This window comes from Arthrobacter sp. Hb9-2, assembly GCF_059091165.1.
In genome coordinates, this window is sequence record NZ_JBNHGJ010000017.1 from 1 (window position 1) to 55,431 (window position 55,431).

54 protein-coding genes and 1 riboswitch (1 of these 55 only partly in view) are annotated in these 55,431 nt (G+C 65.4%); of the genes, 29 read left to right on the forward strand and 25 right to left on the reverse strand.

Annotated features, from left to right (window positions below):
* On the forward strand, positions 1–502 hold a 502-nt coding region (locus tag AC5RV1_RS11160), incomplete at its 5' end, for an ABC transporter permease subunit (RefSeq protein WP_493994560.1).
* Between the two features lie 312 nt (positions 503–814).
* Here AC5RV1_RS11160 and AC5RV1_RS11165 read toward each other — a convergent pair.
* Positions 815–1,048: a DUF3073 domain-containing protein gene (locus AC5RV1_RS11165; RefSeq protein ID WP_050053419.1), complete on the reverse strand. Its 234-nt coding sequence runs from the start codon at positions 1,046–1,048 to the stop codon at positions 815–817.
* Positions 1,049–1,311: 263 nt separating this feature from the next.
* Here AC5RV1_RS11165 and AC5RV1_RS11170 point away from each other — a divergent pair, with 263 nt between their 5' ends.
* A complete protein-coding gene (locus AC5RV1_RS11170; protein ID WP_493994561.1) occupies positions 1,312–2,040 on the forward strand; it encodes a septum formation family protein in 729 nt (242 codons plus the stop codon).
* Positions 2,041–2,086: 46 nt separating this feature from the next.
* Here the strand turns inward: AC5RV1_RS11170 and clpB are convergent, their stop codons facing one another.
* Positions 2,087–4,744 (reverse strand): ATP-dependent chaperone ClpB, encoded by a 2,658-nt coding sequence (clpB, locus tag AC5RV1_RS11175; protein ID WP_493947962.1) that lies wholly within the window; start codon positions 4,742–4,744, stop codon positions 2,087–2,089.
* Between the two features lie 225 nt (positions 4,745–4,969).
* Here clpB and AC5RV1_RS11180 point away from each other — a divergent pair, with 225 nt between their 5' ends.
* Entirely contained in the window at positions 4,970–5,305 is a 336-nt protein-coding gene (locus AC5RV1_RS11180; RefSeq protein WP_493994562.1) for a hypothetical protein, read from the forward strand.
* A gap of 10 nt (positions 5,306–5,315) precedes the next feature.
* Here AC5RV1_RS11180 and AC5RV1_RS11185 read toward each other — a convergent pair whose 3' ends face one another.
* The 4 genes from AC5RV1_RS11185 to AC5RV1_RS11200 are packed head-to-tail and all read right to left on the reverse strand — an operon-like array spanning position 5,316 to position 8,402.
* Positions 5,316–6,374, reverse strand: coding sequence for a sulfate/molybdate ABC transporter ATP-binding protein (locus AC5RV1_RS11185; protein WP_493994563.1), 1,059 nt, complete (start codon positions 6,372–6,374; stop codon positions 5,316–5,318).
* Complete coding sequence (locus AC5RV1_RS11190) at positions 6,371–7,219, reverse strand: ABC transporter permease (RefSeq protein ID WP_493994564.1); 849 nt, start codon at positions 7,217–7,219, stop codon at positions 6,371–6,373. The genes AC5RV1_RS11185 and AC5RV1_RS11190 overlap by 4 nt, the downstream gene beginning before the upstream one ends.
* Positions 7,216–7,953, reverse strand: coding sequence for a molybdate ABC transporter substrate-binding protein (gene modA, locus AC5RV1_RS11195; RefSeq protein ID WP_493994621.1), 738 nt, complete (start codon positions 7,951–7,953; stop codon positions 7,216–7,218). Before modA ends, AC5RV1_RS11190 begins: the two co-directional genes overlap by 4 nt.
* Positions 7,954–7,994: 41 nt before the next feature.
* Positions 7,995–8,402: a TOBE domain-containing protein gene (locus AC5RV1_RS11200; protein ID WP_493947966.1), complete on the reverse strand. Its 408-nt coding sequence runs from the start codon at positions 8,400–8,402 to the stop codon at positions 7,995–7,997.
* Positions 8,403–8,542: 140 nt separating this feature from the next.
* Here AC5RV1_RS11200 and AC5RV1_RS11205 point away from each other — a divergent pair, with 140 nt between their 5' ends.
* The 3 genes from AC5RV1_RS11205 (at position 8,543) to AC5RV1_RS11215 (ending at position 10,699) form a co-directional block, all read left to right on the forward strand.
* Positions 8,543–9,412 (forward strand): DUF4031 domain-containing protein, encoded by an 870-nt coding sequence (locus AC5RV1_RS11205; protein WP_493994565.1) that lies wholly within the window; start codon positions 8,543–8,545, stop codon positions 9,410–9,412.
* Positions 9,409–10,218 carry a 2-phosphosulfolactate phosphatase gene (locus AC5RV1_RS11210; protein WP_493994566.1) on the forward strand — a complete coding sequence of 270 codons (810 nt, stop codon included), beginning with the start codon at positions 9,409–9,411 and terminating at the stop codon, positions 10,216–10,218. Before AC5RV1_RS11205 ends, AC5RV1_RS11210 begins: the two co-directional genes overlap by 4 nt.
* Positions 10,219–10,312: 94 nt before the next feature.
* The gene (locus AC5RV1_RS11215) at positions 10,313–10,699 is read left to right on the forward strand and encodes a VOC family protein (protein WP_493947969.1); all 387 of its coding nucleotides are present in this window, start codon (positions 10,313–10,315) and stop codon (positions 10,697–10,699) included.
* A 56-nt stretch (positions 10,700–10,755) separates the two neighbouring features.
* On the opposite strand, the gene AC5RV1_RS11220 is transcribed toward AC5RV1_RS11215, so the two are convergent.
* Entirely contained in the window at positions 10,756–11,157 is a 402-nt protein-coding gene (locus AC5RV1_RS11220; protein WP_493994567.1) for a YccF domain-containing protein, read from the reverse strand.
* 71 nt (positions 11,158–11,228) lie between these two features.
* Complete coding sequence (locus tag AC5RV1_RS11225) at positions 11,229–11,843, reverse strand: phosphoribosylanthranilate isomerase (protein WP_493994568.1); 615 nt, start codon at positions 11,841–11,843, stop codon at positions 11,229–11,231.
* A gap of 116 nt (positions 11,844–11,959) precedes the next feature.
* Between AC5RV1_RS11225 and AC5RV1_RS11230 the strand changes: the two genes are divergently transcribed.
* From AC5RV1_RS11230 to AC5RV1_RS11260, 7 genes are all read left to right on the forward strand, one after another.
* Positions 11,960–12,565 (forward strand): HutD/Ves family protein, encoded by a 606-nt coding sequence (locus tag AC5RV1_RS11230; protein ID WP_493994569.1) that lies wholly within the window; start codon positions 11,960–11,962, stop codon positions 12,563–12,565.
* Between the two features lie 72 nt (positions 12,566–12,637).
* On the forward strand, positions 12,638–13,168 hold the full coding sequence (locus tag AC5RV1_RS11235) for a ferritin (RefSeq protein ID WP_493947973.1): 531 nt from the start codon (positions 12,638–12,640) through the stop codon (positions 13,166–13,168).
* Between the two features lie 83 nt (positions 13,169–13,251).
* Positions 13,252–13,317: riboswitch (guanidine-III (ykkC-III) riboswitch) on the forward strand.
* 9 nt (positions 13,318–13,326) lie between these two features.
* Positions 13,327–13,650 carry a DMT family transporter gene (locus tag AC5RV1_RS11240; protein ID WP_163167896.1) on the forward strand — a complete coding sequence of 108 codons (324 nt, stop codon included), beginning with the start codon at positions 13,327–13,329 and terminating at the stop codon, positions 13,648–13,650.
* On the forward strand, positions 13,650–14,027 hold the full coding sequence (locus tag AC5RV1_RS11245) for a DMT family transporter (RefSeq protein ID WP_493948142.1): 378 nt from the start codon (positions 13,650–13,652) through the stop codon (positions 14,025–14,027). Before AC5RV1_RS11240 ends, AC5RV1_RS11245 begins: the two co-directional genes overlap by 1 nt.
* A 111-nt stretch (positions 14,028–14,138) precedes the next feature.
* Positions 14,139–14,765, forward strand: coding sequence for a nucleoside/nucleotide kinase family protein (locus AC5RV1_RS11250; RefSeq protein WP_493994570.1), 627 nt, complete (start codon positions 14,139–14,141; stop codon positions 14,763–14,765).
* A gap of 69 nt (positions 14,766–14,834) precedes the next feature.
* The gene (locus AC5RV1_RS11255) at positions 14,835–15,827 is read left to right on the forward strand and encodes an aldo/keto reductase (RefSeq protein WP_493994571.1); all 993 of its coding nucleotides are present in this window, start codon (positions 14,835–14,837) and stop codon (positions 15,825–15,827) included.
* A gap of 37 nt (positions 15,828–15,864) precedes the next feature.
* Positions 15,865–16,515 carry an MBL fold metallo-hydrolase gene (locus AC5RV1_RS11260; protein ID WP_493994572.1) on the forward strand — a complete coding sequence of 217 codons (651 nt, stop codon included), beginning with the start codon at positions 15,865–15,867 and terminating at the stop codon, positions 16,513–16,515.
* A gap of 88 nt (positions 16,516–16,603) precedes the next feature.
* Here the strand turns inward: AC5RV1_RS11260 and AC5RV1_RS11265 are convergent, their stop codons facing one another.
* Complete coding sequence (locus tag AC5RV1_RS11265; protein WP_493947977.1) at positions 16,604–18,520, reverse strand: DEAD/DEAH box helicase; 1,917 nt, start codon at positions 18,518–18,520, stop codon at positions 16,604–16,606.
* Between the two features lie 386 nt (positions 18,521–18,906).
* Between AC5RV1_RS11265 and AC5RV1_RS11270 the strand changes: the two genes are divergently transcribed.
* Positions 18,907–19,650 (forward strand): SAM-dependent methyltransferase, encoded by a 744-nt coding sequence (locus AC5RV1_RS11270; RefSeq protein ID WP_493994573.1) that lies wholly within the window; start codon positions 18,907–18,909, stop codon positions 19,648–19,650.
* A 69-nt stretch (positions 19,651–19,719) separates the two neighbouring features.
* On the opposite strand, the gene AC5RV1_RS11275 is transcribed toward AC5RV1_RS11270, so the two are convergent.
* A complete protein-coding gene (locus AC5RV1_RS11275; protein ID WP_493994574.1) occupies positions 19,720–21,120 on the reverse strand; it encodes an MFS transporter in 1,401 nt (466 codons plus the stop codon).
* A 78-nt stretch (positions 21,121–21,198) separates the two neighbouring features.
* A complete protein-coding gene (locus AC5RV1_RS11280) occupies positions 21,199–22,230 on the reverse strand; it encodes an Lrp/AsnC family transcriptional regulator (RefSeq protein WP_493994575.1) in 1,032 nt (343 codons plus the stop codon).
* A gap of 132 nt (positions 22,231–22,362) precedes the next feature.
* Here AC5RV1_RS11280 and AC5RV1_RS11285 point away from each other — a divergent pair, with 132 nt between their 5' ends.
* Together AC5RV1_RS11285 and AC5RV1_RS11290 are read left to right on the forward strand one after the other, a co-directional pair.
* Positions 22,363–23,607 carry a M20 metallopeptidase family protein gene (locus tag AC5RV1_RS11285; protein ID WP_493994576.1) on the forward strand — a complete coding sequence of 415 codons (1,245 nt, stop codon included), beginning with the start codon at positions 22,363–22,365 and terminating at the stop codon, positions 23,605–23,607.
* Positions 23,608–23,633: 26 nt separating this feature from the next.
* Positions 23,634–24,923: an MFS transporter gene (locus tag AC5RV1_RS11290; protein ID WP_493994577.1), complete on the forward strand. Its 1,290-nt coding sequence runs from the start codon at positions 23,634–23,636 to the stop codon at positions 24,921–24,923.
* 57 nt (positions 24,924–24,980) lie between these two features.
* Here AC5RV1_RS11290 and AC5RV1_RS11295 read toward each other — a convergent pair whose 3' ends face one another.
* The gene (locus AC5RV1_RS11295; protein ID WP_493994578.1) at positions 24,981–26,318 is read right to left on the reverse strand and encodes an MFS transporter; all 1,338 of its coding nucleotides are present in this window, start codon (positions 26,316–26,318) and stop codon (positions 24,981–24,983) included.
* Positions 26,319–26,452: 134 nt separating this feature from the next.
* On the opposite strand from AC5RV1_RS11295, the gene AC5RV1_RS11300 reads away from it, so the two are divergent.
* Positions 26,453–26,866, forward strand: a complete 414-nt coding sequence (locus AC5RV1_RS11300; RefSeq protein ID WP_493994579.1) for a hypothetical protein — start codon at positions 26,453–26,455, stop codon at positions 26,864–26,866.
* Between the two features lie 34 nt (positions 26,867–26,900).
* Positions 26,901–27,824 carry a tRNA (guanosine(46)-N7)-methyltransferase TrmB gene (gene trmB / locus AC5RV1_RS11305; protein WP_493947985.1) on the forward strand — a complete coding sequence of 308 codons (924 nt, stop codon included), beginning with the start codon at positions 26,901–26,903 and terminating at the stop codon, positions 27,822–27,824.
* 38 nt (positions 27,825–27,862) lie between these two features.
* Here trmB and AC5RV1_RS11310 read toward each other — a convergent pair whose 3' ends face one another.
* Together AC5RV1_RS11310 and AC5RV1_RS11315 are read right to left on the reverse strand one after the other, a co-directional pair.
* Positions 27,863–28,309 (reverse strand): hypothetical protein, encoded by a 447-nt coding sequence (locus tag AC5RV1_RS11310; RefSeq protein WP_493994580.1) that lies wholly within the window; start codon positions 28,307–28,309, stop codon positions 27,863–27,865.
* A 67-nt stretch (positions 28,310–28,376) separates the two neighbouring features.
* A complete protein-coding gene (locus tag AC5RV1_RS11315; RefSeq protein ID WP_493994581.1) occupies positions 28,377–29,957 on the reverse strand; it encodes a hypothetical protein in 1,581 nt (526 codons plus the stop codon).
* Positions 29,958–30,228: 271 nt separating this feature from the next.
* Here AC5RV1_RS11315 and AC5RV1_RS11320 point away from each other — a divergent pair, with 271 nt between their 5' ends.
* Complete coding sequence (locus tag AC5RV1_RS11320) at positions 30,229–31,047, forward strand: DUF1206 domain-containing protein (protein ID WP_493994622.1); 819 nt, start codon at positions 30,229–30,231, stop codon at positions 31,045–31,047.
* 67 nt (positions 31,048–31,114) lie between these two features.
* Here AC5RV1_RS11320 and AC5RV1_RS11325 read toward each other — a convergent pair whose 3' ends face one another.
* Positions 31,115–31,783 (reverse strand): zf-HC2 domain-containing protein, encoded by a 669-nt coding sequence (locus AC5RV1_RS11325; RefSeq protein ID WP_493994582.1) that lies wholly within the window; start codon positions 31,781–31,783, stop codon positions 31,115–31,117.
* Entirely contained in the window at positions 31,780–32,280 is a 501-nt protein-coding gene (locus AC5RV1_RS11330; RefSeq protein WP_493994583.1) for a sigma-70 family RNA polymerase sigma factor, read from the reverse strand. Before AC5RV1_RS11330 ends, AC5RV1_RS11325 begins: the two co-directional genes overlap by 4 nt.
* A 161-nt stretch (positions 32,281–32,441) precedes the next feature.
* On the opposite strand from AC5RV1_RS11330, the gene AC5RV1_RS11335 reads away from it, so the two are divergent.
* Positions 32,442–32,996, forward strand: coding sequence for a COG4315 family predicted lipoprotein (locus AC5RV1_RS11335; RefSeq protein ID WP_493994584.1), 555 nt, complete (start codon positions 32,442–32,444; stop codon positions 32,994–32,996).
* Between the two features lie 36 nt (positions 32,997–33,032).
* Here the strand turns inward: AC5RV1_RS11335 and AC5RV1_RS11340 are convergent, their stop codons facing one another.
* The 3 genes from AC5RV1_RS11340 to AC5RV1_RS11350 all read right to left on the reverse strand — a co-directional run bounded on the left by AC5RV1_RS11340 (position 33,033) and on the right by AC5RV1_RS11350 (position 35,259).
* Positions 33,033–33,773, reverse strand: a complete 741-nt coding sequence (locus tag AC5RV1_RS11340; protein WP_493994585.1) for a hypothetical protein — start codon at positions 33,771–33,773, stop codon at positions 33,033–33,035.
* The gene (locus tag AC5RV1_RS11345) at positions 33,766–34,344 is read right to left on the reverse strand and encodes an RNA polymerase sigma factor (protein WP_493947993.1); all 579 of its coding nucleotides are present in this window, start codon (positions 34,342–34,344) and stop codon (positions 33,766–33,768) included. The genes AC5RV1_RS11340 and AC5RV1_RS11345 overlap by 8 nt, the downstream gene beginning before the upstream one ends.
* 222 nt (positions 34,345–34,566) lie before the next feature.
* Positions 34,567–35,259, reverse strand: a complete 693-nt coding sequence (locus AC5RV1_RS11350; RefSeq protein WP_493994586.1) for a protein tyrosine phosphatase — start codon at positions 35,257–35,259, stop codon at positions 34,567–34,569.
* 194 nt (positions 35,260–35,453) lie between these two features.
* On the opposite strand from AC5RV1_RS11350, the gene AC5RV1_RS11355 reads away from it, so the two are divergent.
* A complete protein-coding gene (locus AC5RV1_RS11355) occupies positions 35,454–36,047 on the forward strand; it encodes a DUF5655 domain-containing protein (RefSeq protein ID WP_493994587.1) in 594 nt (197 codons plus the stop codon).
* A gap of 70 nt (positions 36,048–36,117) precedes the next feature.
* Here AC5RV1_RS11355 and yicI read toward each other — a convergent pair whose 3' ends face one another.
* Both yicI and AC5RV1_RS11365 read right to left on the reverse strand, forming a co-directional pair.
* The gene (yicI, locus tag AC5RV1_RS11360; protein WP_493994588.1) at positions 36,118–38,298 is read right to left on the reverse strand and encodes an alpha-xylosidase; all 2,181 of its coding nucleotides are present in this window, start codon (positions 38,296–38,298) and stop codon (positions 36,118–36,120) included.
* A 6-nt stretch (positions 38,299–38,304) separates the two neighbouring features.
* Positions 38,305–40,374 (reverse strand): beta-galactosidase, encoded by a 2,070-nt coding sequence (locus AC5RV1_RS11365; RefSeq protein ID WP_493994589.1) that lies wholly within the window; start codon positions 40,372–40,374, stop codon positions 38,305–38,307.
* A 24-nt stretch (positions 40,375–40,398) separates the two neighbouring features.
* On the opposite strand from AC5RV1_RS11365, the gene AC5RV1_RS11370 reads away from it, so the two are divergent.
* Positions 40,399–41,424 (forward strand): LacI family DNA-binding transcriptional regulator, encoded by a 1,026-nt coding sequence (locus AC5RV1_RS11370; protein ID WP_493994590.1) that lies wholly within the window; start codon positions 40,399–40,401, stop codon positions 41,422–41,424.
* Between the two features lie 32 nt (positions 41,425–41,456).
* On the opposite strand, the gene AC5RV1_RS11375 is transcribed toward AC5RV1_RS11370, so the two are convergent.
* The 3 genes from AC5RV1_RS11375 to AC5RV1_RS11385 form a co-directional block, all read right to left on the reverse strand.
* On the reverse strand, positions 41,457–42,410 hold the full coding sequence (locus AC5RV1_RS11375) for a carbohydrate ABC transporter permease (protein WP_493947999.1): 954 nt from the start codon (positions 42,408–42,410) through the stop codon (positions 41,457–41,459).
* Positions 42,407–43,300, reverse strand: coding sequence for an ABC transporter permease (locus tag AC5RV1_RS11380; RefSeq protein WP_493994591.1), 894 nt, complete (start codon positions 43,298–43,300; stop codon positions 42,407–42,409). The genes AC5RV1_RS11375 and AC5RV1_RS11380 overlap by 4 nt, the downstream gene beginning before the upstream one ends.
* 183 nt (positions 43,301–43,483) lie before the next feature.
* Positions 43,484–45,187, reverse strand: coding sequence for an extracellular solute-binding protein (locus tag AC5RV1_RS11385; RefSeq protein WP_493994592.1), 1,704 nt, complete (start codon positions 45,185–45,187; stop codon positions 43,484–43,486).
* A 195-nt stretch (positions 45,188–45,382) separates the two neighbouring features.
* On the opposite strand from AC5RV1_RS11385, the gene AC5RV1_RS11390 reads away from it, so the two are divergent.
* A complete protein-coding gene (locus AC5RV1_RS11390; protein WP_493994593.1) occupies positions 45,383–48,277 on the forward strand; it encodes a glycoside hydrolase family 3 C-terminal domain-containing protein in 2,895 nt (964 codons plus the stop codon).
* Here AC5RV1_RS11390 and AC5RV1_RS11395 read toward each other — a convergent pair.
* Complete coding sequence (locus AC5RV1_RS11395) at positions 48,274–49,149, reverse strand: DMP19 family protein (RefSeq protein WP_493994594.1); 876 nt, start codon at positions 49,147–49,149, stop codon at positions 48,274–48,276. The two genes, AC5RV1_RS11390 and AC5RV1_RS11395, sit on opposite strands and share 4 nt — an antisense overlap.
* Before the next feature lie 271 nt (positions 49,150–49,420).
* Between AC5RV1_RS11395 and AC5RV1_RS11400 the strand changes: the two genes are divergently transcribed.
* The 6 genes from AC5RV1_RS11400 to AC5RV1_RS11425 all read left to right on the forward strand — a co-directional run.
* A complete protein-coding gene (locus tag AC5RV1_RS11400) occupies positions 49,421–50,422 on the forward strand; it encodes an SIS domain-containing protein (RefSeq protein ID WP_493948004.1) in 1,002 nt (333 codons plus the stop codon).
* 87 nt (positions 50,423–50,509) lie between these two features.
* On the forward strand, positions 50,510–51,388 hold the full coding sequence (locus AC5RV1_RS11405; RefSeq protein WP_493994595.1) for a PfkB family carbohydrate kinase: 879 nt from the start codon (positions 50,510–50,512) through the stop codon (positions 51,386–51,388).
* A gap of 60 nt (positions 51,389–51,448) precedes the next feature.
* Complete coding sequence (locus tag AC5RV1_RS11410; RefSeq protein ID WP_493994596.1) at positions 51,449–52,552, forward strand: LacI family DNA-binding transcriptional regulator; 1,104 nt, start codon at positions 51,449–51,451, stop codon at positions 52,550–52,552.
* 180 nt (positions 52,553–52,732) lie between these two features.
* Positions 52,733–54,052, forward strand: a complete 1,320-nt coding sequence (locus AC5RV1_RS11415; RefSeq protein ID WP_493994597.1) for an ABC transporter substrate-binding protein — start codon at positions 52,733–52,735, stop codon at positions 54,050–54,052.
* A 181-nt stretch (positions 54,053–54,233) separates the two neighbouring features.
* The gene (locus AC5RV1_RS11420; protein ID WP_493994598.1) at positions 54,234–55,034 is read left to right on the forward strand and encodes a carbohydrate ABC transporter permease; all 801 of its coding nucleotides are present in this window, start codon (positions 54,234–54,236) and stop codon (positions 55,032–55,034) included.
* On the forward strand, positions 55,028–55,431 hold the 5' end (the start) of the coding sequence (locus tag AC5RV1_RS11425) for a carbohydrate ABC transporter permease (RefSeq protein ID WP_493948009.1). It continues 433 nt past the right edge of the window; the window shows 404 of its 837 coding nt (coding positions 1–404); it begins with the start codon at positions 55,028–55,030; its stop codon lies beyond the right edge, outside the window. The genes AC5RV1_RS11420 and AC5RV1_RS11425 overlap by 7 nt, the downstream gene beginning before the upstream one ends.

Here is a 55,431-nt window from a genome sequence, read left to right on the forward strand (position 1 = left end):
GGTTGTCGCAGCCGTGACCGGCCCCTCCGCGCAGGGGGCCGCCCTGGCTGTGGCAGCCGTGAGTTGGGCGCCCCTTGCCGCCCACACGGCCGCCCTGGCCCAGGAGGCCCGGGCACAACCGTATGTTCAGATCCTCCCGGTGCTGGGGGTCGGCAAGGCGCGCATCATGCTCCGCTACATCTTGCCGGCGGTGGCACGGCCGCTCCTGCGCCACGCTATGCTCCGCCTGCCGGGAGTCGCCCTGGCCCTCGCGGCGCTCGGGTTCCTGGGGCTGGGCCCGCAACAGCCGTCGCCGGAGTGGGGACTGATTCTGGCCGAGGGCATCGGCTATGTGGAACGGGCACCGTGGGCGGTCCTGGCACCGGCATCCGCGCTGGTGCTGGCGTCGGTGCTGGCCGTCAGCCTCGCAGGCACAGGGAGCGGCACCGGGGCGGCACGGCTCAGGAGGCTGGGAAACCCCGCTGCCGCCCGCGCCGCGACGGCGCCGGAAACCGCAAAATGATTTAGCCCGGTTTACCTGCCCTGGGACGCAGAACGTGATGGGGCGTTCAACGATTTGCTGCGGGAAGTGATGGGGCGTTGTCGCGGAGCCCGTGACTCGGGCTAGGGACAGCAAAAGCCCGCTGCCTGCACCGGAATTCCGGTGGAGGCAGCGGGCCCAAGAACTGAGTCAGCACCGATGATCCACTGAAATCAAGGGTGCCAAAAAAGAAGCGCTGCACTAAAAGCTGGAAACCGCAGAAATGCCTGCTGCATCCGTTCGTGCTGCGGCGTCACAGGGCTGCCCGGTTACGGCAACAGCACCTTGCGACAACTAGCCGATCCGACGGGTGTCCACCTCGTCGTCGTCTTCTTCCAAATCATCCGCGTACTTATCCACATAAGCCGAATAGTCCGGTTCAACCGGCTCATTCGCGTAATGGCTCGTGGCACGACTGCCTGGACCCGTCAGCTCACGCTGAAGTGCCGAGTAGTCAGTGTTCGGGGAGTAGTACTTGATATCCCGAGCCTGCTTGGTAGCTTTTGCCTTTTGACGGCCGCGCCCCATGGCGTGACCCCCTTTTGTACTTGGACCGGAGGTGGTCACCTTGGCGTAGGTGAGGCCCCGGAATGTTTGGTCAATTTGTCGTACACCTAGATTACATGCTTTCTGCTGGCCCTGCTTGCCAGCCACAGCTCCCTGCGGCGACGCCCGGTACTATCCCTGCCCTTCAAAGGCCAGAATACGGCTTTTTTCTTCGGTAGAGTCGACTCAGCAACTACTGACAATGGCCGGGAATCCGGCTGCCCGTGCGGAGAAAACGCAGGAGGATGCACCCAGTGAACCACCGTGACGTTCCGCCCAAACCAGCTTCTCCGCCCACCGCTGGCCTGCCCACGGTTCCCGCGGCAGAGTACGGAGTTCCAGCAGCCGAACCTCCGGCACGTACCGAGGGCCAAGAGCGGGACCAGGGCGAGGCGTTCGAGCAGGACCGTGCCGTGATCCCTGACGGACCTGAAGCCGGCCGCGGCAGCATCAACCAGCCGACCCTGTGGAAGGCGTTCTTCGTCGTCGTCCTCTTAGCCGTCATCGGGTCACTGGTCTGGCTTGCCTTGTGGCTGAACACCAACGGAGACCAGGAGGCCTCTGCAGGCTCGGTTCCCGGGATCCTCGAAACTGCCGTAACACCCCCGGCTACCCCACTGCCGCTCCCCCGCGAGGCGGAACCTGCGGCCTACGCCTTGGGTGACTGCTTCAAGGACTTTGACCCGGAGGCGCTCAAAGCCACAGTGGTCCCGTGCGACACCGGCCATTCCGCACAGCTGGTTGCCGTCTTCCACTATCCGGAAGGCGAGGACTACCCGGGCGCGGAAGCACTCAAGGCCAAAGCCCTGGAAGCATGCCAGGCGGCAAAGCTGGGCCCGGCCGCCAACCAGTACACGCTGACCTTTGAGCGCAGCTTCCCCAGCTCCACAAGCTGGGGCGCCGGGGACCGCAGGCTGCACTGCTACGTCACCTCACCCGGCGGCAACAACGTTAACGCGAGCGTGCTGCCCTAGCCGCTTGGGCATCAGGGCAGCACGCTCAAGACCAACCTGCGGAACATTAGTCCTTCCGGCGGACCACAAGCCCCGTTCCCGGGACGGCGCCGCCGCTGGGCCTGGCCAGAGCTTCCAGCCCTTCGATGGTGAGTTCATCAACATCGGTGGCCGTGTCCACCAGCACGGTGTCCCCGTCAGCGATCTCGCCGGACAGGATGGCCTTGGCCAACCGGTCCCCAATCTCCCGCTGCACCAGCCGGCGCAGCGGCCGGGCGCCGTAGGCGGAGTCGAAGCCGGACATCGCCAGCCACGCGCGCGCGCCCTCGGTAACATCCAGGGTGAGGCGGCGCTCGTGCAGCCTCCGGCCAAGTTCGGCCACCTGCAGTTCAACGATGCGGGCGAGCTCTTCCACTGACAGCGGATCGAACAGCACCACTTCATCCAGCCGGTTCAGGAACTCCGGTTTGAAGGAGGCGTTGACGGCAGCCATCACGGCATTCCGTTTGGCCTCGGCATCCAGCGAGGGGTCCACCAGGAACTGGCTGCCAAGGTTGGACGTCAGGACCAGGATTGCGTTGCGGAAGTCCACGGTGCGGCCCTGGCCATCGGTGAGGCGGCCGTCGTCGAGCACCTGCAGGAGGATGTCGAAGACCTCGGGGTGGGCCTTCTCCACCTCGTCCAGCAGGATCACGGAGTAAGGGCGGCGGCGCACGGCTTCGGTGAGCTGGCCGCCCTCCTCGTAGCCCACGTATCCGGGAGGCGCACCCACGAGCCGCGCGACGGAATGCTTTTCGCCGTACTCGGACATGTCGATCCGCACCATGGCGCGTTCGTCGTCGAACAGGAAGTCCGCCAGGGCCTTGGCGAGCTCCGTCTTACCGACGCCGGTGGGGCCCAGGAACAGGAACGAGCCGGTGGGGCGGTTGGGATCGCTGATGCCGGCGCGGGCGCGGCGGACGGCGTCCGACACTGCGGTAACAGCTTTCTTTTGGCCGATCAGGCGCTTCCCGAGCTCCTCCTCCATGTGCAGCAGCTTCTGGCTTTCGCCCTGCAGCATCCGGCCGGCAGGGATGCCAGTCCATGCGGAGATAACCTCGGCGATGTCGTCTGCCGTCACCTGTTCGGCCACCATCTGCGCGGACTTGTCCGTGACGGCGGCTTCGGCCTCCGCAGCAGCGTTGAGCTCGCGCTCCAAGGCAGGGATCTCGCCGTATTGGATGCGCGACGTCGTCTCCAGGTCGCCTTCACGGTAGGCCTTGTCAGCGGCGCTGCGCAGTTCGTCCAGCTTCGCCTTAAGGTCACCCACCCGGTTGAGGCCGGCCTTTTCAGCCTCCCAGCGGGCGTTCAGGGCCGCGAGTTCCTCTTCCCGGTCAGCCTTGTCCGCACGGAGGGCGGCGAGGCGCTCCACCGACGCGGCGTCGGTCTCGCCTTCCAGGGCCAGCTCCTCCATGGTAAGCCGGTCCACGGCGCGGCGGAGCTGGTCAATCTCCTCCGGAGCGGAGTCGATTTCCATGCGCAGCCGGGACGCGGCTTCATCCACGAGGTCAATGGCCTTGTCCGGCAGCTGGCGGCCGGAGATGTAGCGGTTTGAAAGCGTCGCAGCAGCCACCAGGGCAGAGTCGGCAATAGCCACCTTGTGGTGCGCCTCGTAGCGCTCCTTGAGGCCGCGGAGGATGCCGATGGTGTCCTCAACACTGGGCTCCCCCACGTACACCTGCTGGAAACGGCGCTCCAGGGCCGGGTCCTTCTCGATATTCTCGCGGTACTCGTCCAGGGTGGTGGCGCCGATGAGCCGCAGCTCGCCGCGGGCCAGCATGGGCTTGAGCATGTTCCCGGCATCCATGGAGGACTCGCCGGTGGCACCTGCACCCACCACCGTGTGGATTTCGTCTATGAAGGTAACGATCTGGCCTTCGGAGTTCTTGATCTCCTCCAGGACGGCCTTGAGGCGTTCCTCGAACTCACCGCGGTACTTGGCGCCGGCCACCATCGAGGCAAGGTCCAGGGCGATCAGGGTCTTGCCTCGCAGGCTTTCCGGCACGTCCCCGGCCACGATGCGCTGGGCCAGGCCCTCCACGACGGCGGTCTTGCCGACACCCGGCTCACCAATGATCACTGGGTTGTTCTTGGTGCGGCGGCTCAGGACCTGGACGATCCGGCGGATTTCCGTATCGCGGCCAATCACCGGGTCCAGCTTGCCTGACCGGGCCATGGCGGTGAGGTCCGTGCCGAACTTTTCCAGGGACTGGAAGGTGTTCTCCGGGTCCGGGCTGGTGACTTTCCGGTCGCCGCGGACACCCGGGAGAGCGGCGAGCAGGGCCTCGTGGGAGGCGCCGGCGTCGCGCAGCAACCGGGCCGCGGCGTCGCTGCCGGCCGAAAGCCCCAACAGGAGCACTTCGGTGGACACAAAAGTGTCGCCCAGCCGGTCGGCTTCCTCCTTGGCATTTTGGATGGCCTGAAGGGCAGGCCGGGACAGCTGGGCCTGCTGGCTGGAAGCGCCGGAGGTGGCCGGCAGCGCTTTGATGGCACTGCTCGCCTGGACGCTTACGGCATCCGGGTCCGCGCCGGTGGCTCGGAGCAGCGCCACGGCGACGCCTTCACGCTGGTCCATCAGCGCCTTGAGCAGGTGGGCCGGCTCCACCTGCGGATTGCCGGCCGTGGAGGCGTTCATGGCGGCAGCCGAGAGAGCCTCCTGGCTCTTGGTGGTGAATTTGACGTCCAAAGAGAGCTCCTTTCAGGGTCTGTTGTCTTGGGTTGAGTCTACTACGCTCAACTTTGGTGGGGGTACTTTTTATTTCCTGTTTTCCCACAGCGAAAGGAGGAAGGGCAGCAAACCAGGGCTCCGGACTCGGCCGGCCGCCCCGTTTCCAAGGCTGCCTATCCGCCCTAGGATCGCCTTGTGACCGGGGAGCACTGTGCCGCCGGCGCTTGGCAGACGGGACACGCAATGAAGAAGTTTGTTGTTCTCTACATCGCAGCGCAATCGGCCCAGGCCCAAATGGCCGAAAGCTCGCCGGAAGCGGCCCAGGAGGGTATGAAGGCCTGGATGGAATGGGCTGAGCGGGCGGGTGACGGGATCGTGGACATGGGGAACCCGCTGGGCGCCGGGAAGGAAATCACGGCAACCGGCACGTCAGACAGCAGCACCGGCGTGGCCGGTTACGGCATCCTCCAGGCCGAGGACCTCGCCGGCGCCGAGGCGCTGCTGGACGGTCACCCGCACCTCATGATGCCCGGCGCGAGTATCCAGGTTTACGAATCCCTGGACCTGCCGGTCATGTAGGCGCTGGCCGTCAGGCCGGGTAAATTGCCACGGCCGTTGCTTTGACGACGAAGTGCACGGGCAGGCCGGGGACCAGGCCCAGGTCTGCCGACGCGGCGGGCGTGATGTCCGCCGCCAGGCTTCCCGCCCGCACCCGGATGACGTCGCCGTGCGGCTCAAGGTCCTTGATGGTCACCTCGAAGTAGTTGCGGGGACTTCCGTGGGCGTCGTCCAGGAACACGGAAACGGCCGACGGCGGGAACACGGCCACCGCTGCCAGTTCACCCTCGGCTGCCGGGCCGGGTTCCTCGATACGGCCGGCGATGGTCTGGCCGCCTGAGCTTTTGAGCCCGTCACGGGTGAGGGTTCCAGGAATCAGGTTCAGCCCCGCCAGCCCGGCCGCAAAGGTGCTGCGGGGCCGCTCGAGTACGTCTCGGGTCGGGCCTTCCTCTGAGATCCGGCCCCCTTCCAGGATGACCACCCGGTCGGCCAGCATCAGCGCGTCCAGGACGTCGTGGGTGATGATGATGACCGGCCTGTCTGTGAGGACCCGTGTCAGCAGGCGGCGGAGCAGCGGCGCGGAATGGATGTCCAGCGCGGCCATCGGCTCATCCAGAAGGAGAAGCCCCGGATCAGCGGCGAGCGCCCTGGCCACCGCGACGCGCTGGGCCTGGCCGCCGGAGAGCTCGGCAGGGCGGCGGTCATGGAGCTCTTGGGCTTCCACCTCGGCGAGCCAGCGGACGGCATCGGTTCTTGCCTGGCGCTTCGCCACCCCGGCGCTCCTCGGACCGAAAGCCACGTTCTCCAAGGCGTTGAGGTGGGGGAACAACAGGGGTTCCTGGGCGAGCAGCGCTGTACCCCGATGATGGGGCGGCGTCCAGCTGCTCCTGCCCGGCGAAAGGTCGAACAGCGTCCGCCCGTTGAGCTCGGCCCGGCCGCTGTCCGGCCGCAGCAGTCCCGCGATCACGGCCAGCAGCGTGGACTTGCCCGCCCCGTTCGGCCCCATCACCGCTACTGTTTCGCGCGGACCAACCGTCAGGGCCACGTCGAACCCCCGCCCGGCCACAGCTGCCTCAAATGTAAATGTCACGCGGCGTTCCTTACCGTGGCGGCCGCCGTCGTCGTCCGCTGACTGGAAACCCGGCCGTCACGCCCACCGGGCCGCCGGTAGGCAAGGGCCACCACGGCCACCGCCACGGCCACCAGCACCAGGGAGAGGGCGACGGCGGCATCCGGGTCCGTTTCACGCTGCAGGTAAATTTCCAGCGGCAGCGTCCGGGTCACCCCTTGGAGGCTGCCCGCGAATGTCAGGGTGGCTCCGAACTCGCCCAGGCTCCGGGCAAAGGAAAGCACGGCTCCCGAGGCCAGCCCGGGCAGCACCAGCGGCAGCGTCACGCGGCGGAAGACCCGCCCCGGCGAGGCGCCGAGCGTTGCTGCGACTACTTCGTACCGTTCACCTCCGGTCCGCAGGGCCCCTTCCAGGCTCACTACCAGGAACGGCAACGCCACGAATGTCTGCGCGAGGACAACTGCGGTGGTGGAGAAGGCAATCTGGAGGCCGAGGACTTCCAGGGTGCTGCCCAGGATGCCCTGGCGGCCGAACGTGTAGAGGAGCGCGATGCCGCCCACCACGGGTGGCAGGACGAGTGGGAGCAGCACCAGCGAACGCAGCAGGCCCTGCAGCGGGAACCTGCCCCGGGCCAGGACCAGGGCCAGCGGTACACCGAGGAGGATGCACAGGACGGTGCTGGCAGCGGAAGTCCGGAGGCTCAGGCCCAGCGCCGACACAGCGGACTCGGAGGTGACCAGTGGCAGGAAGTTAGCCCAGTTGACCCTCACGACCATGGCGAGCAGCGGCAGGATGACCACCAGGGCGGCCAGGACCGCCACCGCATGGATCCAGCGCGGAACGCCGCTGTAAGCCTGGTGGCTCACGGCGAGCCCGGTCCGAAGCCGGCGTCTGACAGCACCTGCTGCCCTTCCGGGCTGCCGATGAATTTGAGAAAGGCACGGGCATCTGCGCTGTCCCTGCTGTTGGACAGCACGGCGGCGGGGTAGCTGTTGACTGCACCGGCTGCTTCCGGGAAGGGAACGTCCTCCACCCGGCCTGCTGCGGACTGGAGGTCGGTGACGTAGACCAGCCCCGCGTCGGCTTCCGCGGAGATGACTTTGCCCAGCACGTCCGTCACGGAGCTTTCCTCACTGACAGGGTTAAGGTCTGTTCCGGTCTGCTGTTCGATGGTGGCCGCGGCAGCACCGCAGGGAACCTGCCGGGCACATTGCACCAGACGGGTGCCAGGTTTAGCGAGGTCCGCGAAAGAACGGATGCCGGCCGGATTTCCCGGCGGGACGGCGATGGCGAGCGTGTTGGTGGCGAAAATCTGCGGTTCGCCATCCACCAGCCCGGCCTCCTGCAGTTTTTCCATGTTCCTGGTGTCCGCGGAGGCGAAGACGTCCGCCGGCGCGCCCTGGTTGATCTGGGTAGCCAGGTCTGCCGATCCGGCGAAGCTGAGGGTGACGGTGGTGCCGGGGTGCCGGGCTTCAAAAATCTTTGCCATCTCCGTGAAGCTGGTTCTGAGGGAGGCGGCAGCGAACACGGTCAGTGCCCCGCCGCCGGCGTTGGCGGCCGCATCGCCCTTGCCAGTGCAAGCCGCCAGCGTGGTTGACATCAGTACGGCCAGCAGCAGGGCAATGAGCTTTTGGATCCTGCTCACAGCGCCTTGCCCTGCGGCGTTTCGATGATCACCGTGGTGGCTTTGACCACCGCGGTGGCCACGGAGCCGGGTTCCAGCCCCAGCTCCCGAACGGCCTCGCTGCTCATGAGCGATACCACCCGGAACGGCCCGCACTGCAGCTCCACCTGGGCCATAACCTTGTCCGCCGTGATGCCGGTAACCAGGCCCACGAACCTGTTGCGCGCGGAACTGCCGGTACGGTGCGGATCGTCCGGAAGCTGCGCGAGTTTCTGTGCATGCCGGGCCAGGTCCAACCCCTCCACGGCGAGCCGGCCGCCGTCGTCCTTGATGGCGGTGAGTGATCCGTTGTCCAACCAGCGCCGTATAGTGTCGTCGCTGACACCGAGGAACCGGGCAGCCTCAGCAACGCGAATAATGGTCATAGGCCCCAGTTTATGGCGCAGATGCGGAAGATGGAGCAGAACGGTGCCGCATCTTCGGATAATGCCCGGATATTTCCCTCGTTGGTATCGGCGCCTTGCTGCACACCGCGCCGTGCACCCGCCCCAACTAGACTTCCTCCATGGCCATCTACATCGACCCGCCGCTCTGGCCTGCCCACGGGACCCACTTCTCGCACCTGGTGTCTGACTCGTCGCTGGCGGAACTGCACGAGTTCGCCGCCGCGGCCGGCATTCCGGAGCGGGCCTTCGACGGCGACCATTATGACGTGGCGGAGCGCCGCTTCGCTGAGCTGGTTGCGGCAGGGGCCATTCCCGTGGAGGCCCGGATCCTGGTCCGCAAGCTGATCGGCAGCGGCCTGCGGATCCCTGCGCGGCAACGGAACAAGTCACTCAAGGTCCCGCTGTTCAACCGCTGGGACGCCATCATGCCCGGCCACGACGCGCTGTTCCTGGACCTCCTGGACCGCTGGAGCGAGCCGCACCGCCGGTACCACGGCTGCACCCACCTGCTGTCGGTACTGGAAGCGCTCGACCTGCTCACCGATCCCGTTGACCCGCCGCGCACGGTGCTGCTGGCCGCATGGTTCCACGACGCCATCTATCGGGGCGTGGCGGGGCAGGACGAAGAAGAGTCCGCCCGCCTCGCGGAGGACCGACTGGTCGCTGCCCGCCTTCCCGAGGCGGAGGTCGCCGAGGTGGCCCGGCTTGTGCGGCTGACATCGGACCATCGCCCCGAGCCGGGGGACGACGACGGCGCCCTCCTTTGCGATGCCGACCTTTCCGTACTGGGCGGCGAACCTGACGAGTATGCGAGGTACGTGGCCGACGTCCGACAGGATTATGCGCACATTGGCGACGCTGACTTCGCAGCCGGGCGCGCCGCCGTCGTACGCCACCTGCTGGATCTTGACCCGCTGTTCCACACCGGCCGGGCGCAGGAGCTGTGGCTGGACGCCGCCCACCGGAACCTGGAAGGCGAACTGGCGTGAACGCACCCACTTCAAACCCCCACCACACGCCGACGGCAAGTGCCGCCCACCGGCAACTGCCCTACACAGTGCGGCTGGAATGGGGGCTCGACGGCGCCAGGACAGTAACGTCTGGCGCGGACCTGGCCGTGGTGGTCGACGTCCTGTCCTTCAGCACCTGCGTCAGCGTCGCCCTGGACCGGGGAGCCGACGTTTTTCCGTTTCCTTGGAAGGACACCGGCGCGGAGGACTTCGCCGCCCGCCACGGCGCCCAGCTGGCAGGGCCCCGCAACGGCGGCGGACTGAGCCTGTCCCCCGCGAGCCTCCGGACGGCGGGGTCCTTGGAACGGGTGGTCCTGCCGTCCCCGAACGGTTCCGCTCTGTGCCATGAACTGGCCGGCGAGGTCCCGCTGGTGGCTGCGGTATCGCTCCGCAATGCGGCGGCAACAGCCGATTGGGTGATGGCCAACTTTGATGAAGATGCCGTGATCGCGGTGATTGCCGCCGGCGAACACTGGCCTGACGGCACCCTCCGCCCTGCTGTGGAGGACCAGATCGGCGCAGGCGCATTTGTGGCGGGCCTGGTGGCTGCCGGCAAGGGCGGCTACGAGGCCGAAGACGGCAGGCACGGCTACGCACCGGAAGCCGTGGCGGCGATGGCGGTGTTCGAGGCGGCGGAACCACGGCTCCGGGAAATGCTTCACGGGTGTTCGAGCGGCCGCGAGCTGGCCGGTGCCGGCTATGCCGACGACGTGGATATCGCCGCGGAGTTGGACGACAGCGGCGCCGTGGCCCTCCTGGTAAACGGGGTATTCAGCCCACGCTAAAGGACCCGGTGCCCTGTTGGTCCGGCTGGACCAAAGGGATAGTTTCCGCCAGCCGGACCTTTACGGTTCCCGTTAGGGATGCAACACTGCTCGGATGACCCTGCGCATCCAGTCCCTTTGCATCGATTCGACCGATCCGAAAGTGCCCGCGGACTTCTGGGAGAAGGCGCTGGGGTGGCGGCGGACCTACGAGGCGGACGACGAGATTGTGCTCGAGCCGCCAGCCGGCAGCCCCGAGGACGGGGTATCCCCGGACCTGCTCTTCCTCAAGGTGCCCGAGCGCAAGGAGGTCAAGAACAGGCTTCATCTGGACCTGCGGCCGGAGGACCGCGACGCAGAGGTTGCAAGGCTCGAGGGCCTTGGTGCCAAACGCGTTTCCGTGGGCCAGGGCCCCGAGGTCACCTGGGTGGTAATGGCTGATCCGGACGGCAATGAGTTCTGCGTCCTGCGGGCGCTGCGGCCGGATGAGCCAACGGAGTAGAGGCCCGTCGGCTCATCCGTTCCCCGGGCTGCTTTCCGGGTGGGGCGGGAGCCGGTTTACCGGTAGGCCGTGACGAACGGCGCGCTGGTGGGCACAATCTGCTTGCCCAGCGGCATCAGGGACACCGGGATGAGCTTCAGGTTCGCGATGGCCAGCGGGATGCCGATGATGGTGACGGCCATGGCAAAGGCAGTGACCACGTGGCCGATGGCAATCCAGATACCCGCCACCAGCAGCCAGATCACATTGCCCAGCAGCGGGAACACTCCTGTGCCGCCGGGCTTGTCCACCACTGTGCGGCCGAACGGCCACAGCGTGTAGGACGCAATCCTGAAGGAGGCGATGCCCCACGGGATGGTGATGATGAGCAGGCAGCAGATGACGCCGGCCAGGAAGTAGCCCAGCGCAAGCCAGAATCCCCCGAAAACCAGCCAGATGATGTTGAGCAGTGTCTTCATTCATCCATTGTGCCCCGGTGGCTGTGGCAAAAGGATGGGGGTTTGCCCCGACCGGCCCCTTAGCCCGGCTGCTAAGCCGGGGCAGCAGCACCCTTCGCTGCCTCCACGAAGGCACGCACCTTGGCCAGGTCCTTCACGCCCCGGGATGCCTCCACGCCGGAGGAAACATCGACTCCCCAGGCATGGGCTGCCGTGGAGGCGGCACCGACGTTGGCGGGGTCAAGCCCGCCGGCGAGCAGCCAATGGCGTCCTTGAAGAACCGGCAGGGCGGCCACGGAGGCATAGTCCCACGCCTTCCCGGAGCCCGGCACGGCGGCGTCGATCAGCAGAAGATCCTCGCCCCAGTCTTCGAACTCCTCGGGAGGGGCGTCCATGGTGACTGCCCTGATCAGCTTCATGCCGGCGTCGTGGACGGTAGCGACGTCCTCGCGGGTGCGCGGGCCGTGCAGCTGGATCCATTCCAGCCCGGCAACGCGGGCGATCGCCACAGCGTCGGCCACGGGTTCGTGGCGGAATACTCCGATGGGCGAGACTCCCGCGGGGACCTCCGCCAGCAACGAGGACGCCTGGGATGGCGAGACGACGCGGGGGCTGGCGGTGAGGACGAAACCCACGGCATCCGCCCCGGCACTTACCGCTTCACGGACGGATTCGGGCGTACTGAGACCACACACTTTTACAAACATTCCCGGCTCCTTGAGGCTGTTTTTGTGTTATCCCCCCGGAGGAGAGTAGCAGGAAGGCTGGCCGCGGGATGTACGCGGGGGAATCGGGATGTACGCGGGGGAATTAGGCTGGGCAGATGGAGATCATCCGCTTTGCAGACCTCAAGCCCGAACCCTGGCGGAACGGCGGCGGAGTGACGCGCCAGGTTGCCAGCCACCCCGGCTCAGCTTCCACGCAGGACGGGGCCTGGGACTGGCGGGTCAGCATCGCTGACGTCAGCAAGGCCGGGGACTTCTCCGCGTTCCCGGGGATGGAGCGGGTGCTGACGGTGATCGAGGGTGAACTCCTGCTGCTGTCCGTGGACGGCGCCGAACACCCCCTGGAGAAGTACCGTCCGTTCCGGTTTCCGGGCGGGGCCAGCACGCACGCTTCCCTTCCGACCGGCGACATCCGGGACCTCAACGTGATCACGCGGGCCGGCCGCTTCAAGGGCTTCACGTCCATCATCGAGCTCTCGAAAAAGCGTGCCAAGCCCATCTTCGAAGGGCAACTGGGGATCCTCCTCCAGGGCCAGGCCACGGCAGCCGAAGGAACCACTGAACCCGAGGCGCTGGCGCGGTACGACGCCGTGGTGGGCTCCGACGTCGACACCCCTGACGTCCTGGGCCGCGGTTTCCTGGCCGTCGTCTCGATCGACCCGGTGGAGATCGATCCGGTGGAGGATGAGCCCCGCGCGGAATAGGACAGCCTCGCCTTTGGGTAGCAGAGCCTTTCCACACTGGTGGCTCCACACGGCCGTCCCTAGACTCGGGCTATGACCACTTCAACATTCAATGCGCTCCTGTCCACCCAGATCGGCAACGAATTCACGGCATCGCAGCAGTACATTGCCGTGGCCACCTGGTTCGCCAACCAGGACCTCCCCCAGCTGGCCAAGTACTTTTACCGCCAGTCTGTGGAGGAACGGAACCACGCCATGATGATGGTGCAGTACATGCTGGACCGGGATATCGCCTTCACCATTCCAGGCGTCCCCGCCGTCCGCAACGACTTCACCTCGGTCACCGAGCCGCTGGCCCTGGCCCTGCAGCAGGAAAAGGAAGTAACCCGCAACATCGAGGACCTGTTCCGGGCCGCCCGAGGCGAAAACGATGCACTGGGTGAGCAGTTTATGCTCTGGTTCCTGAAGGAGCAGGTGGAAGAGGTCGCGTCCATGACCACGCTGCTGAACATCGCCGAGCGTGCGGACAACCTGTTCGACATCGAGAACTTCATTGCCCGCGAAACCATCGGCGACGGCGGCCGCGACTCCTCGGCCCCGGAGGCAGCCGGCGGCGTCCTCTGACGTCCAGGCCCAGGGAGGCCACCCGGTGGTGAGGTTCCGCACCACCGGTGGCCGACCGGCGTCGGGCGTTGCTAGGCTGGAAGGGTAGGCTCCGTAAACGGGCCTCCGGACGACGGTTCAGTACCCGGCACGCGACAAGACTGGCCAAAGGATCTGTCATGCCGTGGTTAATCCTCATTCTTTCCGGCGCCCTTGAAGCTGTGTGGGCCGCAGCCCTGCACCGTACCTTCCAGGCTTCCGGCCGGCGCCGCATCGCCCCCGCCGCCCTCTTCCTGGTCTCCGTGGCCGCCAGCACCGGCGGCCTGGCCATCGCCATGCAATCGATACCCACCGGGACGGCGTACGCGGTGTGGGTGGGTGTGGGTGTGGTGCTGACCTCCGCCTACGCCATCGCCACCAAGGTGGAACGCCCGACGGCGGCACGCCTCCTCCTGCTGTCCGGCATCGCGGTGTGCGTGGTGGGCCTGAAGGTGGTGGCGTGATGCTGCGGCGCTCGATTCCTTGGTTGGTGCTTCTTGCCTCGGCCGTTCTCGAAGCGGTGTGGGCCACAGCTCTCGGTTTGTCGGACGGCTTTACTGAGCCCGTTCCCACCCTTGTCTTCGCAGTGACGGCAACGCTGAGCATGCTGGGCCTGGGCATGGCCATCCGGACTATTCCCCTGGGCACCGCCTACGCCGTGTGGGTGGGAATTGGTGCTGCGCTGACGGTGGGTTGGGCCATGGCCACCGGCGTCGAAGCATTCAGTGTGGTCAAAGTGGTGTTCATCGCCGGGATCGTGGGATGTGCGGCCGGCCTTAAAGTGCTGCCCGGCGGGGCCGACGCCTCCGAGCCCGAAACTGCCTCCCCAGCCCGCCGCTGAATATCCCCATGTATCAGGCAGGCCGACGGCGTGGCCCCGCGGATCGCCGTCGTCTCTGCCCTTCCTGGCACAAAAGGTGGGGAGATCCAGCGGGCAGTCTAGGCTTTTGCCATGGACTCCCCCGAGATCACCCAGGCGGTGGCCGCCCTCCGGGCAAGGCTCGTTCCGGGAGCGCGGACCGTCCTCGGCATTGCGGGGGCCCCCGGTTCCGGCAAGTCCACCTGCGCAGAGTGGATCCGGCAGCAGTTTGAGCCCGGGCAGGCCGTGGTGGTGCCCATGGACGGCTTCCACCTCGGCAACGCCATCATCGACGGCACCCCGTTGCGCCAGCGCAAGGGAGCGATCGACACGTTCGACGCCGGCGGTTACCTTTCGCTGTTGCGCCGCCTGGTACGCCGGGATGAGCCGGTCGTGTATGCCCCGGAGTTCCGGCGCACCCTGGACGAACCGGTGGCAGCATCCATCGCGATCCTGGCCGACGTTCCGCTGGTGATCACGGAGGGCAATTACCTCCTGATGGAACAGGAACCCTGGAAGGACATCAGGGCGCAGCTGGACGAGGTGTGGTTTGTGGATACGCCCCCGGAGCTGCGCCTGGCGCGCCTGGTGGCACGGCACGTTTCGTTTGGAATGGAACCGGCTGCGGCCAAGGCTTGGGCAACCGGCCCGGACGAAGCCAACGCGGTGTTGATCCAAGCAACCCGCCCGGCTGCGGACCGGGTCATTCCCTGGCATTAGGAATGACGGAATACAGCCACCGGGGGCGGGGTTCTTGGCTTGGACAACTTCAATGATGGGAGCACGGTCATGGCAGCAACGGTCCACCTTGGCGACGGCCTCATGGTCAGCCAGCTCGGCTTCGGCGGAATGGCACTCACACCGGTCTATGGGGAGGTCGATCCGGCTGACGCGCTCCGGACGCTGCACCACGCGGTCGATGCCGGCGTCACCTTCATCGACACCGCGGACATCTACGGCGGAGGCAGCAACGAGGAACTGATCGCGCAACTGCTAAAGGAGCGGCGGGACGAGGTCCAGCTAGCGACTAAATTCGGCCTGGTGGGCTCGCCTGCAGACGGCTATACGGATATCCGGGGCGACGCCGCGCACATCCGCCAGGCCGTGGACCGGAGCCTGCAGCGGCTGGGCACGGACGTGATTGACCTCTACTACATGCACCGCCGTGACCTCCGCGTTCCGATTGTGGAAACCGTGGAGGCCATGGCGGAGCTTGTGCAGCAGGGCAAGGTCAAGCACCTGGGGCTGTCGGAGGTGACGGCCCAGGAGCTGGAGGCAGCATCCGCTATCCACCCCATTGCGGCGGTCCAGAGTGAATGGTCCATCTGGAGCCGCGACGTGGAACGCAACGTTGTTCCGGCCGCCGCCGCCCTGGGAGTGGGTTTTGTGCCGTACTCGCCATTAGGCCGGGGATTCCTCACCGGCACCGTCGACGCTTCCAGCCTGGGGGACAACGACTTCCGACGCCGGATCCCCCGCTTCGCCCCTGATGCGGCGAGTGCCAACCAGGCAGTAGTGGCCACCGTCCGGTCCGTAGCGGACGAACTGGAAGCGACGCCGGCCCAGGTTGCCCTGGCGTGGCTGTTCGCCCAGGGCAAGCTGCTCGGCCTGCCCGTCGTCCCCATTCCCGGCACCCGCAAAACACACCGGATCGACGAGAACCTGGGTGCCTTGGCTCTGAAGCTGACCCCGGCGCAACTGGACGCACTGGCCGAAGCTTCGGACGCCGTCGTCGGTTCCCGCTCGGCGGATCCCAACTGGGTGTCCCAAGGCCGTGAGTAACCGGCGCCGGAAAAAGCGGTTCCCTAGACTGAAGCCTATGGACTCACTTCTTTACGACCTGCCGGCGCTGACCATTAGGCGGATTTCTGTCAGCGAGATGGACAACAACGTGTACCTGCTGACCGCCAAGACCACCGGCGAGCAGGTGCTCATCGACGCCGCGGATGACCTGCCGGCCATCCAGCAGCTGCTGCAGGATTCGGCCGCGGATACATCCGCTGCGCCCAGGCTTGCCCTGATCGCCACCACGCACCAGCACTGGGACCACGTGCGGGCGTTGAAGGAGCTGGTGGCCGCAACGGGCGCGCCCACTGCTGCAGGAAAGGACGACGCCGCCGCGTTGCCCGTTGCAGTGGACCGGCACCTTGAGCAGGGGGATACCGTGTCCGTGGACGGCTTCCAGCTGACGGCCGTCCACCTGCGCGGGCACACTCCGGGGTCGATCGCGTTTGTGTACGAGGACCCGGGAGGCCCCACGCACATCTTTTCCGGCGACTCGCTGTTTCCCGGCGGGGTAGGCAACACCCAGAAGGACCCGGAGCGGTTCGCCAGGCTTCTCACCGACGTCAGCGAGCGGCTGTTCGGGACTTACCCGGACGCCGCCGTCGTGCATCCAGGCCACGGCAAGCCGACCACCCTGGGTGATGAGCGGCCGCACCTCGAGGAGTGGCGCGCCCGCGGCTGGTAGGACGGCCAGGGTTTCCGCTGCTGATTCGGACGGCCGCTCCCGGGATCCCGGGAGCGGCCGTCCGTTTCAGCAGTGGAAGTCCGTAACCTTAGCGGCTGCGGCGTTCGTTCGACGCCGGAGCCGAAGCACGGCGGGGGCCGCTGCGGGCGGGACGACCGGAACCGCCACCGTTGCTTGAACCATATGATCCGCCGGAGGTTCCGCCGGTGTTCGAGGACCAGACAGCCTTGTTGCCGCCGCTGGCTGCACCTGCACCTGCACCTGCACCTGCGGAGCGTGAACCGCCGCCGGTCCGGGCACCTGCGCCGGCTGCTGCACGCTGGCCCGTTGCCGGACGTCCGCTGCGCTGTCCGCCGGAAGCAGCCGGACGGCCTGAGGAAGCCGGACGGCCGGTGCCGCCGCGGGGAGCGTCGCTTCGGGTTACGCGTGAATCAGTGCGTCCGTCCGAACCGCGGCCAGCCGCTGCACGGCCACCTGCCGCGGGGACGTCGTTGCGGTGGGTCGAAGCTGCAGTGCCGCGACCACGGGCGTTGCGGCGGGCTGCTGCTGCGGCAACGGCGCGGTCCTCGTTCTGCTCGGCAACGCGATCAAACGCCGCGCGGGCTTCGGTGCGGCCCTCGAATGCTGCTGCCCGGCGCTCGGCGCGGGGAACATCGGTACGCGTGGGCTCGGCGGAAACGCGGCCGCGTCCACCACGGCCGCCACGGCCGCCGGCAGTGGGTGCAGCCTGGCGGCGTGCCCGCTTGCGCTCAGCGTTGGCGCCCGTAGAGGTGCCGCCGCCCTGCTGTGCGGCCTTCTTGGCCAGCAGCGCTGCGCGGGTCCGCGGATCGATCTTGTCAGCCATTTCGCCCACGAGCTCGGCAACGATGGGCGAGTTCGCGGTGACGCGCTCGAAGTTAACCTCGACGCCGGCAGCCTTCATCAGCTTCTTCACGTCGGTCTGCTGCTCCGGGAGGGTCAGCGTCACCACAGTGCCGTCGGAACCGGCACGGGCGGTGCGGCCTGAACGGTGCAGGTATGCCTTGTGCTCGGTGGGCGGGTCAACGTGGATCACCAGTTCGACGTCGTCCACGTGCACGCCGCGGGCTGCGACATCGGTGGCCACCAGGACGCGGACGTCACCGGAGGAGAACTCAGCGAGGTTGCGGTCCCGGGCATTCTGAGAAAGGTTGCCGTGCAGGTCGACCGCGGGGATCCCGGCGTCGGTGAGGGTTTTGGCCAGCTTGCGGGCGTGGTGCTTGGTCCGCATAAAGAGGACGCGGCGGCCGGCACCGGAAGCGAGCTCCACGATCAGCTGCTTCTTGACGGTCTGGTCGTTGACCACCAGGACGTGGTGTTCCATGGTGGTGACAGCTGCCTGCGGGTCGTCCACGGAGTGTGTGAGCGGGTTGGACAGGTAGCGCTGGACGATCTTGTCCACGCCGTTGTCCAGGGTGGCGGAGAAGAGCAGGCGCTGGCCCTGGCTGGGGGTCATGTCCATGAGCTTCTTCACCACGGGCAGGAAGCCGAGGTCGGCCATGTGGTCGGCCTCGTCCAGGACGGTGATTTCCACGGCCTCGAGGGTGAGGATGCGCTGGCGGATCAGGTCCTCCAGGCGGCCGGGGCAGGCGATGACGATGTCAACGCCGGCACGCAGGGCCTTTTCCTGGCGGGCCTGCGAGATGCCGCCGTAGATCACGGTGGTGTTCAGGCCGGCAGCCTTGGCCAGCGGCTCGATGGTGGCGTTGATCTGGGTGGCCAGCTCGCGGGTGGGGGCAAGGACCAGGCCCATGGGGCGGCCGGGCTTGCGGAAGTGCTTGGCTTCGCGCTCGGCAAGGCGTGCCACCAGCGGGATGGCGAACGCGATGGTCTTGCCGGAGCCGGTGCGGCCGCGGCCAAGGACGTCGCGTCCTGCCAGCGTGTCCGGGAGGGTCTTCACCTGAATGGGGAACGGCTCGGTGATTCCCTGTGCGGTAAGGGTGTCGGCGAGGGCTTTGGGCGTGCCGAGGGCAGCAAAAGTAGTCAAAGTTCAAAGGTCTTTCAGGCGGTATCCGTGCGGATATCGGCCCCCGACGCCGGTTGGCCCAGGGGGTTCGCCGAAGAAAAGTCAGGTGATCAACCAGCCTGCTGCCGCTTATGCAAAGCGACGGCCGGGACCAAATGGAACGCGTTCATCGACGCAGGATGTGCCTCTCACATGAAAAAAGCCCCGTCCCCTAAATGAAGGGGTACATGGGCATCACTGCACATCAAGTTCCACCAGTCTAGCACCCCAAGCCCGCTCCCCTTTCCCGACTGCCCTGTCCCCTCCCAACCAAGTCGCGCTAAGTGTCGTTCTGGGCCTCCATAACGACACTTAGCGCTACCTGGTTGGGCGTTGCGAACACAGCCTGTGCGGGGCAGGGTTGAGGCATGAGCGAACACGCGGCCCACCAGCATGAACACGAGGCAACGCACGACGCCGGCCCCGGCCTTTCCGGGGACGGCGAGGGTCAGGGGATCCGGGACGCGGCTTCCCTGTGGGACGAGCGGTACCGCAGCAAACCCCAGATCTGGAGCGGCAAGCCAAACCCCCAGCTGGTCCGGGAGGCGGGCGGGCTGCGGCCTGGACATGCGCTGGACCTTGGCTGCGGCGAAGGTGCGGACGCCATCTGGCTCGCCCAACACGGCTGGACCGTCACCGCCGTCGACGTTTCAGCCGTGGCGCTGGAACGTGCACACGGGCATGAAAAGGCCGCACTCGCGCGGGAAAGCGTGCATGCAGCCGAGGGTGCCATCGCCAGCCGCATCAGTTGGCAGCAGGCCGACCTCAAGGAATGGCAGCCCGGGGAAGCGTACGATCTCGTGACCTCACAGTTCCTCCACTCCCAGGAACTCGCCTGGCAGGGCCCCCTTCGCACGGCCGCCGCGGCGGTCAAGCCCGGGGGAACTTTGCTGGTAGTGGGGCACCATCCGCACCGGCTGCCGCCATGGGGCGGGGCGCACACACACGACGGGATGTTCTACACGGGGGAGCAACTGGTCCAGGAGCTGGGGCTTGACGGGCCAGAATGGCAGCTGGAAGTGCAGACCAGCCGGGAGCGGCCGGTGACCGCAAAGGACGGCCAGCACGCTACCATCGCCGACGTGGTGGTTCGCGCCAGCCGGCTCCCCTGACTTCCCTTGGAGTTTTTGTCCAGATGTGCAGACTTCGGAGGCCGCCAAGCCGGCATATCTGGACAAAAACTAAGGGTTTTTGGCGGTGACCCGGGGCGCTAGGGCGGCCGCGGCGACCGCGACCACGGCGGCAAGTCCAAAGACGCCCGCGAAGGATTCCGTCGTCGTCGTAAACGCCGCGAACACGATGCCGGTAGCGGCCAGTGCGAGCGCGCCGCCCAGGGAGTCGGAGATGGACATGGCCGAGCTGTTGAAGCCCTCGTTCTCCTTCGTGGATAGCGCCAGGGTCATCACGCTCAGCCGCGGATAGAGCAGGCCCATGCCACCGCCGGCGAAGACCCACCCAACGATTGCGACGGCGGCCGGCCAGTGCAGTGCGGTGGTGGCCAGGGCAAGTACCACGGCGCCCAGGACCATCAACGAACCGATGCGGACGGCGCAGCGGTGGGACAACCGCGCACCGAGCCGCCCCTGGACTGCCGACGCGCCCGCCCAAGCCAACGCTCCACCGGTAAGGGTGAGCCCGGCAAAGGTGGGCGAAAAGGCGTACTGCTCAATCAGCAGGTACGGCAAATAGACTTCGGCGCCGAAGAACGCGGCTGAGGCGAGCCCGCGGACCAGGATCACGCTTGGCAGGCCGCGCCCGGCAGCGAGCGTGCGCGGTGGCACCAAGGGCCGCACCGCCACCAGGGCAACCACGACGGCGGCCACCGCCAGGAGTGCCGGCGCGGCGGGGAAACCGTGAAACTTGGCCTCCCGCGACAGGTTGAGCCCCAGCACGGCAAGCGCGGCCAAAGTGGCCCAGGCAAGGCGGCCAAGGGCCCACGGGGTGGGTGGTTGCCCTGAAGGAGCAGCCTGTTCCTTGGCGGACGTCATCCCGCGCAGCACCGGGACGATCATCACCAGCGCCGGAATGACCAGGCCCACCACACCCAGGAACACCCAGTGCCAGCTCAACACCTGCGCCACAATTCCGGCTGCGAAGGGCCCCACCAGGGACGGGATCACCCAGGCCGCAGAGAACGCAGCGAAAATTTTGGGGTGCAGCAACCCGGGATAGATCCGGGCCACCAACACGTACAACGCAACGGTCAGGGCACCGCCGCCCAACCCCTGCACCAGCCGGCCCGCCACCAGCAGCGGCATGGAGACGGCGGTGCCCGCGATCAGCAGCCCCGCCACGAACAGCGCTACGGACGCATACAGGGGAACAGCGGGTCCCCTGCGGTCGGACCAGTTTCCCGCAGCCACCATGCCGATGACGCCTGTTGCAAGCGGGCCGGCGAACGCCAGGGCGTAGAGGCCCGCACCATTTAGCTCGCGGCTGACTACGGGCATGATGGTGGTCACCGCAAGGGATTCGAACGCCGCCAGGAACACCAGCGCGCAGGCACCGATGGTCACCCACAAGTACGGCCGCTGCAGGATGCCGGCGTGGGGATCCGCGGCTGAAAGGGTTGTCTCGCGCACGCTTCTGGCCCGATCGGTCGTTTGTCTGTCGTGCCAGCATAGCGGCCGGCAGTGACAGGGCTCACGCTTCCTGCCGGCTCACCCGGCACTGGCCACCGCCGCGGGGACAATGACCCGTCCGGTGGCCGTGGAATCCTGGTTCAGCATCCAGCCCACCCGCTTGACGGTACTGAGCATCACCACGCTTTCCACCAGTTCAATCCCGGGGATCCGCTGCTGCAGGGCGAGTTCGGCGTTCATCACATCGGCGAGCGACTGCAACCACATGATGATCAGGAAGTTCGTGCGGCCAGTGGTGGAGGCACTGAGGCGGACGTTGCGGAGGCCGCGGAGCTCAACGGCCGCCGCCTCATGCCGGCCCGCCGGTACGTTGGCGAACCACTGGCACGTTACGGGGTAGCCGGAGAACTTCTGCGCCACTTCGCAGCGGAACGAGAGCACCCTGCTCGCGAGGACGCGGTTCAGCTGGCGCTGGACTGTGGCAGGGTGCCTGTCCAAGGCCCGGGCGATGTCGGCCGCCGTCGCCCGCCCGTCCCTTGCCAGGAAGGGCAGCAGCGCCAGATGGCTTTCCGGCAAAGGCTCGACGACGGTCTCCGGCGGTGCAGATCCTGCCGCTTCCGGCCCGGCCTTGGCCTGCAGCGCCGCAACCTGCGCCCGGTTCAGTACGTTGAGACGCCAGGCGTAACCGCCGGAGTGCAGCCTGGTGCACAGGGACGTCTGGTACTTCAGCAGGCCATCGATGTCCTTGAGGCGGGAGGCAACTGCCGTGGTGAACTCCTCAAGGGACGGGGTCAGGACTGTCAGCATCAGGTCCCGGTTGCTGGCTGCTTCCTCGATCGTGACGATCTCGGGTACGGCAGCCAGGGCCTCCGTCACCTCTTCGCGGCGGTGCATCTCGCAGTCGACGTCGACGAAGGCCAGGCACATCTGCTTTGGGTCGCCCATCAGGTGGGCCGTCACCCATGCGGCACCAGAGCGACGCACCCGCTCCCACCTCGCTGCCAAGGTGGTGGCGTGCACGCCCAGGATTTCGCCTGCATCCGCCCAGCTCACCCGGGGCGCGATCTCAAGCGCGTTGATGAGTGCGAGGTCCTCCTCGGTCAGGTCCATGGTGCCCATTCTTCCGCACGGCTGCGTAAATCGAGGAGCAGGAGGGCTGCTCTCGCATTTTTCCAGCGGTTCCCGCAGTTGTGAAGCAGGTCACGCCAGACTGGAAGCAGTCCATTCTTTGGAGGAGCAGAAATGACCATCACATCCGCGGCCCGGGAACTCCAGCCCGTACTGACCCGGTTCCGCCACGCCATGCACCAGGAGCCGGAAATCGGCCTCGACCTGCCACGAACGCAGGAAAAGGTCCTTCAGGCGCTGGACGGACTCCCCTACGAAATAACCTTGGGCAAGGAAACGACGTCGGTCACGGCCGTGCTCCGCGGCGCCCGGGGTGCCCGGGCCGGGCAGGGACAGGAGGCTGCGCCAGCCGTCCTGCTTCGCGCCGACATGGACGCCCTTCCGGTCCAGGAAAAGACCGGCGTGGACTACACCTCCCGCCTGGACGGCGCCATGCACGCCTGCGGCCATGACCTCCATACCGCGATGCTCACGGGTGCCGCCACCTTGCTGGCCGAGAACCGGCACCGCCTGGCCGGGGACGTGGTCCTGATGTTCCAGCCGGGCGAGGAAGGCTTTGACGGCGCCAGCTATATGATCCGCGAGGGTGTGCTGGACGCGCCGGGCCGGCGGGTAGGCGCCGCGTACGGCATGCACGTGTTTTCCGCCCTGGAACCGCATGGCACCTTCACCACCAAACCCGGAGTGATGCTCAGTGCTTCTGACGGCCTGGTGGTCACCGTGCTCGGTGCAGGCGGCCATGGTTCGGCCCCGCACGCGGCCAAGGATCCGGTAACTGCGGCGGCCGAGATGGTCACCGCGCTGCAGGTGATGATCACGCGCCAGTTCAACATGTTCGATCCGGTGGTCCTCTCCGTCGGCGTCCTCCACGCCGGCACCAAGCGGAACGTCATCCCGGAAACTGCGCGGATCGAAGCCACCATCCGGACCTTCTCCGAGGCCTCCCGGGAGAAGCTGATGAACTCTATTCCCCGCCTCCTGCAGGGGATCGCGTCGGCACACGGCCTCGAGGTCGACGTCGACTACCAGCAGGAGTACCCCCTCACCATCACGGACGAGGACGAGACCCATACGGCCGAGGACGTCATCACGGAGTTGTTCGGTGATTCCCGGCTGTCCCGCTGGGCCACACCCCTCAGCGGCTCAGAGGACTTCTCCAGGGTGCTGGCGGAAGTGCCCGGCACGTTCATCGGGCTCAGCGCCGTCCCCCGCGGCGTGGACCATGCCGCCTCCCCGTTCAACCACTCACCGTACGCAACGTTCGACGACGGCGTCCTGGCGGACGGTGCCGCCCTCTACGCGGAACTCGCCACGCAGCGTCTCGCCGCGCTCTCGCAATCCCGCACCAACAACTCCTGATCCACCCTTCCAGGAAGAGAACTGAAATGACCACTGTCGTGAACCCGCACCGCAGCGCGCGGGCAGCAATGCGGAAAACCATTGTTGGTACCGGGATCGGCAACGCCGTGGAGTGGTACGACTGGGCGATTTATGCAACCTTCACCCCCTTCATAGCCAGCCAATTGTTCAGCAAGGCGGACCCGGCGTCGGCCGTCCTGTCCACGCTGGCGATCTTCGCCGTCGGCTTCGTTGCCCGGCCCTTCGGCGGATTCCTGTTCGGCTGGATCGGTGACCGGGTGGGCCGCAAGACGTCCATGACCCTGGCCGTGGGCCTGGCCTCACTGGGCAGCCTGATGATCGGCATCGCGCCGACGTTCGCGAGCATCGGTGCGTGGGCTTCCCTGATGCTGCTGGTGGCCCGGCTGGTCCAGGGCCTGGCGCACGGCGGTGAGCTGCCGTCGTCGCAAACGTACCTCTCGGAGATGGCGCCGAAGGAAAAGCGCGGGTTCTGGGCCACCCTGATCTACACATCAGGCACGGTGGGCATCCTGTTCGGCACGCTCCTGGGCGCCGTGCTGAACATGGTGCTGAGCACGGAGGCCATGAACGCGTGGGGCTGGCGTATCCCCTTCCTGATCGGTGCGGTCCTGGGCCTGTACGCACTGATCATGCGGTCACGGCTGCACGAGACCGAAGCGTTCGAAAGCGAGTCCGTCCGCGAAAAGCGGGCACCGATCTGGCCGCAGATTGTCCGCCACCGCAAGCAGGCCATGCAGGTCATCGGCCTGACCGTGGGCCTCACGGTGATCTACTACATCTGGGGTGTGGTGGCGCCGAGCTACGCCACAACAGCGCTGAAGATCGACCGCGGCGAGGCCCTGTGGGCCGGCGTCATCGGCAACATCGTGTTCATCGCGGCGCTGCCCTTCTGGGGGAAGCTCTCGGACCGCATTGGCCGAAAGAAGGTGCTGTGGTCCGGCGCCATTGGCTCTGCCGTGATGCACTTCCCCATGACCTGGCTGCTGAAGGACTCTGCGTGGCAGCTGGCCGTTGGCATGTCCGTGATGCTGATCTTCATCGCCGCGAGTGCCGCGATTGTGCCGGCCGTGTACGCCGAGCTCTTCCCCACCAGCATCCGCACCGTGGGCGTGGGTGTTCCGTACTCCATCTGCGTGGCGCTCTTCGGCGGCACCGCCCCCTACCTGCAGCAGTGGCTGGGAACCACCCTGCAGCTGCCCGACCTCTTCAACGTCTACGCTGTGCTGCTCCTGGCTGTCAGCGCCTTGTTCGTCTTCACCATCCCGGAGACCAAGGGCAAGGACCTGACGCACTAGTTCACCAATGTAGGTGGCAGTAAGTGTCGTTATGAACGCTCATAACGACACTTACTGCTACCCAGTTGGGTCGCCGACGAAGCGGTTCCGTCCGGCCCGGTAGCCGAACACGGCCGCGAGCAGTCCCACGGCCAGGAAGAGGACGCCGGCGGCTGTGAAGGACCCGGTGGCCTGGTGCAGTTGGCCCACCATCAGGGTCCCCGTTGAACCGAGGCCGTAGCCCACGCCCTGCATCATCCCGGACAGGTGCGCTGCAGTGTGCCCGTCCCGGGTGCGCAGCATGATCATGGTCAGCGCCACCGCGGTGAGGCTCCCCTGGCCCAGCCCCAGCAGTCCCGCCCATACCCAGATCAACCCAAGTGGCCCGAAGATGCTCAGCGCGAAGCCGCCGCCGGTCATCAGGGCCACCACGGTGTTGATGACCCGCTGGTCCCGGAACCTCGCCGCAAGCGCCGGGGCGAAGAGCGAGCCGAGCATTTGCAGCACGATGCACACGGATACGATCAGCCCGGCCGCTGCGCCGTCCACTCCCCGTTCCCGCAGGATGGGTGCCAGCCACGCGAAGACGCTGAAGGACATCATCGCTTGGAGCACCATAAAAATGGTGACCTGCCACGCGACCGCCGAGCGCCAGACGTTCACCCCTTCCTTTACCGCCTGGTGCGGGACGGGGCGCTGCCGTACCGCCACCGGCAGGAACAGGAAAAGTACGACGGCGGCCGGCAGCGCCCAGAACCACAGCGCCAGGGTCCACTCCCCCGTCGCCGTGTAGAGGGGGTAGGTAAAGCCGGCTCCCAAAGCGGCGGAGGCGCAGATGGCTGTGGTGTAGAGCCCGCCCATGAGGCCCAGGCGGTGCGGGAAGTCCCGCTTGACCAGCCCGGGCAGCAGCACATTGCACAGGGCGATGGCGGCACCGCAGGCGGCTGTCCCGGCAAGGAGGGCGGGCAGGTGCACTGGTCCCGGCAGATCCCCGGCTGGAGGCCAGGGCAGCGCGGCCGGGCGCAGCAGAAGCCCCGCCGTCAGCACCGCCATGGCGCCGAGGAGCACGCGCTCGGCACCGAACCGGCGGGCCAACACCGGGGCCAGGGGCGCAAACACGCCCAGCAGCGTCACGGGGACAGTGGTCAGCACAACAACCGCCCATCCCGGCAGTGCCGCCTGCGACGTCACCTCGGGAAGCACCGCCGAAAAACTGGAGAAAACCGTGCGCAGATTTAGGCCGATCAGGACCAGGCACAGGCCCAGGTACACCAAGCTTCTCCGGCTTCCCACCCGGGTTGGTTCCGGCGCCGGCAACTCATCAATTTCGGCATCCACCAGGTTGTCGGGGTGGGGCCTCCCCGGCGGCCTGGCGCGCCGGTCCTTCTTCGCCGCAGCACTCGTCGCTTCCGTCACCTGCCCATTCTTGCAGGAGGGCCATCGGACCGAGTTGTCCACATAGGGCGGTGGAGGACTGCTGCCACCGCAGGTCTGAGCCATAGGTTTGGAAGCATGAACAGCACCCAACTGCCCGGCTCCGGAGGAGACTAATGGGCATTGCGCCGCCAGATGAGCCCCAACCGGCAAAGGAGCCAACCCAACCCGAAGCACCCGTTGCAGAAGAAGCCCAGGAACCCCGTTATGGGCGCAGAGCAACAGCCAGTGTGTTATTGGCAGTCCTTGCCCTTGTCAGCATGATCGTTACTGCTCCTTTGGCGATGTTTGCCATGCTTGCCACTTACCCTTCCACCGGGCCATCCGAGATGCCCTGGGTGGCACCATTGGTGTTCTTCAGCCTTCCCCTCCTGTTTGCTTTGCCCTCCCTGGTGTTGGCAATTTCCGTCCTCAAGAACTCCCCGGATACTTCGCCGGACCGGTCATCGGCGGCACTCGCTTTATGCCTCGCGGGATTGGTCCTCGTACTGGCTTTGGGGCCTGCATTGGATCAATTGGGGAATCCATAATGAGGGCTCTCCGGCCGCCGGTATTCTGGAAGGGATGAGTGAATCCCCAGAAACCCCCCAGCCGCAGCATGTCCCGCGGCCGGTGACCCCCGGAACCCAAGCCTCCTACGGCACCTACGGTGGCCGGCCTGTCAGCTTTGTTCGCCGCGGCACACGCCTGCAGGGGCGCCGGCAGGCAGCCTGGGAACTCCATGCCGAGCGGTGGGCCGTGAACGTCCCCCGGCACGTGGCCAACACGTCGGTCCACCCGGACTACACCTTCGACGCGGAGGCGGAATTCGGCCGTAAGGCACCCCTCATTGTCGAGATCGGCTCGGGCCTGGGTGACGCTATTTGCCACGCCGCTGAGCAGAACCCGGACACCGACTTCCTCGCTGTGGAGGTCTACACTCCCGGGCTGGCCAACACCATCATCAAGATCAACAGCCGGGGGCTGAGCAATGTCCGGGTTGTCGAGGCCAACGCGCCCGAGGTGCTGGCCACCATGCTCCCGGAGGGTTCCGTCAGTGAATTGTGGGTCTTCTTTCCCGATCCCTGGCACAAATCCCGCCACCACAAACGGCGCCTCATCCAACCCGAATTCGCGGACCTTGCTGCCCGTGCCCTGAAGAAGGGCGGGCTGTGGCGCATTGCCACTGACTGGTCCAACTATGCGGTACATGTCCGCGATGTCCTGGCGGATTCGGAGGACTTTGAGAACCTGCACACAGGCGAGCGCCGCGGACCGGAGAGTCCGCTGACCCAGGTGTGGCAGTCCGGCGTGGAATCAGTGGTGGGCGGGGCCCCCGTCCGTGAAGGCCGTGCCCCGGTCAGCACGGAACACACCGGCCCCAACGAGGGTGTGGACGAAACGGGCGGCTGGGCTCCCAGGTTCGAGGGAAGGATCCGGACCAGCTTTGAAGGCAAGGCCCACGAGGCCGGGCGGCTCATTTTTGATCTCTGCTACCGCCGCCGTTAGTTCCAGCGAGTGCACACCCGGCCGCCGCCCGGGCATCATCAGCCCACGCTGATGGAGGCAACAATCTCCCTGAGCATGCTGAGCCTCGGCTCCACGTCAGGGCCGGCGTAGGGCCAGATGACCACCAGGCCGATGAACCGCCCGCGTTCCCAGACGCCCACGGTCGCCGCCACTTTCCCCGCCCCCTCGGCGTCGTCGTAGCCCACTACCACCGCGTATGCGGACTTGCCGGGCAGGTTCAACCCGCCTTCGGTGAGAAGGCTGCCTGCCTTCTCCTCCAGGTAGTAACCGGACATCAGGTGCGACCAGCCGTTGGCCTGCGCGGCGCCATGCACGGAGGTGTCGTCCTTGATGACGGTGACAAGGACCCCACCGAGCAATCCGTACTGTTCAGTGTTGGGGCCGGCCGTGGAGTCTTCCAGGACCTGGGTGTGCTCGGGAAAGTCTGCTGTGAACCCCAGCGCGGATTCGATGTGGACTGACATTCTCTTGCTCCTTCAGCGGGTGTGTCGTAGCTGGGCTGGGTGCGGGGCCGGATGTTGGCCGGCGCGATTACAGCCGCTCAAGCCTGGCGTCGTTGGGGACTTTGTAGTACGTGGAGACGTTTGTAGTGGCCTGGCTCTCTGTTCTGACCTCCACCTCGCCCGCCTTCACGTCAAGCCCGGCCTCATTGGACGCCGTCACCACATTGTTGACCTGGACAGTGGCAGAACCGGCTTCATACAGCCTGGCGGCATCGCGTGCTGCGCCGTATTCGTTTCCGAGCGCGACATGCCGCAAGTAGCTGTCGATCAGTGGCTTGTTCTCCGGTGAATAATCCACATCGATCTTGACAGTACCCCGGGTTCCCACGGTGACTGAGGACTCGAGCTTGGCGGCCTTGACGTCCGAACCCGCAGTGAATCCATGCGCCACCGTTCCATCCATGGAGACTGACACGGATTCGATGCTGCTGTGTTTGTCCATGTTCACCTGCAGTCCGCCCTTGCCGGAAGCCTCGAAAACGCGGCCGTCCAGGTTGAGCTTGCCTTGGGCGGAAACCTCGCCGTTGGCTGTTGAGGTGCCGTCGGTCAGGTTCCGCTCGTAGGCCAGGTCCAGCCTGGCCGAACCTGATGCGGCTCCAGTCTCCCCCTCGGCCTCGAGCGACAGCGTTCCCTTGGCCTTGTCCGTCTGTCCGGTGGAGCCGTTGTCACCGGCGGCTTTGTTGATGGTGTCCAGGATGTAACCGGTCGGATTGCCGGCCACATCCTTGATCTCACCCACGCTGTCCGGCGGCAGGTCCCGGTACATCTGCTCGCGGGCTGCCATGGCTTCTTCCACGCTGCCGAAGGAGTATTCGCGGGACACCTGCCCGTTAAGGGTCACGCCGGCGGTTCCGGTGGTGTCGTTGACGCCCAGCCCCATGTTTCCGTACACCATCATGGTGGCGGTGCCATCGGCATTCTCCACCACTTCGGTGCCCACTTCGGCGCCGCCGTGCACCCAGGCCACCCGGGCCTCAATCGATGCCTTGCCTGCCTCGGAGTAGACGGGAATGTCCGCCCTGGCGAGGTCCTGGAGATGTTCCTTGGCCTGCTCCTGCGCGGACTTGGGGATGCCGCCGTCCATTCGCATGAGGTCCTCGGCGAACGGACCGTCGCCGCCTTCGCCCTCGATGAGGTATTTCCGGTCGGCTGCAGAGAGGCTGTCCCACCACGCGGCCTGTTCTTCCGGGCTGGCGTCCAGCATCCGTTCCAGGCCGGCTTCCAGCTCCCGGCGGTGCCCGGCCGCGGCCGCGGCGGCAGCGGCCTGGTCCTTCAGCCAGTCTTGGGCCTGCCCGGCAAACGATTTAACCCGGTCCCAGACGCCGGTGCCGGCACCGGCCGATGAGGACGAGGAGGACTTCTCCTGCTCCTCTGCGTGCTGCAGCAAAATCCTGGAGTTCTCACGCAGGCTGGACACAACCTTCTCCAGCCCGGGGCGGTGGCTTCCGCTCCACTCCTGACGGAAACGTTCGCCGTCTGTGCCCTTCCAGGGAGCCGCCTGGATCTGGCTATGCAGCGAACTCGCCCGGGTGCTCAACAGTAAGGCAGCCTGGTCAGCCGCCTTCGCCAGAGCCCGCAACTGGCTGACATCAGCGCCGTAAAAAGTCATGGTTCGTCCCCCGGAGAAGTTCGCGCCGATGTTCGGTCGCTGACCATATAGTTCCACGGCGGCGGGAAATTCGGCGATGGGCATCCCTCCCCATCCGGCAGCGGCGGCACTGGCACCTCATCCTGGAGCCGCACGATCCGCCACCTAATCCACATCGTCCGAGGGGATCACTGGCCCGGACCGTCAGCGCGTGGCACGATTGCCCTTACGCGGGGGTACGCACCATCCGGGCATCCGCGCCTGTACAAAGGGAACAGCCATCAAAAAAGAACTGCGACAGGCCGCAGATGCGGCAGAGAACGTCACCAACTCCCACACCCTGGAGATGATGGCGAGGGCGGGGTTTGCAGCGAGCGGAATCCTGCATCTCCTGGTAGGTGCTATCGCAATCCGGCTGGCCATGGGCGGTACGGGCAACGCCGACTTCAGCGGTGCCGTGGCCGAACTCGCCACCCAGCCTGCCGGGCCCTTCCTGTTGTGGGCCAGCTTCACCGCCTGCGCTGCCCTCGCACTGTGGCAGACCAGCGATGCCATTTTTGACTACAACCAGTTGCCCACAAAGGAGAAGGCCGGAAAGAAGGCCAAGGCAGCGGCGCAGGCAGTGGTTTTCGCCGGGCTTGCCCTGACACTGATGTCCTTCGCCATGGGAACCGGTGCGGGCGGGGACAACCAGCAGGCGGCAAGCGACCTTACCGCGTCCGTGATGAAGGCGCCGGGCGGCGTAGCGCTGCTGGTCCTGCTGGGCGTGGGCATTGCCGTAACCGGCGTGGTGTACGGCATCCGCGGCCTTCGGAAATCGTTTGAAAAGCATCTGGCAATGCCCTCGTCCCCCACCGCACGGACCGCCGTCACCGTGCTGGGCGTAACAGGATACGTGGCGAAGGGCATTGTGCTGTTGCTGACCGGGCTGCTCATCGCCATAGCCACCCTGCAGGCGCACCCTGAGGAATCCACCGGCCTGGACGGCGGACTTCGGGCACTCCGCGACCAGCCCTTAGGGGTGTACCTCCTGGCGGCTGTGGGCGCCGGGCTCATCTGCTACGGCGCCTACATGATCGTCCGGGCACGCCTCGCGAAGATGACCCGATAGCCGGTGGCCGCGGCTGTTGAAGTTGCCGGTGTGGCTGGGGTTGGAGCGCCCGGGTTTGTGCCGGACCCTATGGGACGGTAATTACCGCGACGGCCTGCTGGGTACCGTCGCGCAGTTCCACACTCGAAATGCTCGCCAGCTGGATGGGTGTTGCTCCGGTGACCCTGACCCTGCCGCTCGGCGTGGCCGTCCAAGCGCACGCGCGGTCTTCGCCGCCGGCCCGGTCCCGGACCCACAGCGACAATGTCCCGTCGGAAGGGAGGCTGCTGCCGTTCACCGCCAACTCGGTTCCCCAGGTCTTCCGGGCCAGGTCGATGCTGAACTGCAGGCCATCTCCGGACTGCACGGAGTAGCTCGCGTCCGGTTGCGCCGGCCGGTTCAGGACCGGGCCCACGGCCAAACCGACGGCGAGGCATGCTGCGGCGACCGCTCCCACCAGGGCCGCCCACCGCCGTCGTACCTTACGACGCCGGCGGGACAGTTCCGAAAGGAGGGGCACCGGGGCCCCGGCTGTCCGAGCGGGTGGCGCGCCCGGTCCTGCCGGCACCACGGTGAGCGCAACGGCGTCCGGCACCGGGAGGGCGTCCAGTAACGCAGGCACTTTCTCCAGCCGGCCAAGCTCGTCCCGGCATCTCGCGCAACCCTGAAGGTGCGCCGCAAAGATCTTCAGGTCCTCGGCGTCCAGCCCGCCCAACAGGTAGGCGCCCAGCAAGTGGTGCAGCTCGGCAGGGTTCACCGTTCCACCCCCATTTCGTCCAGGATGGTCCGCAAGGCCCGCACTGCGTAGTACGCACGGGACTTCACCGTTCCGCTCGGGACGTTCAACTGCACCGCTGCCTCATTGACGGTGAAACGGCGGTAGTGCAATGCCACCAGCACGTCCCGGTGTTCCGAGCTGAGGCGGAGCAGCGCTTCCTCGATCAGCACCTTGTTCAGCAGCTCGTCCACGCGTTCCACTGCCTCGGCGGAATTGGCAAGGCCGTCGTCCAGGGTCTCGGCCGGGCGGCGCTGCGCCCGGCGGTAATTGTCGATCATGATGTTCCTGGCCGTCCGGAAAAGATAGCTGCGAAGGCTCCCGGTGACCTCCGGGGCGTGCTGCCAGACACGGAGCACGGTTTCCTGGACCACGTCCTCAGCCAGCTGCGGGTCCCGGGAGGCGCTGAGCACAAAGCGCCGGAGGGCCGGGCCGTGCTCACGGTAGATGGCCTCAACAACGTCCTCGTCCAGCGGCATATCAGGACCTCCCGGCCTTCAGCATGGTTCGCCACCGTGTGCTTCCGGCTGATACGACGTCCGCAGCCGGAATTTGGTTCATTTGAACCATTCTTCACCCGGCGGCGTCTTAGTCGTTAGCGTCCGGCATCGGCGCCGGGCACGGACCAAGGAGCAAACCTATGAAAAAGCAACTGGGAACAGGCCTCACCATCCTCGCCCTGACCGGGGCCCTCGCGGGGTGCGCCGGCGGCGGCGGTTCCACCCCTGCAGCCAGCAGCCCGGCTGTCACGGGAGGCTCACCTAACGCCTCTGCAACGGCCCCCGCTGCCTCTGTTTCTCCGCCCTCCGCAACGTCCACAGCAACGGCCGCGGGTGTCGACCTCCAGATTGCGTCTTCCAGCTTGGGCGACATTGTGGTCGATGGCAAGGGGATGAGCGTCTACTACTACACCAAGGATGTCAAAGACTCCGGTACCAGCACCTGCACCGGGGGATGCCTGACCGCGTGGCCGCCGCTCCTCACCACTTCGGACGAGCCCAAAGTCGAAGGGGTAACCGGGACCGTGGGCACCATCACCACGCCGGAAGGTGCCAAGCAGGTGACCCTGAACGGCCTGCCGTTGTACTACTTCGCCAAGGACACCAAGGCCGGTGACATCCTCGGCCAGGGCGTCAACGACGTCTGGTACCTGGCCGATCCGGCCGGCGAAATGATCAAAACAGCGGCCAAATAATGCCCCTCCGGGGGCGGTGGGCCGGGTGCCGGTGCGTCACGGGAGCGGAACTGCCGGCAGCGTGGCGGGCAGTGGAACCTGGGGCTGCACCGGCACTTCCCGTGACCCGCCCAGCCCGTCGGCAATATGCTCGGGTACAGCCCCCGGCAGGGTCTCTGAAGCGGGGACTTCCCCGGGTTTTCCCGGGGAAGTTGGCTGGCTTGCAGCGGTCTCCGGCGCAACCGGACCATTCGACGGCGGGACCGTCGGTTGCGTCGCTGCGGCGGGGTCCGCCGGTATCGATGTTGGGCCGGCCGGTGCAGTTGCGGCAGGCTCGGCGCCAGCCGGCGTGTTGGGCGAAGGCGCCGCGGGCTGTTCAACCTGGTGGTCTGCAGGTGCTCCGCCGGTCCCCGTGATAAACGAAGTGACAGCCTGGTTGAGCTGGGTGAACGACTCCCGGATGGACTGGTCTGATGCCGCGGCAACTGCGCTGCCGGCGCTCAGGGACACCGCCACGGACAAGGCCGTGAGGGTGACCCGGCGCTTGGCCCTGCGGCGGGCAGCGAGTTCGTCAGCGGGAGCTGAAGCGATCGCATCTTCGGCGGTTTCCGGGCCGGCACTAAGCCCCGCGTTGGCTCCGGCCATCAGGGCCAGCAGCTCAGCAGAAGGCTCCGGCGCAGCAGAGCCCAGGGCCTGAAGCTCGAGAAGGACTGGGCGGAGCTGGGTGTCGCCATCCAGGTCTGCCTCCAACAGCAGCTGGTCGACGGACCCGTCGCGGAATCCTGCAGTGTCACTCATGGTTTGCCTGGTTTCTTTTGAGCGTTTGTGCCTTGAGATTTTGAAGGGCCCGGCGCTGGAGCTGCTTGATTGCCCCTTCGCTCTTGCCCATGATGCCGGCCACCTGTTCTATGGACAGGTCAGCCACCACGCGAAGGGCCAGCACTTCCTGGTGTTCGTCGCTGAGCCCGTCCAGCAGGGCGGCAGCCGCGCCGTTGAGCTCCACCGCGCAGTGTTCTGCGGAGGGGGTGCTCCGGCTGTCCTCCAGCGGGTCGTAAGGAGTCAGCTGGGGCCTGCGTTCCAGCCGTCGGTAGTGGTCCACCATGCGGGCGTGGGCGATGGAGAAGATGAGCGACTTGGCCCCCTGCAGCCCGCCGGTGAGGCTGCTGATCTGCGGGAAGAATGCCAGGAACACGTCCTGGGTTACCGCTTCGGGATCGTCGACGCCGCGTGCCTTGAGGTATCCCAGCACCGGTCCCGCGAAGGACCGGTAGGCAACGCCGAACACCGCAGCCGGGTCGGTTCCGGCTGCGTCGTCGAATATGTCGATCTTTTCTTGGGCCAAAGTGTCTAGCACCGGCGGCTCCTCCATCCCGGAGCAAGGCAAGGCCCGTCCCGGTTTTACGGTGCGGTCTGCAGGTCCTGCGCTTACTTTCCCGCTGCCTTTCGGCAGGTGATTCCGGGCTTCATTCCGGACCGGCCTCCCCAAGGGCCGTTAGTGTTCCTGAAAGGGCAGTTCCTAAAATCGGGGACTGCCGTACTGCGGGAAACGGACCGTGGGCCGTTTCCCGCAGTACACACTAGCCAACGCCGCTTAGCGGACCGAAACTGACGGCGCGTCCACAGCTGCGCTGCCACCGTCGACGGAGGCAGCAGGAACCTCGGGAACTGCAGGCACGGCCGGAACTGCCGGCTCGCCGTCGACACCCGGAACAGCCGGGACAGCGGGAACAGCAGGAACCTCGGGACGCTCGATCTCAACAGCGGCGGAACCACCGGTTGCGGCGCCTGCCTCTGCGGCAGCGTCAGCCTGCGTTGCGACGTCGGCGCAGAAGCTTTCGATGTTCGCTTCACCCTGCGCTGCGATGGCAAGCGAGGAAAAGCCTTCGGAAGAGGCGTTCAGGCCACCGTTGGTGAAAGCGGTGCAGAGGCCAAGGGCTGCGGCGCCGGCTGCGTCAACTGCCGTACCGGCTGCGGCGGACACGGAAGCCTGGGCTGCGACGTTCTCGCCGGAAACCGCGGCATCTCCTGCGGTTTCCGCTTCTGCGTCAGCGGAAGCGTTGGCAGTGGCCTCTGCGGCGGCGTCAGCGGTTGCCTGCGCGTCAGTGGCGGCTTCTGCTGCCAGCTGCGGAGCCGGGGCGCCGAAAAGATTGTGGGCGGTCTGCTGTGCTTCGGCGGGGAGGACGCCGGAAACGGCAGCGGCGCCGGTTCCGCCGACGGCAAGGGTGCCGGCTGCCAGTACTCCGGCGGCGACTTTGCTGGTGGCGAGAACGGTGAACAACGACATTAGACACTCCAAAACCTAGACAACTTATTCGATGCAGGTCCGTCGGGCGGACCCATCACCTCCTATATCGCGGGGGCAGGCGGAAAGGTTACGGGTCTCCGGGATCTTTTTCTGCGGCGTTTGTCAGAAAACATCGCGGCGGCAGCCGGCGGGCAGCAGCCGGCGAGGTTTAGGGACGGCGCTACGATCGATGCATGCCTGCGATCCCGGAGTCCCAGAAGAAAGCCAGCACCTGGCAGTCGATGGTGGACAGCAACAAAGCCCTCCTTCTGCGGAAGACCGGCGAAGACACCAATTACTGGGTTGGGAAGGCCCGTGCCGCGGGCATCCGGAACGACGGCGAACTCCGCACCTGGATGCGCGACAGCTTCGGGGTTACTGGGTACGCCCAGTACGCGGTGTCGTGGGAGATGTTCGGCTATCCGGAATTTATGCTGCGCGACGCCGACGAACTGATTGACGGTCAGTATGCCAACCACCCGCACCTCAGGCCCATTGCGGACGCCCTCCTGGCATGGGCGTCCGCAACCGGCGGGGTGGAGATCCAGATGCGGAAGGGTTACGTGTCCCTCCACAGTGCCCGGCGGAAGTTCGCGCAGGTCACCCGGACCACCAACACTGCCGTTGACGTAACCCTCCGGCTCGACGCCTCCGCGGAAGGCCGGCTTGAAACCGTCAAGACCCGGGCCGATGACCCTTTCACCCGCAGGGTGCGCCTCACCTCAGCCGACCAGGTGGACGATGAACTTTTGGACATCCTGGTTGTGGCCTTGGAGCAGAACAGCTAAGCCTGATGCAGAACAGCTGACGGTTGCTGCCCTGCGTCTACTTGGCACCCGCCGACCAGCCCAGCACGAGCTACGGGACCACGACGGCGGACACGTCACCGTCTGCAACCGTCACCTCGAAGACGGTGGTGGACCCGCCCGGTGACGGCACAGCGACCCGGCGTGTGCCGTCCTGTGCCGCGAAGGCCTGGAACCGCATGTCCTGCGCCCAGTCGTAGTCCGGCCGGTCGGACACCGTACCGATGGGCAGCACGGCGCCTTCACGGACCCAGGTTGCCGCTTCCATGACCGAGTACTCCTTGCGGTGCCACCGGGGGCCCGCCAGCTGCTCGCCGGTTTCCAGATGGGTCCACGTCCCTTCGGGCAGGTAAAAGGACACTGTGCCGGAGGGGTCCATCACAGGTGCCACCAGAAGGTCGGGGCCCAGCATGTATTGCCGGTCGAGATGTGCGCAGCCCGGGTCCTCCGGGAATTCCATAAACAACGGGCGCATCAGGGGAATGCCCTCTGCATACGCTTCTTCGGCCGCCATCTGCAGGTAAGGCATCAGCCGCATCTTCTGCTCGGTGAAGTGCCGAAGGACGTCCACCGACTCTTCGTCCACGAGCCACGGGACGCGGTAGGAGTTGGAGCCATGCAGCCTGGAGTGCGAGGACAGCAGCCCGAACGCGATCCAGCGCTTGAAGATTTCCGGTTCAGGCGTGCCCTCGAAGCCGCCGATGTCATGGCTCCAGAACGAGAATCCGGACGCAGCCAGCGACAATCCGCCGCGCAGCGATTCAGCCATCGCCGCGAAGGTGGACTCGCAGTCTCCACCCCAGTGCACCGGCATGGTTTGGCCGCCTGCTGTGGCTGAGCGTGCAAAGACCACCGCTTCGCCCTCACCCAGCTCCTTGGAGAGCAGGTCAAAGACCGTCCTGTTGTACAGCTGCGCGTAGTAGTTGTGCATCCGGGCCGGATCTGAGCCGTCATGCCACACCACATCAGTGGGGATGCGCTCGCCGAAATCGGTTTTGAATGAATCAACGCCCTGGCCCAGCAGCCCGCGTAGTTTGTCCTGGTACCAGAGCACGGCGTCGGGGTTGGTGAAGTCCACCAATCCCATCCCTGCCTGCCACATGTCCCACTGCCAAACAGAACCGTCCGGACGCTTGACCAGGAAGCCGCGTTCCAGGCCTTCCCGGAACAGGTGCGAGCGCTGGGCGATGTACGGGTTGATCCAGACGCAGACCTTGAGCCCGCGGTCGTGCAGGCGGGCGAGCATGCCCTCCGGGTCCGGGAACGTGGCGGGGTCCCACACGAAATCGCTCCAATGGAAGGACCGCATCCAGTGGCAGTCGAAGTGGAAGACGGAGAGCGGAAGGTTCCGCTCTTCCATGCCGTCGATGAAGGAGTTGACGGTTTTCTCGTCGTAGTCGGTGGTGAACGACGTGGACAGCCAGAGCCCGTAGGACCACGCCGGGATCCGGGCGGGCCGGCCGGTCAGCTCCGTGTACCGGCGGATGATCTCCTTGGGTGTGGGCCCGTGGATGATGAAGTACTGCAGCTTCTGGCCTTCCACGCTGAACTGCGTACGGGAAACCACTTCCGAGCCCACCTCGAAGGACACCTTCTCCGGGTGGTTGACGAACACGCCGTACCCGTCATTGGTGAGGAAGAACGGCACGTTCTTGTACGCGAGGTCGCTGGAGGTGCCGCCATCCTCGTTCCAGATGTCCACCGCCTGGCCGTTCTTCACGAAGGCGCCGAAGCGCTCGCCCAGGCCGTAGACGTTGGTGCCCACCCCGAGGCTGAGCTGTTCGTGCACAAAGGTCCGCCCGCCGTCGTCCGTGATGACGCCGACGCTGCGCGGAGTGGAGCTTGTCAGCAGCCTGCCGTTCCCGAAGAAGTCGACTCCCCAGTCGCCGGAAGTGCTGACCCGTGCCGTCAGCGCCCCGGAAGTGATGCTTGCGGTACTGCCGCCGTCCTGGCTGAACTCCGCGGCGGATCCTGCCCGGTTCACTTCAAAATGCGGACCGTTGTCCAGGCCGCCCTGGAAGTGCTCGATGGTTACCCCAATGACGTTCGGCATCGGGGCGTCGAAGGTGACCGTCAGCTGGGGAAGGTTAAGCGCGTCGCCGCGGGAGGTGATTCGTTTGGTGGGCGCGTAGACGGTCATCGTCCCGCCATTCACCACTACGTCCGATACGTCGCGGGGGTGCAGCGCGGAAAAGCCTTTGCGGTACAGCCAGTATCCGTCCGTGAATTTCATGGGATCTCAGTTTCCGTTCTCAATATGGTCAAAGCTGTTCTTGAGGACCAGTGCGCCGTACGGCTCCAGGGTGATTTCAGGTCCGTGGCTTTCCCCGGAGAGCAAGTCCACCGACTGCTCTTTGAGGCGTGCCGTCCGGGGTTCCGGGCTGTGGTTCAGCAGGAAGTGGTAACCGCCGCGGGTGGCGAGCTCGACGTCGTCGGGCAGCTCCGCGGCGACGGGCGCAGTCAGTCCCGCTTCCGCCACCGCCGCCCCAACAATGCTTCCCAGCGCTGCAGGAGGCAGGTCGCAGCCGATGTACCAGGCGGTCCCTTGGCCGTGGCTGTTGCGGACTGCTGCCGGCTTCCCGGCAAGCGGGCCGGACGTGAAGGTGGCCACCGCGGCAGCGCTGGAACTGTGGAGGCGCAGGTCCTCCGACCAGAAGGAGGCTTCGAGGTTGTCCGGCATTCCTGCGTTGGCCTCCGGGCCAATGGGACATGGCTGTGCATATTCAAGTCCAACGCTGCGGGCCAGAGGCCGCCATTCTTCCCCTGTAACCCCAAGTACCTCAGCCAGCACGGCAGGGAACCGTCCCTGGCGGAGGTGTCCGTTGCTGTCGGCCAATCCGCTGAAGGGGCCCACCACTGCAGTTCCTCCCCCATGCACCCAGCCGGTCAGGGCCGCGGCATGTTCTTCTGTGAGGAGGAAAAGGCTGGGGACAAGCACCAGGTCGAAGCGGTCCAGGGCGGCAGCGGGATGCACCACCTCAACGGACAATCCGCGCCTTAGCAACGGCCGGTAGTAGGCCTGGAGCTGGTCCAGCACGCCCAACCTGTCGCTGGGGCAGTCCGGGGACTCGGCAGCCCACCAGCTGTCCCAGTCGAACAACACGGCAATGCGGGAGGGTGAGGGGGTGCCTGCCAGGAGCCGGAGATCCTGAAGCTCGGACCCGAGAGCCGAGACTTCCCGGAACACGCGGGTGTCCTCCCCCGCCAGGGGTACCACTGCGGAATGGAAGCGCTCGGCACCAAAGGCGGACTGGCGGAACTGGAAGAAACAGATTCCGTCCGAGCCCCGGGCCAGGGCAGACAGGGAGTCCACCCGCAGCGCGCCGGGTTCCTTGGCGCTGTTGTGCGGGCGCCAATTGACGGCCGACGCCGCTGATTCCATCAGGAGCCAGGGCTGGCCCCCGGCCATGCCGCGGCAGAGATCGTGCGTGAGCGCGCCGAGTTCCCAGGTTTGAGGTTGGGCCGGGTCCGTGTACCAGTTGTTGCCGATCAGGTCCGTCTCGCCTGCGAACCTGAAGTAGTCCGCCCCGCGGAAAAAGCCCATGAGGTTTGTGGTGACCGGGACGTCGGGAGAGTGCTGGCGGATGATATCCCGTTCAGCCGTGAAAAGCTTGAGCAGCGCATCCGAGGTGAAACGCTTGAAGTCCAGGACCTGGGTGGGGTTGTGCAGGTAGGGCGCTGTGCGGGGCGGCAGGATCTCCTCCCAGCTGCTGTACCCCTGGCTCCAGAAGGTTGTGCCCCAGGCGGAATTCAGGTTGTCCAGGGAACCATAGCGGCGCAGCAGCCAGCCCCGGAACGCACCGGCCGTTTCGTCGTCGTAACTGGCCTGCCCGAGCTCGTTGCCCACGTGCCACATCACGACAGCGGGATGCTTGCCGTAGCGCTCCGCCAGTGCGGCCGTAACCTGCAGCGCAGCGCTGCGGTACACCGCCGATGACGGCGAGAACTGGTTGCGTGAGCCGTACCACAGCGTAGTCCCCGAGGCATCGGTGGGAAGCGTACTGGGGAAGCGGTGTCCCAGCCACGGCGGCGGCGATGCGGTGGGCGTTGCAAGGCAAACGTTGATGTTGCCTTCGTGCAGGAGCGCAAGGATCCGGTCCAGCCAACCAAAGTCCCACCTGCCTTCGGACGGCTGCAGCCTTGCCCAGCTGAACACGCCCAGGGTGGCGAGGTTAATGCCCGCTTGTTGCATCAGGCGGATGTCTTCCGGCCAGCTTTCTTCCGGCCATTGCTCGGGGTTGTAGTCGGCGCCGAACAGCAACCCTGCCTGCTGGGTTACGGTGTTCAGCCCGTGGCTGCGAAGATGCATCGAATTCCTTGGTTAAATGGGGGTATGGGTAATCGAAAGGCTTCAACTGCGGCGACGATCAGTGATGTGGCCAAAGAAGCCGGAGTTTCAACAAGTACGGTGTCCTATGTGATGAGCGGTAACCGTCCCATATCGAAAGAAACCCGCGATATCGTCGAAGCCGCAATGCGCCGCCTGAAGTACAGCCCGCGGTCGAGTGCCCGCGCGCTGGCCTCCAGCCGGTCCAATGTCCTGGGCCTTGTAGTGCCATTGCGCGCTGACGTGAACGTCGGCGTGGTCATGCAGTTCGTCACGGCCGTGGTGACCACTGCCCGCTCCTTCAACCAGGACGTCCTGCTGCTGACCCAGGACGACGCCGGCAGCATAGAGCGGGTGACGTCCCAGTCCATGGTGGACGGCCTGCTCATGATGGACATCGAAGCCCGCGATCCCCGCATTCCGGTGTTGGCCAGGCTGCAGAAACCGGCGGTGCTGATCGGCATGCCGGATGATCCGCGGGGCCTTAGTTGCGTCGACTTTGATTTTGCCGGGGCGTCCCGCACTGCCGTACGCCACATGGCCGAGCTGGGCCACCGGGGTATTGCGTTCATCGGGTCTCCGCCGGCTTCCCTCCGCCGCCACGCTACGTATGCCGACCGCGCCCTGCGTGGATTCGAGGAGGCATGCCGCGCGCTGGAGGTTCATCATGTGGCAGTGGCGTGCGAGGCCAACTCGCCTGACCTGGCAAGGGCCCTGGACAAGGTCTTCGCCGGCCCCGAGCCCATCACTGCTCTTCTGGTGCACAACGAGGGGTTGCTGCCGATCCTGCGGGAGAACCTGGCCGTCCACGGCTTTTCCGTCCCCGGGGAAATCTCCGTGGCGGTGATTGCGCCGGCAGATGTAGCAAAGGCTGCGGTCCGCCCCTGGACCTTTGTACCCATCCCCGCGATGGACATCGGCCGTGCCGCGGTGGAGATGGTGATGGACCGGCTGAGCCTGGAAAAACCAGCCGAACTCAGGCTCATCGCCCCCACACTGATGGCTGGCGAAACCACCGCTGCGGTTCGATGACGTGAGCTGAAGGACCGGCGCAAACTGGCCCCTCATCCCTTCACCGCCCCGATCATCACGCCCTTGGTGAAGTGTTTTTGCACAAAGGGGTACACGATCAGGATGGGCACCATGGCCAGCACGATGACAGCCATCTGCAGGGCAGGGCCCGCAGCGGCTCCGGTGCCCACGTCCACCTGCCCCGGAACCGAGACGCCCTGGAGCACGTAGGACCGGAGCACCACCTGCAGCGGGTTCATGGCGCTGTCGTTGATGTAGAGGACGGCGTTGAAGAAGGCGTTCCAGTAGCCAACGCCGTAGAACAATGCGATCACGGCGGTAACTGCCTTGGACATGGGCAGCACAATCTGGGTCAGGGTGCGCCATTCACTGGCACCGTCGATCCTTGCGCTGTCCAGGATTCCCCTGTCGATCCCCATAAAGAAGCCGCGCAGGATGATGATGTTGAACACCGAGATGCAGCTGGGCAGGATCAGCGCCCAATACGTGTTGATCAGCCCCAGCCCGGAGACCAGCAGGTAGGAGGGAATGATCCCCGCGCTGAAGAACATGGTGACCAGCAGCGTGAACAGGATGGGTGTGTGCGCAAAGGACCCCGGCCGGGACAATCCGTATGCGCAGAGGATGGAAACCACCATGCTCAGAGCGGTTCCGGTGGCCGTGACTCCCACACTGACGAGCACCGCGCGGGTGACCACACCTCCACTGAGGATCTGCTGGTACGCGGCGAAAGAGATTTCTCCGGGGACCAGGACCAGTCCGCCGGCCTGGGTGATGGTGGCCTGGGAGGAGATGCTCGTCAGGACGATTGTGTACAGCGGCCCCAGGACAGCCAGGACGACGACGGCCAGGACAATAAACTTCCCTGCCTTCGCTGCTGCCCCGGGTTCTTCGTCCCAGACGGGGCGCTCGGGTTTCAGCCGCGGTGGCCTGGAGGGTTTGGAGGTGCTGGTGGAGGGCCCGGCCTTGCTAATTATTGTGCTCATTTGGAATAGACACCGCTCTCACCGAAGATGTGGGCAACTTTGTTGGCTGTCAGGATCAGGGCCAGGCTCACCAGGCCCTTGATCAGGCCAGCGGCTGCAGCGTAGCTCCAGTCGCCGTTTTGGACGCCGGTGTAGTACACAAACGTGTCCAGGACTTCGGAGGCTTCCGCCCCTACTGCATCGCGCTGGAGGATCATCTGCTCAAAACCCACGGTCAGGGAATCCCCCAGCCGCAGGATCAGCAGCAGCACGATGACGCTGCGCAGGCCTGGCAGGGTGACGTGCCACATGCGCTTCCAGCGGCCCGCTCCGTCCACCGCCGCCGCTTCGTACTGGGCGGGATCGATGGCGCTCAGGGCAGCGAGGAAGACGATGATGCCCCAGCCTGCGTCCTTCCAGACTGCCTGCGAGGTGAGCAGGAACAGGAAGGTGTCCGGGTTGGTCATGATGTCCATCGCTTGCCAGCCGTTGGCCCGCAACGACTGGTTGAGCAGTCCGGCTCCGCCGAAGATCTGCTGGAAGACGGACACCACCAGCACCCAGGAAAAGAAGTGCGGAAGGTACACCACGGCCTGAACTGCCGCCCTCAGCCTGGGATTCACCAGGGAATTCAACAGCATGGCCAGGGCGATGGGAACCGGAAAGAAGAACACCAGCTGGAACGCTGTAATCACCAGGGTGTTCTTGACGGCATGCCAGAAGTCGGCGTCCGCCAGCACCCTGGCGAAGTTGTCCGTGCCCACCCAGGGGCTGTCAGGAATACCGACGTAGGGTGAGTAATCCTGGAACGCCACCACATTGCCCAGCATGGGGAGGTAAGCGAAAACGCCCAGCAGGATGACCGCAGGCAATGCCATCAATACCAGGGAGCGGTCCCGCTTGAAACGCAACCAAAGGTTTCCCTTTGCGCGCGGCGGCACGGTGGCGGCACCTCCAGCAGCCCGCCCGCCGACACGGGAACTACGCCCAGCCGTCGTGCCCGCTGCCAGGGCCTCATCGGTATGTGTCCCAGCCCCATCCTGCAATGGCGCGGCAGCCTTGTGCTCTATTCCGGTGATCATGCGTGCCACGTCCTAGGCCAGGAACCCGGCGTAGAAGTCCCGGAGTTCGTCTCCGCCTTTGCTCTTCCAGGACGCGAGCTCGCTGTCGAGGTCCTTCAGGCTCTTGCGTCCGCGGATGATGTCCTTGGCCAGGTCATCGAACGGCTTGGACAGGGAGCCGAACTTGGCTGGCTCCTGGATCTGCATGCCGAAGAACACGTCCTCCACCACGTTCGGGGCCTGCCGTGCTTCCCAATCCGACTGGGACTTAACCAGCCCGGGGTACTGGACCATGGAGTTGACGATCGGAGGGCTGACGAGGAAGGCGTAGGTGCTGGTGACCTCCTCCGTCCCCTTGGCGGTGGCCTTCGGAATGCCCTGGGCATCACGGGTGAAGTGCACTCCTTCAACGCCGTTGTTGATCAGCACGTTCTCCTCTGTGCCAAACGGGGCGGCCATGAAGTTGGCCAGTGCCAGCATTTCCTCCACCTTCGCCGGGTCTGCCTTCTTGATGAAACTGAAGATGGCGGCAGGCTGGGCGCGGAAGAGGGTGGGCTTCCCGCCGTCGGGAGCGAAATAGTCCATGGGCTGCATGTTGAACTTCGGGTTGGAGGGCAGGACACGGGCCAGGGCCTCATGCCAGGAGCCCGTGCCGTCAGACGCCATGAGGGAGGCCCCGGACTCGAAACGCTGCTTGGACTGCTGGGAGTTGCCTGCCACGGCGTCGGGGTGGACGGAACCATCGGCGAACAGCTGGGCGGTCCACTCCAGGGCGGCCCGGTATTCGTCCGTTTCGACCTTGTTCTGGAGCTTGCCGTCCACCATCTTCCACTTGGGTACCACGCCGTGCATGATCTGGGCGCCGTTCCAGACGTCTTCGGATCCCCAGCGGTTCTTGGACTCGTCCGTCAGCTCCTTGGCGAGCTTGCGGTATCCGTCGGCGGACTTCGGCGGTTCCACTCCGAGTTCCTCGAAGAGGTCCGCCCGGTAGAAGATGGCGTCCGAGATCAGCGCGCCGGGATATGGGAGCCCGTAAAGGCCGCCTTCGAAGCAGCCCATCTTCCAGGCGGCAGTAGGGATGTTTGCCAGGTTGGGATACTTGTTGACCTTGTCCCCGGCGATGAACTCCGAAAGATCCTGGAACACACCCGCGGCGGCCTGCCCAAAGCGCGGCGGGAGGTTCCAGCTCGGGATAACCATCCAGTCCGGCACGTCCTTGGGCGAGGCCAGGACTGTCTGGACCTTGTCCGCGTAGGCGTTGCCGTCATTGGCCTGGAAGTTGATGGTGGCGCCAAGCTTTTCGTTGACAGCCTGGTAGTAGCTGTTCTGCGGCAAGGCAGGCGGGACGGCCCACCAGGCCGGCGTCATGGCCGTGTAGGTTCCGCCGCTTCCCGGTGTCGTGGCGACGGACTTGACCAGGGAGGAAGGGATGCTGGTGAAGCCGGGGGTGGAGCCGTTGGTGGAGGGGATGTCGGGCTTCACCAGCTCGAGTGGCTTGTAGGCAGGAACCAGCTTGGCTACCGCTTCCGCCAGTCCTCCCGAGTTAGTGGCCTGGGGTGCTGCGGTACCTGCGGAACAAGCAGAGAGCGCGGCCGGCGCCGCGGCCAGGAACACGGCGCCGCTGAGGATTCCGAGGAAGGACCGGCGGTTCACGCCTGCGGATGATGCTTCGTCCAGCAGTCCGGCGGCGGTTTTTCGGGGCTTGCCCCTCCCGGGGCCTGTGGTGGAACTGCGCATGACAGCACTCCTTCGTGTTAAGTCAATGACGGGAGGATTCAACGGATTCATCGAATCGGTTCGACTTCGATTAGCGTAGGGCACTCGCAGCAAATCCCGCAAGGCCGAAATGTGTTGCGCCTCACATCCTGGAGTGCAACACTGGGTCTCGCCTGCTTCGTATAAGCGATTCGATAACCAGCCGATTGGACTCCAGTGCCGCATTCCGCTCTGCCTGCCACCCTCAACGTTGATGCCTCAGGGCCCGGCCTAGAGGAGGCCGCCGGCCTGCCCGCCCGGATCCTGGCCAGCTTGTCCCTGGAGCAGAAGGTGGCCATGCTGCACCAGCACGCCCCGGCTGTCCCGGAGCTGGGACTGGCGTCTTTCCATACCGGTGCAGAGGCTGCGCACGGAGTTGCCTGGCTGGGCCCGGCAACCGTCTTTCCCCAGCCCGTGGGCATGGCCGCCACCTGGGATGCTGACCTGATTGAACGGCTCGGCGAGGCCACGGGCCGCGAGCTTCGCGGCAAGAAGGCGGAAAATTCCTCCGTGGGCCTGAACGTGTGGGCGCCGGTGGTGAATCCGCTCCGGCATCCATTGTGGGGGCGGAACGAGGAGGGCTTTTCTGAGGACCCGCACCTGACGGCGGAGCTGGCCGGTGCCTATTGCCGGGGGCTGAAGGGCAAGGACCCGCACACGTGGCTGACGGTTCCCACGCTCAAGCACTTCCTCGGTTACAACAACGAGTTCGACAGGAACGTCACCTCCAGCAACCTCAGCCCGCGGGTGCTTCATGAATATGAGCTCCCCGCTTACCGCTCCCCCATCGAAGAGGGGGTAGCCGGGGCGGTAATGCTGTCCTACAACCTGGTCAATGGCAGGCCGGCCCACGTGTCGGACCTGGTGCAGTCACAGCTGCGGCAATGGCGGAACGGGGACACCCTGGCCATCGTCACGGACGCCGGCGCTCCCGGTTCGCTCTTCCGTGCCGAGAAGTATTTCGACGGCGGCCCGGCAGCTTACGCAGCCGCGCTAAAGGCCGGGGTGGACAGCTTCACGGACGACGGCGATAACCCCGCACCGTCCATCGCCTACCTTACTGAGGCGCTTGAGCAGGGGCTGATCAGCGAGTCTGACGTGGACCGGGCTGTCCTGCGGCTCCTCACCCTCAGGGCCAGGACTGGTGAATTTGCACACCACCCCTACGCCTCGATCGGACCGGAAGAAGTCGGCGCGGCGGCGCACGTGCAGCTGGCACGGGAAGCGGCTGCAAAGTCCGTGGTGCTGCTGCGCAACGATGCCGACGCCGGCATCCTTCCCCTGGGCGACGCACCCGGCACCATCGCCGTCATCGGAAGCCTCGGATCGCGCGTCCTCAGTGATTGGTACAGCGGAACCCTGCAGGACGCCGTCAGCATCGCTGAAGGACTTTCCCGCCGCTACGGCGGAACGGACGGGACCGGCGTCGTTGCCGAAGAAGGTGCCGACGTCGTTGCCCTGCGAAGCGTCAGGACGGGCGGGTACCTGGGTGGCGGCCCGGGCGAGGTCCTCACCGCCGCCGCCACCGCACCCGGCCTGGCGGAATCGTTCACCGTGAAGGACTGGGGTGCCGGGGAGGTAACCTTCCAGTCGATGCTGACCGGCAAATTCGTGACGGACACGGGTGACGGTTACCTTCGGGCGGAGGCAGACCGGGTTGGTGGCTGGGTGGTGCAGGAGACCTTCCGGCTGGACCGCGCTGCTGACGGCACAGCCGCCCTGCAGCATGTCGGGACCGGAAAGTGGCTTCGGATTGAGTCAGGAACGAACAGCGCCGCCTTGGTTCCGGAGGCCGCCACGGCTGAACGGTTTGTGCTCCGGACACTCAAGTCCGGACACGAGGCCGCCCGGCAAGCCGCAGCCAAAGCCCATACCGCCGTGGTGGTTGTCGGTAATGATCCCCACCTCGGCGGCAGGGAAACGCTGGACCGCAGCACGCTGGAACTGCCGCTGGCCGAGCAGGAACTTGTCCGTGTTGTGCTTGAGGCGAACCCGCGGACAGTACTCCTGATGGTGTCCTCCTACCCCTACGCCCTGGGCGCGCTGGCTGACACTCCCGCCATCGTCTGGAGCAGCCATGGCGGGCAGGAACTGGGCAGCGGTGTGGCCGATGTCCTCAGTGGCGACGCCGAACCGACCGGACGCCTGGCGCAGACCTGGTTTGCCCGGGATGCAGACCTGCCGGACATCCTGGACTACGACATCATCAGCTCACGCTCCACATACCTGTACAGCGGTGCCGAGCCCCAGTTCCCGCTGGGCCACGGCCTGACGTACGGCGATGTGCAGTACGGGTCGGTGGCCCTCCGCGAGATGCCTGGCGGAGGAACCACCAGCTCAGACGTAGCCGAACTAACGGTGGAACTGCGCAACGAGGGTAGCCGCCCGGCTTTCGAGCTGGTGCAGGTCTACGCGTCCGCCCCCGGCCACCGTTTCGAATTCCCGCGCCGCCTTCTGGTGGGCCATCAGCGGGTGGAGGTGCCGGCCGGCGGAACAGCAACGGCCACAATCGTTGTTCCGCTGGACCGCCTGGCAACCTACAGCGTGGTGGAGGAGCGGATGCTGGTGGAGCCCGGCGCCTACCAGCTGCTGGTGGGTTCCTCGGCAGAGACCCTTCCCCTGGCAGTGCCGCTGGCAGTGCCAGGAGCACCCGGCCGCAGCCGCAGCGCCGGCCGTTGGTTCCGTTCGGAAAACTTCGACTCCTGCGGAAACGTTGCCTTGGTTCCCGAGACCCGGTTGGCGGGCACTGCCATTACCCCTGCCGACGCCGTCCGCCCCGCCTGGGCGACCTACCGCTTCTGGAGTGCAGCGGAGCCGCAAAGGGAGAACGTTGTGCTGGCTGACGTCGTGTCCTGCAGCCCGGCCACATCGGGCACCGGCTGCGTGCTCCGTGTCCAGGTGCCGGGACCTGCCGACACCTGGAACACGATTGGCACCGCCCGCATCTCGCCCGGTTTCAGCGGCGAGCTTCGGGTTCCGCTGGCTTCCGGCACTTCACCGTTCGATGAAGCACGTACCTTCCGATTGGTATTGGAAGGCGCCGTCACTATCAGCCGGTTACAGCTGCGCTAGCGCCTGGACGCGCCCACCATCTCGGCGTCTGCTTCATCAAAGCCCGCTTCCTCGAACTCCACCGCTGCGACGATTTCCTGTGTCTCGGGGTTGATCATAAAAGCCTCGTCCTCCTCCTCGACCATCAGGAAGTCGCCGTGGTCGGTGGAGAAGTGCCAGGCCAGGGTCTTCCCGCCGCCATGGACATAGTTGGGGTCGCCCATGGTGATCTTGACCAGTTCATACCCTGCAATGCTGCAGAGCTCGCGGATGACGATCTCGAAGTCCGGGGCGCCTTCCAGGGCCTCGGCGTCAGCCTGCGCCTGGCGCTTCGGCAGGTCAGGGATCTGCGCCACAAGCCGCTCAATGTGGGCGCCGACTTCCTCGTCGTCCAGCACCAGAAGGTCGGCCTGGCCCCGCAGCCAGTCGGCGTTGAGGGAAGTGATGTTCTCCCGCTCCAGCAGCTCCTCAAACTCGCCGTCGAGCTCTTCCATCCGGAGGACGCCGTCGGGCGTTTCCCCTGACTCATCCAGGCCTCCGTCGAGGTACTGCTCTTCATCGTCCTCGGACAGGTTGTCGTAAACCGCAACCGTACGGTTGAACAGGTCAAGGTGGGCTGCCGCACCCATCCCTGCCATGCCTTCGCGGATCAGCGTGTCCGTTTCGGCCCGGTCGACGGCGGTGAAAACGTACTGCGCGAAGCCACCCTCCAGCGCCTGGGTGAGGTAGAAGTCGACGTAGTAGCCGCGGAGCGCTACCGGTGACATCTCTTCGGTGCGCAGCAGGGCCGAGTGCATGGCGTCCACAATGCTGACGTTGGCCTCCACGACGTCCTCGTCGCTGGATTCGATGCTGCTGCTGGTCAGGACGACGGGCTGCTGGCTGGTGATCATGGCAATCCTCACTGCTGTTAGCGGGTGGTGCTCGTACGCTTTTCACGCTACGTGCGCCGTTCCTTCGAGGCGTGAGGGGGAAGTGAACGTCCGGCGAAGTTTGGGGACGGCAGGTTGGACGTTCACCTTTTGCAGGGCATGGGCTGCGCCAAAATTCCCGCCAACAAAACTATTGACCCGTTGCCAGCCGCGTGAAACGATGATGAGCAGTTGTGATACCGGTATCAATGTGTATCACACGCGATTACCACAAAAGACGAAAGGACAGCCCGTGCTCGGCTTCAAAGAAGAGGAATTCCTCGCCCAGACCCGCAGCGCACTTGCGCTGCAGGGACACATCGAACAGTTCGTGGACTCCATCCAGGAGCGGGGTTTTGACAACCTCTTCCTCATCGGCGCCGGTGGCACCTACGCCGCAATGCTGCCCTACGAACACTTCATCCGCTCCCGGTCCACCCTTCCCGTACGCGCAGCAATCGGGAAGGAGTTGATGCTGACCGGCGACCCGGCGTTCGGGCCCGGATCCATCGCCGTTTTTGCTTCTGTCTCCGGAACAACGGAGGACATCATCGAGGCGATCGAATTCGCCAAAGCCAAAGGCGCCTTTACCGTTGGCTTTACCGGCTTCGGCGACAGTCCTTTTGCCAAGGCGTTGGATGTCACCCTGGTCACCGAACCGAAGACCTGGCCGTTCGACATCCCCCTGCTGCTACTGTCGACCCGCCTTTTGGCTGCGCGGGGAGAGTTTGAGGGGTACGAAGAGTTTGCCGCTGAGCTCCAGACCATTCCCGACGTCCTCCTTGAGGTGGCACGCCAGGCAGAACCGGTGGCAGAAGCGTTTGCAGAACGGAACAAGGAGGCGGACTACCACTTCCTCGTCGGCGCGGGCAATCTCTGGGGTTTCACCTATTTGTACTCAATGTGCATCCTCGAGGAAATGCAGTGGTTGCGCACCACGCGTGTCCACGGCGCCGAGTTTTTCCACGGCTCCCTCGAACTTATCGAGGAGGACACCAGCCTGGTGCTTTTCCTGGGTGAAGACGAAAGCCGGCCCCTCATGGAACGCGTGGTCAAGTTCGCCGAAAACTACAACAAGAACACCACCGTCCTCGACACCAAGGATTACGAGCTGGCGGGAATCAGTGCACGGTTCCGGGGCCTTCTGGCACCTTTGGTTTTGGACACCGTAGCGGACCGGATCAGCAAGCACCTGGAACGGGTCCGCAACCACTCGCTGGACTTGCGCCGGTACTACCGGGTCGTTGAATACTGACAGACTCCCATCGCCGCGCCCCGGCCTGGGGCGCGGCAGCGTTACCCGGTCACAAGCCGGGGACACCGCCGTCAAGACAGGATGAGCATGAAAGTAATAGGGTTCGGGGACAACATCGTGGACCGCTTCCTGGACCGGGGAGTGATGTACCCGGGCGGAAACTGTGTGAACTTTGCGGTCCTGGCACGCCGCCTGGGCTTGGAGTCCGCCTACATGGGTGTCTTCGGTTCCGATCCGCTGGGCGCCTTTGTCCGTTCCGCCATAGAAGCGGAAGGAGTAGATGTCAGCAGGTGCCAGACCCGCGAAGGCCCCAACGGCGTCACCGAGATCAAGGTTATCGACGGCGACCGGGTCTTCCTGGGCTGGAATGAAGGCGGTGTCACCATCAGCCAACCCTTCATGCTCGGGCCCGAACACCGGAGCTACCTGGCCACAGCAGCCCTTGTCCATTCGAGCGTCTACTCCGCCTCGGAAGGCCAGCTCCCGTCGGTGCGCGCGGCCGGCCCCTTGGTCAGCTTTGACTATTCCTGGGAACCGGAGCGCAGGACTGACAGCTACCTGGGCCGCACTGCCCCCTTCGTGGACTTGGCACTGCTGTCGCTGGGAAACGCACCGTTGAAGGCCGTTGAACATGAGCTTGTGCGGGTGACGGCGGCGGGCGCTTCGCTCGCGGTTGCCACCAGGGGGGCCGCCGGCGCGGTACTGTACGACGGCGAGCGGTTCCATAGGCAAGGAGCGGCGCCCACGGACCCGCGAAGATTCGCCGATACCATGGGCTGCGGGGACGCGTTCGTCACCGGATTGGTTGTGAGCCTCCTGCGGTCAGGCTGGGCCCGGGACTCCCCGCCGACTGCAGATTCGCTGCACCCCGCCCTTGCTTTTGCCGCCGAATCGGCTGCGGAACAGTGCTACGTTGAAGCTGCATTCGGGTACGGCCGTCCCGTTGCTGCAGCAACTAGGATCTGAACCAGAGCCTGTCCTCACCGGAACCGCGCCACGGCGATTCCATGACCAGAAGGGAACCGGATGTCGCCGGATCATCAGCACGGGGGCGCTCCGACCATTTCGGAAGTTGCCGCTGCCGCTGGGGTCGGCAGGGCCACCGTCGCCCGTACCCTGGGCAACTATGGGTCCGTCAGCGATGCCACGCGGGCAAAGGTCCTGTTGGCTGCCGAACGGTTGGGCTATCAGGCCAATACGCTGGCGCGCAGCATGAGCACCGGCATCACCAAAACGCTGGGGATTGTTCTCGCGGACGTGGCGAATCCCTTCTTTTCGGGGGTCCTCAGGGGCATCTCGGAAACGGCAAAACAGGCTGGTTACGATGCCATCATCCTGAGCACGGACGAGAAGCTGTACCTGGAGCGGGACGCCATCAGGGTCCTGCTGGCCAAACAAGTTGATGGCCTTGTGGTCGCTTCGGCGGCGGGAAGGAACGACGACGTCTCGCACCTATCCACCGCGATGGAACGTGGAATACCGGTGGTCCTCATTGACCGTCTGGTGGACGGCCTGGATACCGACTCGGTGGTCATCGACAACCGGGAAGCCGCCCGCTCCGCCGTTGCATCCTTGATTGCGAACGGCCACCAGCGGATTGCCTTCGCCTGGGGCCCGGTGACCCTGAGCCCCGCAACAGACCTGCAGCAGATGCACAGCATCCTTGATGAGGCACTCTGGAGTGACGGCGAACGCCTTCGCGGTTACCTGGATGCCCTGGAAGCGGCCGGAATACCGTTCGATACTGCCTTGGTAACCCACGTCCTGAAAAATGAAAGACAGGCAACCAGGGCCATCGGCGGGATGCTCGCCCTGGCGGATCCCCCCACTGCCATCTTCACGACGGAAACCGAGGCAACGGTGGGCGCCCTTCATGCATTACGGACGCACAACCGCCGGATCCTCAAGGACGTGTCGCTGATCGGCTTCGATGACAGCCCTTGGGCAGCAGTCATGGAACCACCCCTGACCATGATCCAGCAGCCTATGCGCGAACTTGGCGCCGCGGCAGCACAACAGCTCCTCGTTCGGATCGAGGGCGATTTCTCCGCACCGAGGAAGCACGTCCTGCCCTCCACCCTTATTGCGCGCTCCTCGGACGGCCCCGCGCCTTCACGGGCAGCCGAATAAACCGCCGGCAAGTATTTCTTCCTGAAACCCTTCCCCCGGGACCGCAATCGTGATTCACTGTGGTACCGGTATCACAATTCCCAAAAACGCACACTTGGCGCAGGTGCCATCCAACGGAGGGCAGCACTCTTCGCCCTGTGGACCTCGGCTATTCAGCCATCCGAGCGAAAGTAGAAAACGATGCGGAAAAGCACGCACATATTGACAGCCCTGCTGGCGGGCACAGCCCTTGCCCTGACCGGCTGCGCCGGCGGAAGCGAGCCTGTTGCTCAGCTGGATCTGCAGAAAGAACCCGAATATTCCGGGACCCTGAGTATTCTCACCAAATTCGGCGGCGATCCCCTGGAACCATACTTCGAGGACCTGGCCGAGGAGTACACAAAACTCCACCCGGATGTCTCCTTCGAACTCATCCAGGAGACTGACCAGAGCATCAAGGACAAAACCAAGACCCTTACAGCATCCCAGGCCCTGCCGGACATCTACTTCACGTGGGCGGGGAACTGGGCAAACAACTTCATCGACGGCGGCCTCGCAGCGGATTTGACGCCGGTTATCGCCCCTGGCACTGATTGGGGAAGCACCTTCGGCGAATCTTCACTCAAAGCCTTTGAAAGAGACGGCAAGTTCTTTGCCGTTCCCTTGTACAACAACGGAAAATTCATGGGCTACAACCAGAAGGTTTTTAAGGAGCTTGGCCTTAACCCGCCGTCCACCTTCGAGGAACTGATTTCCTCCTGCTCCGTGCTCAAGGATGCCGGCTACGAGCCTATTGCCTTTGGCAATAAGGACGGCTGGCCGGGCCTGCACTACCTGCAGCAGTTGTTCGCCTATGAGGTGCCTGCCGAAGAACTGGAAGCGGACTTCGACCCCCGCACGGCGAAGCTCGAGAACCAGGGTTATCTCCGGGCCATGGAGCAGTTCACCGAGCTGATCAACGAGTGCACCGGCAGCGGAAAAGACTCAAACGGGGTCCTCTACACCACGGCACAGCAGGCACTGGCTACGGGTACCGCCGGTATGTACTACCAGGAGGTCCTCGAATTCGACACAACGGCGTCGGATGGATCCCAGCTCAAGAACGACGGCCTGGGCATCTTCAAGCTGCCTGCCTCAGCCGGGGCGAAGGGGGACACAAAGGCAATCGAGGGTTCTCCGGAGGGATACCTGATCAACCCCAAGTCGGAGAACGCGGCACTGGCAGTCGACTTCATGAAGTTCGCCACGAGCAAGGAGAATGCCACCAAGCTTTCGTCACCGCCCTATGGTCAGCCCAGCGCGGTCAAGGGCGTGGTCTCGGAACAGAACTCCACCGGACCCGTTGTCGAAGGCATCAAGCAGGTGAATGACGCCTCCGAAGCCATCATCTGGCTTGACTCGGTTACCGTTCCGGAGGTGGCCGATGCCTGGCTGGCAGGCGGCGAGGCCCTCGTTGCCGGAACCCAATCCCCGCAACAAGTCCTTGACGCTGTGCGTTCCGCTTCCAGCGCAGCCAAGTAGCAGACCTGCCATGACAGTTTCGAACGCGATCCGGAGGCCTGCGCCTTCAGCCTCCGGATCCGACGCCAAGGGTTTACCCAAAGGCCGGCAAGCGGCCAGGAGCAGGGCCCGCGGGTGGCGCAATATGGTGTGGGTCCTGCCCGCGGTTTTGCTGCTTTGTGCCTTCTGCTACCTGCCCCTCGTGCAGAATTTGGGCTTCAGCCTCCTGAAGTGGGACATCTACAGCGGACGGCAGACCTTCGTTGGTGCCGATAACTACCTCAAGATGTTCAATGACCCGATCTTCTGGAAGTCACTCCTCAACAACACCCTTTATGCCGGAATTTCAATCGTCTTCCAGGTGTTCGGAGCGCTGGTTCTGGCAGCCCTCGTGGAGGGGCTGCCCAGTCCGCGCTGGCGTGGTGCCCTGCGGGCGATCTATTTCGTTCCCTCGGCAATATCCCTTACGGTGGCCGGGCTCCTGTTCTATTTCATCTACGAACCGCGTATGGGCATCCTGAATGCAGCGCTGGAAACCCTGGGGCTGGGAAACTTCGCACAAGCATGGCTGGGCCAGGAAAACACGGCAATCTTCGGGATCATCGCCATGAGCCAGTGGCAAGGTTTCGGCTACTGCACCCTGCTCTTCGCAGTGGCGCTGCAACGTATTCCCTCCGAGCTTTTCGAAGCGGCGTCCATCGACGGCGTTGGCCCCGTCCGCCGGTTCTTCTCCATTTCCCTGCCCCTTGTCCGTGAGATGAGCAGCCTGATGATGATCGTCACGGTCTCGGGGGCGTTCCAGGTTTTCAATGAGGTGATGGTCATGACCACAGGCGGCCCCAACAATTCCAGCCAGGTCCTTGGCACCTGGCTCTACCGCAGCGGTTTTGTCCGCAACGATTTCGGTTATGCCGCGGCCATCGCCACGGCTGTTTTCGTCATCACGCTGGTCCTCGCGGTACTCCAGCTCCGGCTGGCCAAGCGCAGGAGGGTGGAATGGTGACACGGACGTCAGTACTGATGCTCTTGGGACGGGTTTTTGTCCAGGCCTTCCTGGTTGCCCTGGCCATCGTTGTGATCTACCCCCTGCTGTGGATGCTGCTGAACGGTGTGAAGTCGAATTCGGAACTGTTCGCCAATCCGTTTGCGCTTCCAGAAACGTGGCGGTGGGAAAACTACGTGACCGCCTGGAACCGGGGTGTTGGTGACTACCTCACCACGAGCGTCCTCGTCACCGTCGCATCCACCGCCGCCACCGTGTTGATCAGTGCCTGGGCAGCCTATGGTCTGACCAGGGTCAAGATTCCGTTCAACCGGACCATCCTGATTCTGATCCTGGCCGGTTTGATGCTGGCGCCGACCGTGGCCCTGATTCCCCTCGTGAAGATGTTCCAGGCGCT

What these genes read in the sequence shown, in the direction of transcription:
- AC5RV1_RS11180 (WP_493994562.1), top strand. Translation starts at nt 4,970, where the DNA reads ATGAAGAAGTTTGTTGTTCTCTACATCGCAGCGCAATCGGCCCAGGCC.
- AC5RV1_RS11250 (WP_493994570.1), top strand. Translation starts at nt 14,139, where the DNA reads ATGGACTCCCCCGAGATCACCCAGGCGGTGGCCGCCCTCCGGGCAAGG.
- AC5RV1_RS11230 (WP_493994569.1), top strand. Translation starts at nt 11,960, where the DNA reads ATGGAGATCATCCGCTTTGCAGACCTCAAGCCCGAACCCTGGCGGAAC.
- AC5RV1_RS11345 (WP_493947993.1), bottom strand. Translation starts at nt 34,344, where the DNA reads ATGGAGGAGCCGCCGGTGCTAGACACTTTGGCCCAAGAAAAGATCGAC.
- AC5RV1_RS11330 (WP_493994583.1), bottom strand. Translation starts at nt 32,280, where the DNA reads ATGCCGCTGGACGAGGACGTTGTTGAGGCCATCTACCGTGAGCACGGC.
- trmB (WP_493947985.1), top strand. Translation starts at nt 26,901, where the DNA reads ATGAGTGAATCCCCAGAAACCCCCCAGCCGCAGCATGTCCCGCGGCCG.
- AC5RV1_RS11365 (WP_493994589.1), bottom strand. Translation starts at nt 40,374, where the DNA reads ATGCATCTTCGCAGCCACGGGCTGAACACCGTAACCCAGCAGGCAGGG.
- AC5RV1_RS11200 (WP_493947966.1), bottom strand. Translation starts at nt 8,402, where the DNA reads ATGACCATTATTCGCGTTGCTGAGGCTGCCCGGTTCCTCGGTGTCAGC.
- AC5RV1_RS11410 (WP_493994596.1), top strand. Translation starts at nt 51,449, where the DNA reads ATGTCGCCGGATCATCAGCACGGGGGCGCTCCGACCATTTCGGAAGTT.
- AC5RV1_RS11220 (WP_493994567.1), bottom strand. Translation starts at nt 11,157, where the DNA reads ATGAAGACACTGCTCAACATCATCTGGCTGGTTTTCGGGGGATTCTGG.
- AC5RV1_RS11235 (WP_493947973.1), top strand. Translation starts at nt 12,638, where the DNA reads ATGACCACTTCAACATTCAATGCGCTCCTGTCCACCCAGATCGGCAAC.
- AC5RV1_RS11170 (WP_493994561.1), top strand. Translation starts at nt 1,312, where the DNA reads ATGCACCCAGTGAACCACCGTGACGTTCCGCCCAAACCAGCTTCTCCG.
- AC5RV1_RS11355 (WP_493994587.1), top strand. Translation starts at nt 35,454, where the DNA reads ATGCCTGCGATCCCGGAGTCCCAGAAGAAAGCCAGCACCTGGCAGTCG.
- AC5RV1_RS11285 (WP_493994576.1), top strand. Translation starts at nt 22,363, where the DNA reads ATGACCATCACATCCGCGGCCCGGGAACTCCAGCCCGTACTGACCCGG.
- AC5RV1_RS11375 (WP_493947999.1), bottom strand. Translation starts at nt 42,410, where the DNA reads ATGAGCACAATAATTAGCAAGGCCGGGCCCTCCACCAGCACCTCCAAA.
- AC5RV1_RS11225 (WP_493994568.1), bottom strand. Translation starts at nt 11,843, where the DNA reads ATGTTTGTAAAAGTGTGTGGTCTCAGTACGCCCGAATCCGTCCGTGAA.
- AC5RV1_RS11240 (WP_163167896.1), top strand. Translation starts at nt 13,327, where the DNA reads ATGCCGTGGTTAATCCTCATTCTTTCCGGCGCCCTTGAAGCTGTGTGG.
- AC5RV1_RS11260 (WP_493994572.1), top strand. Translation starts at nt 15,865, where the DNA reads ATGGACTCACTTCTTTACGACCTGCCGGCGCTGACCATTAGGCGGATT.
- AC5RV1_RS11350 (WP_493994586.1), bottom strand. Translation starts at nt 35,259, where the DNA reads ATGTCGTTGTTCACCGTTCTCGCCACCAGCAAAGTCGCCGCCGGAGTA.
- yicI (WP_493994588.1), bottom strand. Translation starts at nt 38,298, where the DNA reads ATGAAATTCACGGACGGATACTGGCTGTACCGCAAAGGCTTTTCCGCG.
- AC5RV1_RS11385 (WP_493994592.1), bottom strand. Translation starts at nt 45,187, where the DNA reads ATGCGCAGTTCCACCACAGGCCCCGGGAGGGGCAAGCCCCGAAAAACC.
- AC5RV1_RS11335 (WP_493994584.1), top strand. Translation starts at nt 32,442, where the DNA reads ATGAAAAAGCAACTGGGAACAGGCCTCACCATCCTCGCCCTGACCGGG.
- AC5RV1_RS11165 (WP_050053419.1), bottom strand. Translation starts at nt 1,048, where the DNA reads ATGGGGCGCGGCCGTCAAAAGGCAAAAGCTACCAAGCAGGCTCGGGAT.
- AC5RV1_RS11270 (WP_493994573.1), top strand. Translation starts at nt 18,907, where the DNA reads ATGAGCGAACACGCGGCCCACCAGCATGAACACGAGGCAACGCACGAC.
- AC5RV1_RS11280 (WP_493994575.1), bottom strand. Translation starts at nt 22,230, where the DNA reads ATGGACCTGACCGAGGAGGACCTCGCACTCATCAACGCGCTTGAGATC.
- AC5RV1_RS11245 (WP_493948142.1), top strand. Translation starts at nt 13,650, where the DNA reads ATGCTGCGGCGCTCGATTCCTTGGTTGGTGCTTCTTGCCTCGGCCGTT.
- AC5RV1_RS11415 (WP_493994597.1), top strand. Translation starts at nt 52,733, where the DNA reads ATGCGGAAAAGCACGCACATATTGACAGCCCTGCTGGCGGGCACAGCC.
- AC5RV1_RS11205 (WP_493994565.1), top strand. Translation starts at nt 8,543, where the DNA reads ATGGCCATCTACATCGACCCGCCGCTCTGGCCTGCCCACGGGACCCAC.
- AC5RV1_RS11290 (WP_493994577.1), top strand. Translation starts at nt 23,634, where the DNA reads ATGACCACTGTCGTGAACCCGCACCGCAGCGCGCGGGCAGCAATGCGG.
- AC5RV1_RS11310 (WP_493994580.1), bottom strand. Translation starts at nt 28,309, where the DNA reads ATGTCAGTCCACATCGAATCCGCGCTGGGGTTCACAGCAGACTTTCCC.
- AC5RV1_RS11395 (WP_493994594.1), bottom strand. Translation starts at nt 49,149, where the DNA reads ATGATCACCAGCCAGCAGCCCGTCGTCCTGACCAGCAGCAGCATCGAA.
- AC5RV1_RS11370 (WP_493994590.1), top strand. Translation starts at nt 40,399, where the DNA reads ATGGGTAATCGAAAGGCTTCAACTGCGGCGACGATCAGTGATGTGGCC.
- AC5RV1_RS11340 (WP_493994585.1), bottom strand. Translation starts at nt 33,773, where the DNA reads ATGAGTGACACTGCAGGATTCCGCGACGGGTCCGTCGACCAGCTGCTG.
- AC5RV1_RS11255 (WP_493994571.1), top strand. Translation starts at nt 14,835, where the DNA reads ATGGCAGCAACGGTCCACCTTGGCGACGGCCTCATGGTCAGCCAGCTC.
- AC5RV1_RS11315 (WP_493994581.1), bottom strand. Translation starts at nt 29,957, where the DNA reads ATGACTTTTTACGGCGCTGATGTCAGCCAGTTGCGGGCTCTGGCGAAG.
- modA (WP_493994621.1), bottom strand. Translation starts at nt 7,953, where the DNA reads ATGTCAACCACGCTGGCGGCTTGCACTGGCAAGGGCGATGCGGCCGCC.
- AC5RV1_RS11215 (WP_493947969.1), top strand. Translation starts at nt 10,313, where the DNA reads ATGACCCTGCGCATCCAGTCCCTTTGCATCGATTCGACCGATCCGAAA.
- AC5RV1_RS11405 (WP_493994595.1), top strand. Translation starts at nt 50,510, where the DNA reads ATGAAAGTAATAGGGTTCGGGGACAACATCGTGGACCGCTTCCTGGAC.
- AC5RV1_RS11300 (WP_493994579.1), top strand. Translation starts at nt 26,453, where the DNA reads ATGGGCATTGCGCCGCCAGATGAGCCCCAACCGGCAAAGGAGCCAACC.